This is a genomic window from Lysobacter sp. N42 (assembly GCF_004344885.1).
On sequence record NZ_SKFB01000030.1, the window covers coordinates 1 to 41076 of the forward strand.

Annotated in this window: 47 protein-coding genes and 1 pseudogene; 31 read left to right on the top strand and 17 right to left on the bottom strand. The window is 72.3% G+C overall.

The window, feature by feature from the left end; translation table 11 throughout:
• From EYQ95_RS26430 to EYQ95_RS20905, 3 genes and pseudogenes are all read left to right on the top strand, one after another.
• Positions 1-382: pseudogene (locus EYQ95_RS26430) on the top strand (hypothetical protein); the annotation flags it as partial.
• Positions 383-400: 18 nt separating this feature from the next.
• Positions 401-991, top strand: coding sequence for a YigZ family protein (locus EYQ95_RS20900; RefSeq protein WP_132330146.1), 591 nt, complete (start codon positions 401-403; stop codon positions 989-991).
• Positions 984-2756 (top strand): ABC transporter transmembrane domain-containing protein, encoded by a 1773-nt coding sequence (locus EYQ95_RS20905; protein WP_132330149.1) that lies wholly within the window; start codon positions 984-986, stop codon positions 2754-2756. Before EYQ95_RS20900 ends, EYQ95_RS20905 begins: the two co-directional genes overlap by 8 nt.
• Positions 2757-2819: 63 nt before the next feature.
• Here the strand turns inward: EYQ95_RS20905 and EYQ95_RS20910 are convergent, their stop codons facing one another.
• The 6 genes from EYQ95_RS20910 to EYQ95_RS20935 all read right to left on the bottom strand — a co-directional run bounded on the left by EYQ95_RS20910 (position 2820) and on the right by EYQ95_RS20935 (position 7260).
• Positions 2820-3023, bottom strand: coding sequence for a cold-shock protein (locus EYQ95_RS20910; protein WP_132330151.1), 204 nt, complete (start codon positions 3021-3023; stop codon positions 2820-2822).
• A 96-nt stretch (positions 3024-3119) separates the two neighbouring features.
• A complete protein-coding gene (locus EYQ95_RS20915) occupies positions 3120-3884 on the bottom strand; it encodes an S-methyl-5'-thioinosine phosphorylase (RefSeq protein WP_132330153.1) in 765 nt (254 codons plus the stop codon).
• 15 nt (positions 3885-3899) lie between these two features.
• Positions 3900-4475 (bottom strand): hypoxanthine-guanine phosphoribosyltransferase, encoded by a 576-nt coding sequence (locus tag EYQ95_RS20920; RefSeq protein ID WP_132330155.1) that lies wholly within the window; start codon positions 4473-4475, stop codon positions 3900-3902.
• Positions 4475-5470, bottom strand: coding sequence for a beta-N-acetylhexosaminidase (gene nagZ, locus EYQ95_RS20925; RefSeq protein ID WP_132330157.1), 996 nt, complete (start codon positions 5468-5470; stop codon positions 4475-4477). Before nagZ ends, EYQ95_RS20920 begins: the two co-directional genes overlap by 1 nt.
• A gap of 130 nt (positions 5471-5600) precedes the next feature.
• The gene (locus EYQ95_RS20930) at positions 5601-6086 is read right to left on the bottom strand and encodes a CYTH domain-containing protein (RefSeq protein ID WP_132330159.1); all 486 of its coding nucleotides are present in this window, start codon (positions 6084-6086) and stop codon (positions 5601-5603) included.
• A gap of 187 nt (positions 6087-6273) precedes the next feature.
• Positions 6274-7260, bottom strand: coding sequence for a LysR family transcriptional regulator (locus EYQ95_RS20935; protein ID WP_132330161.1), 987 nt, complete (start codon positions 7258-7260; stop codon positions 6274-6276).
• Between the two features lie 209 nt (positions 7261-7469).
• Between EYQ95_RS20935 and cysG the strand changes: the two genes are divergently transcribed.
• The 4 genes from cysG (at position 7470) to murU (ending at position 11945) form a co-directional block, all read left to right on the top strand.
• Positions 7470-8924, top strand: a complete 1455-nt coding sequence (cysG, locus tag EYQ95_RS20940; protein WP_132330163.1) for a siroheme synthase CysG — start codon at positions 7470-7472, stop codon at positions 8922-8924.
• Positions 8925-9098: 174 nt separating this feature from the next.
• Complete coding sequence (cysK, locus tag EYQ95_RS20945; RefSeq protein WP_132330165.1) at positions 9099-10073, top strand: cysteine synthase A; 975 nt, start codon at positions 9099-9101, stop codon at positions 10071-10073.
• 160 nt (positions 10074-10233) lie between these two features.
• On the top strand, positions 10234-11241 hold the full coding sequence (locus EYQ95_RS20950) for an aminoglycoside phosphotransferase family protein (RefSeq protein WP_132330167.1): 1008 nt from the start codon (positions 10234-10236) through the stop codon (positions 11239-11241).
• Positions 11238-11945: an N-acetylmuramate alpha-1-phosphate uridylyltransferase MurU gene (gene murU, locus EYQ95_RS20955; protein ID WP_132330169.1), complete on the top strand. Its 708-nt coding sequence runs from the start codon at positions 11238-11240 to the stop codon at positions 11943-11945. The genes EYQ95_RS20950 and murU overlap by 4 nt, the downstream gene beginning before the upstream one ends.
• A gap of 42 nt (positions 11946-11987) precedes the next feature.
• On the opposite strand, the gene hda is transcribed toward murU, so the two are convergent.
• From hda to EYQ95_RS20970, 3 genes are read right to left on the bottom strand one after another with little or no spacing between them, the layout of a single operon-like run.
• The gene (gene hda, locus EYQ95_RS20960; protein ID WP_132330171.1) at positions 11988-12704 is read right to left on the bottom strand and encodes a DnaA regulatory inactivator Hda; all 717 of its coding nucleotides are present in this window, start codon (positions 12702-12704) and stop codon (positions 11988-11990) included.
• Positions 12704-13846 (bottom strand): AI-2E family transporter, encoded by a 1143-nt coding sequence (locus EYQ95_RS20965; RefSeq protein ID WP_132330173.1) that lies wholly within the window; start codon positions 13844-13846, stop codon positions 12704-12706. The genes hda and EYQ95_RS20965 overlap by 1 nt, the downstream gene beginning before the upstream one ends.
• Complete coding sequence (locus tag EYQ95_RS20970) at positions 13846-14946, bottom strand: DUF2066 domain-containing protein (protein ID WP_243700021.1); 1101 nt, start codon at positions 14944-14946, stop codon at positions 13846-13848. The genes EYQ95_RS20965 and EYQ95_RS20970 overlap by 1 nt, the downstream gene beginning before the upstream one ends.
• A gap of 95 nt (positions 14947-15041) precedes the next feature.
• On the opposite strand from EYQ95_RS20970, the gene purM reads away from it, so the two are divergent.
• From purM to EYQ95_RS20995, 5 genes are read left to right on the top strand one after another with little or no spacing between them, the layout of a single operon-like run.
• Complete coding sequence (purM, locus tag EYQ95_RS20975; protein WP_132330175.1) at positions 15042-16091, top strand: phosphoribosylformylglycinamidine cyclo-ligase; 1050 nt, start codon at positions 15042-15044, stop codon at positions 16089-16091.
• 3 nt (positions 16092-16094) lie between these two features.
• Positions 16095-16502: a hypothetical protein gene (locus EYQ95_RS20980; protein ID WP_132330177.1), complete on the top strand. Its 408-nt coding sequence runs from the start codon at positions 16095-16097 to the stop codon at positions 16500-16502.
• A 3-nt stretch (positions 16503-16505) separates the two neighbouring features.
• On the top strand, positions 16506-17162 hold the full coding sequence (purN, locus tag EYQ95_RS20985; protein WP_132330179.1) for a phosphoribosylglycinamide formyltransferase: 657 nt from the start codon (positions 16506-16508) through the stop codon (positions 17160-17162).
• Positions 17159-17866, top strand: coding sequence for a DUF3108 domain-containing protein (locus EYQ95_RS20990; RefSeq protein ID WP_132330181.1), 708 nt, complete (start codon positions 17159-17161; stop codon positions 17864-17866). Before purN ends, EYQ95_RS20990 begins: the two co-directional genes overlap by 4 nt.
• 4 nt (positions 17867-17870) lie before the next feature.
• Positions 17871-18545, top strand: a complete 675-nt coding sequence (locus EYQ95_RS20995) for a DUF3108 domain-containing protein (protein ID WP_132330183.1) — start codon at positions 17871-17873, stop codon at positions 18543-18545.
• 69 nt (positions 18546-18614) lie between these two features.
• Here the strand turns inward: EYQ95_RS20995 and murA are convergent, their stop codons facing one another.
• Positions 18615-19874, bottom strand: a complete 1260-nt coding sequence (gene murA / locus EYQ95_RS21000) for a UDP-N-acetylglucosamine 1-carboxyvinyltransferase (protein WP_132330185.1) — start codon at positions 19872-19874, stop codon at positions 18615-18617.
• A 2-nt stretch (positions 19875-19876) separates the two neighbouring features.
• The gene (locus tag EYQ95_RS21005) at positions 19877-20110 is read right to left on the bottom strand and encodes a BolA family protein (RefSeq protein ID WP_132330187.1); all 234 of its coding nucleotides are present in this window, start codon (positions 20108-20110) and stop codon (positions 19877-19879) included.
• Positions 20111-20212: 102 nt separating this feature from the next.
• Here EYQ95_RS21005 and EYQ95_RS21010 point away from each other — a divergent pair, with 102 nt between their 5' ends.
• From EYQ95_RS21010 to EYQ95_RS21080, 15 genes are all read left to right on the top strand, one after another.
• Positions 20213-21211 carry a KpsF/GutQ family sugar-phosphate isomerase gene (locus tag EYQ95_RS21010; protein ID WP_132330189.1) on the top strand — a complete coding sequence of 333 codons (999 nt, stop codon included), beginning with the start codon at positions 20213-20215 and terminating at the stop codon, positions 21209-21211.
• Positions 21212-21222: 11 nt separating this feature from the next.
• A complete protein-coding gene (locus EYQ95_RS21015) occupies positions 21223-21792 on the top strand; it encodes an HAD family hydrolase (protein ID WP_132330191.1) in 570 nt (189 codons plus the stop codon).
• Complete coding sequence (gene lptC, locus EYQ95_RS21020; protein ID WP_165924812.1) at positions 21789-22349, top strand: LPS export ABC transporter periplasmic protein LptC; 561 nt, start codon at positions 21789-21791, stop codon at positions 22347-22349. The genes EYQ95_RS21015 and lptC overlap by 4 nt, the downstream gene beginning before the upstream one ends.
• Positions 22333-22851: a lipopolysaccharide transport periplasmic protein LptA gene (lptA, locus tag EYQ95_RS21025; protein WP_132330195.1), complete on the top strand. Its 519-nt coding sequence runs from the start codon at positions 22333-22335 to the stop codon at positions 22849-22851. Before lptC ends, lptA begins: the two co-directional genes overlap by 17 nt.
• Positions 22851-23570, top strand: a complete 720-nt coding sequence (gene lptB / locus EYQ95_RS21030; RefSeq protein ID WP_132330197.1) for an LPS export ABC transporter ATP-binding protein — start codon at positions 22851-22853, stop codon at positions 23568-23570. Before lptA ends, lptB begins: the two co-directional genes overlap by 1 nt.
• 88 nt (positions 23571-23658) lie before the next feature.
• Entirely contained in the window at positions 23659-25059 is a 1401-nt protein-coding gene (locus tag EYQ95_RS21035; protein ID WP_132330199.1) for an RNA polymerase factor sigma-54, read from the top strand.
• Positions 25060-25139: 80 nt separating this feature from the next.
• The gene (gene hpf, locus EYQ95_RS21040) at positions 25140-25466 is read left to right on the top strand and encodes a ribosome hibernation-promoting factor, HPF/YfiA family (protein ID WP_132330201.1); all 327 of its coding nucleotides are present in this window, start codon (positions 25140-25142) and stop codon (positions 25464-25466) included.
• A 7-nt stretch (positions 25467-25473) separates the two neighbouring features.
• On the top strand, positions 25474-25935 hold the full coding sequence (locus tag EYQ95_RS21045; protein WP_165924811.1) for a PTS sugar transporter subunit IIA: 462 nt from the start codon (positions 25474-25476) through the stop codon (positions 25933-25935).
• On the top strand, positions 25932-26882 hold the full coding sequence (gene hprK, locus EYQ95_RS21050; protein ID WP_132330205.1) for an HPr(Ser) kinase/phosphatase: 951 nt from the start codon (positions 25932-25934) through the stop codon (positions 26880-26882). The genes EYQ95_RS21045 and hprK overlap by 4 nt, the downstream gene beginning before the upstream one ends.
• Positions 26879-27760, top strand: a complete 882-nt coding sequence (gene rapZ, locus EYQ95_RS21055; protein ID WP_132330206.1) for an RNase adapter RapZ — start codon at positions 26879-26881, stop codon at positions 27758-27760. Before hprK ends, rapZ begins: the two co-directional genes overlap by 4 nt.
• A 45-nt stretch (positions 27761-27805) precedes the next feature.
• Positions 27806-28198, top strand: coding sequence for a PTS sugar transporter subunit IIA (locus tag EYQ95_RS21060; RefSeq protein ID WP_132330208.1), 393 nt, complete (start codon positions 27806-27808; stop codon positions 28196-28198).
• A 148-nt stretch (positions 28199-28346) separates the two neighbouring features.
• Positions 28347-28616, top strand: a complete 270-nt coding sequence (locus EYQ95_RS21065; protein ID WP_132330210.1) for an HPr family phosphocarrier protein — start codon at positions 28347-28349, stop codon at positions 28614-28616.
• Between the two features lie 4 nt (positions 28617-28620).
• Entirely contained in the window at positions 28621-30339 is a 1719-nt protein-coding gene (gene ptsP, locus EYQ95_RS21070) for a phosphoenolpyruvate--protein phosphotransferase (protein WP_132330212.1), read from the top strand.
• Positions 30340-30484: 145 nt separating this feature from the next.
• Positions 30485-31846 (top strand): magnesium transporter, encoded by a 1362-nt coding sequence (gene mgtE, locus EYQ95_RS21075; protein ID WP_132330214.1) that lies wholly within the window; start codon positions 30485-30487, stop codon positions 31844-31846.
• Positions 31847-31935: 89 nt separating this feature from the next.
• Positions 31936-32946: an HDOD domain-containing protein gene (locus EYQ95_RS21080; RefSeq protein WP_132330217.1), complete on the top strand. Its 1011-nt coding sequence runs from the start codon at positions 31936-31938 to the stop codon at positions 32944-32946.
• Between the two features lie 3 nt (positions 32947-32949).
• On the opposite strand, the gene EYQ95_RS21085 is transcribed toward EYQ95_RS21080, so the two are convergent.
• From EYQ95_RS21085 to EYQ95_RS21105, 5 genes are all read right to left on the bottom strand, one after another.
• Positions 32950-33852, bottom strand: coding sequence for an aspartate carbamoyltransferase catalytic subunit (locus tag EYQ95_RS21085; protein WP_132330219.1), 903 nt, complete (start codon positions 33850-33852; stop codon positions 32950-32952).
• An 8-nt stretch (positions 33853-33860) separates the two neighbouring features.
• Positions 33861-34334, bottom strand: coding sequence for a Holliday junction resolvase RuvX (ruvX, locus tag EYQ95_RS21090; RefSeq protein WP_132330221.1), 474 nt, complete (start codon positions 34332-34334; stop codon positions 33861-33863).
• Complete coding sequence (locus EYQ95_RS21095) at positions 34327-34902, bottom strand: YqgE/AlgH family protein (protein WP_132330223.1); 576 nt, start codon at positions 34900-34902, stop codon at positions 34327-34329. Before EYQ95_RS21095 ends, ruvX begins: the two co-directional genes overlap by 8 nt.
• 118 nt (positions 34903-35020) lie before the next feature.
• The gene (locus tag EYQ95_RS21100) at positions 35021-36187 is read right to left on the bottom strand and encodes a PilT/PilU family type 4a pilus ATPase (RefSeq protein ID WP_132330239.1); all 1167 of its coding nucleotides are present in this window, start codon (positions 36185-36187) and stop codon (positions 35021-35023) included.
• Positions 36188-36299: 112 nt separating this feature from the next.
• Entirely contained in the window at positions 36300-37337 is a 1038-nt protein-coding gene (locus EYQ95_RS21105; protein ID WP_132330225.1) for a type IV pilus twitching motility protein PilT, read from the bottom strand.
• Between the two features lie 144 nt (positions 37338-37481).
• Between EYQ95_RS21105 and EYQ95_RS21110 the strand changes: the two genes are divergently transcribed.
• Genes EYQ95_RS21110 through EYQ95_RS21125 form a run of 4 tightly spaced genes read left to right on the top strand, consistent with a single transcriptional unit; the run spans position 37482 to position 39837 of the window.
• The gene (locus EYQ95_RS21110) at positions 37482-38168 is read left to right on the top strand and encodes a YggS family pyridoxal phosphate-dependent enzyme (RefSeq protein WP_132330227.1); all 687 of its coding nucleotides are present in this window, start codon (positions 37482-37484) and stop codon (positions 38166-38168) included.
• On the top strand, positions 38168-38455 hold the full coding sequence (locus EYQ95_RS21115; protein ID WP_165924813.1) for a hypothetical protein: 288 nt from the start codon (positions 38168-38170) through the stop codon (positions 38453-38455). The genes EYQ95_RS21110 and EYQ95_RS21115 overlap by 1 nt, the downstream gene beginning before the upstream one ends.
• A 58-nt stretch (positions 38456-38513) precedes the next feature.
• Entirely contained in the window at positions 38514-39350 is an 837-nt protein-coding gene (proC, locus tag EYQ95_RS21120; protein ID WP_132330231.1) for a pyrroline-5-carboxylate reductase, read from the top strand.
• 7 nt (positions 39351-39357) lie between these two features.
• Complete coding sequence (locus EYQ95_RS21125) at positions 39358-39837, top strand: DUF4426 domain-containing protein (RefSeq protein ID WP_132330233.1); 480 nt, start codon at positions 39358-39360, stop codon at positions 39835-39837.
• Between the two features lie 124 nt (positions 39838-39961).
• On the opposite strand, the gene EYQ95_RS21130 is transcribed toward EYQ95_RS21125, so the two are convergent.
• A complete protein-coding gene (locus EYQ95_RS21130; RefSeq protein WP_132330235.1) occupies positions 39962-40807 on the bottom strand; it encodes an ABC transporter substrate-binding protein in 846 nt (281 codons plus the stop codon).
• Positions 40808-41076: the final 269 nt, after the last annotated feature.

Here is a 41076-nt window from a genome sequence, read left to right on the forward strand (position 1 = left end):
GCCGGCCGCGGCCGCGGTCGCCGCGCCGGCCCCGCCCGCCCCGCCGGGCCGGGACGCAGGCGCAGCCCTGCAGCTGGCGGAGGAGGCGGTCGCGCATGGCGAGGCGGCGCGCCTGGAGCGCGTCGAGGTCACCGGCAGCCGGGTCGGCGACGCCGCCGCGCCGGCCGGCACAGACACCATCACGGTCACGGGCGGCCGCGTCTTCCCGCCGGTCGCGGCGGACGCCTCGCTCGGGCCGGTCGACTGGCTCGAGCGCATCCGCCTGCGGCGCGACGCCGGCGATGTGGACGCGGCCCGCGCGAGCCTGCGCCTGTTCCGACGCGAGTACCCGCGCCACCGCCTGCCCGAGGACCTGCGTGCGCTGCTCGCGGAGCCGCGCTGAGATGCCGGGCCGATGGGCATGCTGACGCTGGCCGCGCCGGCGACCGCAACGCTCGAGGTCAAGCACAGCCGCTTCCAGGCCCAGGCTGCGCCCGTGGGCTCGCCCGACGAGGCGCTCGCCTTCCTGCGACGCGTCGCCGACCCGGCGGCCACCCACAACTGCTGGGCCTACCGCATCGGCCCGCAGTACCGCAGCAGCGACGACGGCGAGCCCTCCGGCAGCGCGGGCCGGCCCATCCTGGCCGCCATCGATGGTCAGGGCGTCGACGGGGTGATGGTGGTGGTCACGCGCTGGTACGGCGGCATCAAGCTCGGCGCCGGCGGCCTCGTGCGCGCCTACGGCGGCTGCGCGGCGCAGTGCCTGCGCGAGGCCGCGAAGGTCGAGCACGTGCCGCGGGTCGAGTTCGACGTGGCCTTCGCCTTCGCCGACACCGGCGCCGTGCATGCCGCACTCGCCCTGCACGACGCCGAGCGCTTGGACGAGCGCTTCCACGGCGACGGTGCCGTGCTGCGCCTGCGCCTGCCGCGGGATCGCGCCGACGCCTTGAAAGCGCAGCTGCGCGACGCCACCCGCAACCGGATACGCCTGCTGGAGCCCCCGAATGCCTGACGCCCCCGCGGCCACGCCCGCCTCGCGCCTTCGCCCCCTGCGCGGCCTGTGGCCCTTCGTGCGGCGGCATCGCGCGCTGCTGGTGGCCTGGCTGGTCGCGCTGGCCGGGTCGTCGGCGGCCACGCTGTCGTTGCCGGTCGCCATCCGCCAGATGATCGACCACGGTTTCGCCGGCGGCGGCGCGGGCATCGACCGCGTCTTCGTGCTGCTGTTCGGCGTGGCCGCGGCGCTGGCGCTGGCCACCGCGGCCCGCTTCTTCTTCGTGTCGCTGCTGGGCGAGCGCGTGGTCGCCGACCTGCGCGACCGCCTTTACGCGCACCTGCTCGCACTCGACGCCGCCTTCCACGACCGCACGCGCAGCGGCGAGCTGGTCTCCCGCCTGACCGCCGACACCGAGCTGCTGCGCAGCGTGGTGGGTTCCACGCTTTCGGTGGCACTGCGAAGCGTGGTCACCTTCCTCGGTGGCGTGTCCATGCTGTTCGCGACCAGCCCGCGGCTCGCCAGCTATGCACTGGTCGGGATCCCGCTGGCGGTGCTGCCGATCGTCGCGGCCGGGCGGCGCCTGCGCGGCATCGCGCGCGTGAGCCAGGACGCGGTGGCCGGCGCCAACGCGCTGGCCTCGGAGACGTTGGGCGCCATCCCGACCGTGCGCGCCCACGCGCGCGAGGGCTACGAGCGCCGGCGCTTCGGCGAGGCGCTGGGCGTGGCGCTGCGCGCCGCGCGGCGGCGCATCGGCGCGCAGGCCATCGTCACCGCCTTCGTCATCCTGCTGGTCTTCGGCGCCATCACGCTGGTGTTGTGGCTGGGCGCGCACGACGTGGTGGCCGGGCGCATGAGCGCCGGCACGCTCGGCCAGTTCGTGCTCTACGCGCTGATCGCGGGCGGCTCGGTGGGCGCGTTGGCCGAAGTCTGGAACGAGGTGCAGCGCGCGGCGGGCGGCATGGGCCGCATCGCCGAACTGCTCGACGAGACGCCTGCCATCGCCGCGCCCGCGCAGGCGCGTCCCCTGCCCGCCCCGGTGCGCGGCGAGGTGCGCTTCGAGGGCGTGCGCTTCGCCTACCCGTCGGAGCCATCGCGCCCGGTGCTGCAGGACTTCGACCTGCACGTGCGCCCCGGCGAGACGGTCGCGCTGGTCGGGCCCTCGGGAGCCGGCAAGAGCACCGTGTTCTCGCTGCTGCTGCGCTTCCACGACGTGCAGGCCGGCCGCATCAGCGTGGACGGCGTGCCGGTGGATGCCGTCGACCCCGACGCCCTGCGCGGCGCCATCGCGCTGGTCGCGCAGCACCCCACGCTGTTCGCCACCAGCGTGCGCGAGAACGTGCGCTACGGGCGCCTGGATGCCACCGAGGACGACATCCGCCGCGCCATCCGCGCCGCGCATGCGCAGGATTTCGTCGACGCGCTGCCGCAGGGGCTCGACACCGAGCTCGGCGAGCGCGGCGCGCGGCTGTCCGGCGGCCAGCAGCAGCGCATCGCCATCGCCCGCGCGGTCCTGCGCGACGCGCCCATCCTGCTGCTGGACGAGGCCACCAGCGCGCTCGACGCGCAGAGCGAGGCCGCGGTGCAGGCGGCGCTGGAGGAGCTGATGGAAGGACGCACCACGATCGTCGTCGCCCATCGCCTGGCCACCGTGCTCAAGGCCGACCGCATCGTGGTGATGGACGGCGGGCGGGTGGTCGCCGAGGGCCGCCATGCCGAGCTGCTGGCGCAGGGCGGGCTCTACGCCGAGCTGGCGCGCCTGCAGTTCATCGACGCTACGCGCTGACGGCGCCCACGAAAAAGGCCCCGCCGGAGCGGGGCCTTTGCGTTACCTCATGCCGATGCCGGATCAGGCCGGGACCACGCCGGAGGCCTGCATGCCCTTCGGCCCCTGCGTGACCTCGTAGGAGACGCGCTGGCCCTCCTGGAGACTGCGGAAGCCCTTGGCATTGATGGCGGAGAAGTGCACGAACACGTCCGCACTGCCGTCCTCTGGCGAGATGAAACCGAAGCCCTTGGCGTCGTTGAACCACTTCACGGTGCCGTACTGCATGTCCTGGATGACCTCATGCTGGATAGCGTGGCGCGCCCCGCACCCCCCGGCTGCGGTCGCGGGCCGAGTATGCAAACCGCACGGCCGGTTTGACAATCAGCCCGCGTTCATCCGGTCCAGCACGCCGCGCAGCAGCTCCGGCAGGTGGGCCGATGCCGCCTCCACGTTGTCCAGCACGTCCTGCAGCGTGATCACCTCGTCCACCTGCGGCCCCGCCCCGGCAGCCCAGTTGGCGACGATCGCCAGGCAGGCGTAGTCCAGCCCCAGCTCGCGCGCCAGGCCCGCTTCCGGCATGCCGGTCATGCCCACCAGGTCGCAGCCGTCGCGGCGCATGCGCGCGATCTCCGCGCGCGTCTCCAGCCGCGGACCCTGCGTGGCGCCGTAGCAGCCGCCGTCGACCAGCGGCACGCCGGCGGCCTTCGCCGCGTCCAGCACCATGCGCCGCAGCGATTCGGTATACGGCTCGCCGAAGTCCACGTGCAGCACCTCGCTGCCCTCCTCCTCGCAGATCGTGGAGATGCGGCCCCAGGTGTAGTCGATCAGCTGGTCCGGGCAGGCCAGCACGCGCGGGCCGAAGCGCTCGGTGATGCCGCCGACGGTATTCATGGCCAGCACGCGCGTGGCACCCAGCTGCTGCAGCGCGGCGAGGTTGGCGCGGTAGTTGACGCGATGCGGCGGCACGGAATGGCCCTCGCCGTGGCGCGCGAGGAAGGCCACGCTGCGATCGCCCAGGCGCCCGACGCGTACTGGCCCGGACGGCGCGCCGAAGCGCGTTTCCAGGTCGAACGAGCGAACGTCGTCGAGTTCCGCCAGCCGGTAGACACCGGTGCCGCCGATGATGGCGAGGTCGATGCGGTCCATGTCCTGCGCTCCGGATCAGTCGCCCAGCTGCGCGAGCGCGTCGTCGCGCAGCGCGTAGATGGCGGGCAGGTTGCGGCCCTGGTCCTGGAAGTCCATGCCGTAGCCGAAGACGTAGCGATCGGGCACGTCCACGCCGGAATAGTCGGCGCAGACGCCTTCCACGCAGCGGTCGTGGCGCTTGACCGCGAGCGCCGCGATGCGCACCTCGGCCGCGCCTTCCGCGCGGCACCACTCCACGATGCCGCGCAGCGTGTGGCCTTCGTCGAGGATGTCGTCGGCCAGCAGCACGCGGCGGCCGGCGAGCGGCGTGGCGGGGCGATGCTTCCAGGCCAGCTCGCCGCCGCTGGTCGCACCGCGGTAACGCGTGGCATGCAGGTAGTCGAATTCGAGGTCCAGCCCGAGCGCGCCGATCTCCATGGCCAGGCGCGCGGCGAACGGCAGGCCGCCGTGCATCACGGTGAGGTAGACGGGCACGCTGCCCTGGAGGTCCTCGCGGATTTTCGGCGCCATGCGCGCGATGGCCTGCTCCAGCGCATCGCGGTCGTGCACGAGATCGCTGTTGGCGAGCGCCCAGGCGATGTCGCGCGCCATTACGCCAGCCCCTCGATGCGGCTGCGCGTGGCGTCGTAACGCGGATCGGCCAGCAGGCCTTCCCATGCCAGCGGGCCGCGGCCGATCAGGCCGGCCATCGCCGCCGTGTTGACGCGGCGCCCTTCGACCGCCGCGAGCGATTCGGGCACCAGCTCCGGATGGCAGACCAGCACCACGTCGCAGCCCGCGTCCAGGTGCGCGTCGATGCGCGCCTTGATGCCGCCGGCGGAAAACGCCGCGGCCATGCCGATGTCGTCGGAGAAGACCACGCCGCGAAAGCCCATCTCCTTCCGCAGGATGTCCTCGATCCAGCGCCGCGAGTAGCCGGCCGGATCGGGATCGACCGCCGGATAGCGCACGTGCGCCATCATCACCGCGTCGGCGCCGGCGTCGATGCCGGCCGCGAAGGGCACGAGGTCCTGGGCACGGATCTCTTCGAGGCTCCGCGGGTCGACCGCGTCGTCGAAGTGCGTGTCCTCGAGCACCGAGCCGTGGCCCGGGAAGTGCTTGATCGTCGCCGCCATGTCCGCCGCGTGCATGCCCTCGATGTAGGCGCGGGTGAACTCGGCGACGACCCGGGGGTCGGCGGAGAACGCGCGGTCGCCGATGGCGCGGTTGCCGCGGCCCAGGTCGACCACCGGCGCGAAGCTCAGATCCACGCCGGTGGCGCGCACTTCGCTGGCCATCAGCCAGGCATGCTCGATCGCCAGCTTGACCGCGCCTTCCGGATCGCGCCGGTAGAGGTCGTCGAAAACCTCCAGGCGCGGCAGCGCGGCGAAACCGTCGCGGAAGCGCTGCACGCGCCCGCCTTCCTGGTCCACGCAGACCAGCTGCGGGCGCGGGGCGGCCTCGCGGATCGCCTGGCTCAGCTCGGCGACCTGCTGCTTCGACGCGAAGTTGCGTGAGAACAGGATCACGCCGCCGCAGGCATCGTGCTGCAGCCAGTCGCGCTCCTGCGCGGTGAGTTCGGTCCCGGCGACGCCGATCACGAGCATGGGGCACCACTCCACGAAACGGGGCGGGCATTGTGCCCCGGATGCCGTGGAGACCGTAGCCCGGCCGGGCCGCGCGCATCCGCGGCCGGGCGGCCGTTGCGCGCGATCCCCGCGGCTGCGGCCGCCGGCGCTACCAGGTCGAGTAGGGGTGGCTGGCGAGCGCGAGGTTGTAGTAGCGGGCGTCGTGCGTGACCTCCTCGCCCAGCCAGTCGGGCCGCTCGAAGGCGGCCTCGGCGTCCTCCAGCTCGAGCTCGGCGACCACCAGCCCCGCGTTGTCGCCCAGGAACTCGTCGACCTCGAAGGTGCGACCGGCCACCTCGACGTAATGCCGGCGCTTCTCGATGCGCCCGCCGACGGCGAGCGCGAGCAGCGCACGCGCATCCTCGACGGGGATCGGATAGTCGAACTCCTGGCGGGTCGTCCCCAGCTCGCGCGACTTCATGTTGAGGAAGGCCTCGCTCCCTTGGATGCGCACGCGCACCGACACGTTCATCGCGCCGGCGTCCAGCGTGGCCAGGTCGTTGAGATAGGCCTGAGCCATGTCGACGACGCGGCTCGCACGCGTGCGCCAGGCATCGCCGGTCACCAGGAACTTGCGTTCGATCTCGAGGGGCATGGGGTTTCCTGTCGTTCTTCGCTCCCATGGGAGCGGGAGCCATGAGGCGGGCCACGGCGGCGGCTGCCGGCCGTCGCATGCCTTTCGTACGGGCAAGGCGCGGCCGCGCGCGGGGGCGCCATGATGGGGTATCGCGCGCGGGGCCGCGCGCCGGCGGACGACGTCGGTCGGCCGCGAGGCGGCACCGTCAGGTGGCGATCGCGCGACGCAGGTCGCTCCAGCTCGGCGGGACCGGCCAGGCGGGATCATCGGTGCCGGCCACCGCGCGGCGCAGGTCCGTGCGATCGAGCTGCGGCGCCACCGCCGTCAACAGTGCCAGCGTGTAATCGCGAAGCACGCGCTCGCGCGGCAGCACGGCCCAGGCCGTGCATTCGGGCACCGACTCCGGCGCCGGCAACGCATGCAGCGTGTCCAGGTCCTCCGCGCCTACCGCCATCTCGGCCAGCAGGCCGACACCCAGCCCCGCGCGTACGTAGGTCTTGATGAGGTCCGCGTCGCGCGCCGTCATCGCGATGCGTGGCTCCAGGCCCTCCTGCGCGAACGCGCGGCGCAGCGAGGAATCGGCGCGTACCGACGACTCGTAGCTCACCAGCGCCTCGCCGGCGAGGCGCTCCAGCGTCGGCGGCCCGTCGCTACGCGCCAGCGCATGCTCCCGCGGCACCAGCACCTTCCGCCGCCAGCGGAACAACGGCACGGCGACGCCACCGGCGGGCGCATCGCCGGAGGTGCTGATCACCGCCACGTCCGCCTCGCCGCGCGCGAGCAGGCCCAGCACCTCGCCCTCGCCGCTGGGCGAGAGGTGCACCGACATCTGCGGATAGGCACGACGGACCTGCGCGATCGCGCCCGGCAGCACGTGGCGCGCCTGCGTATGCGTGGTGGCGATCACGAGGCGGCCCTGCGCATCGCCGCGCACGTTGGCGGCGTAGGCACGGATGTTGGCCGCCTCGGCCAGCAGCCGGCGCGCGTGCGCCAGCACCTGCTGCCCGGCAGGCGTGATCGAGTCCAGGCTGCGCCCCTTGCGCGAGAACAGCAGGAAGCCCAGCTCGTCCTCCAGCTGCTTGAGCTGCTTGGACAGGCCCGGCTGGGTGGCATGCACCCGCTCGGCGGCCAGGGTGATGTTGAGCCCGGAATCGGCGATGGCGACCAGATAGCGGAGCTGGCTGAGGGTCATGGCGGGCCTGGGGACGCGAACGGCAGGAGCGGAGAGCCGTCCGGCATGCTCCATCGCTCGATCCGAATGAAAGGATGTATAAGCTAACGGCCCGCGAGCCCAGTGTCCACACACTCATGCTTCAGCAGCATGAGCCTGTACCCACCGGTCATTTCGCCCGGGCGTTGCAGGGGAATAGCTTGCGGGCGTCCCGAGACCGGATCAGTTCCATGCCTGCAACATCGGGTTCCGCTCCACTGTTCCCGCTTTTCGTCGACCTGAACGGCCGCCGCGTTGTCGTGGTGGGCGGCGGCGCCGTGGCGCGGCGGAAAGTCGCCGCCCTGCGCGAAGCCGGCGCCCGCGTGCGCCTGGTCGCGCCGCGCCTGGTGCCCGACCTGCAGGCCGAGGTGGATGCCGGGCGGCTGGACCACGTGCCCGGGCCCTTCATGCCCGGGCACCTGGACGACGCCTGGCTGGTCGTCGCGGCCACCGACGACGACGAGGTCAACGCCACCGTCGCCGCAGCCGCCACGCAGCGGCGGATCTGGGCGAACGTGGTCGACGACGCGGCGCGCTCGAGCGTGCAGGTCCCCGCGCGCGTGGAACGCGGGCCGCTGCAGGTCGCCATTTCCAGCGGCGGCGGCGCGCCCATGCTCGCGCGCCACCTGCGCGAGAAGCTCGAGGCCGAGCTCGACGAGTCCTGGGCCGGGCTGGCCCGCCTGCTCGCGCGCCACCGCCGCCTGATCCGCGCGCGCTTTGCCGACACCGGCGCGCGTCGCGACTTCTTCGAGCGGGTGATCCACGGCGAGGTGCCGGCCCTGCTGCGCGCCGGCCGCGACGATGCCGCCCGCGACGCCCTGCGCGCCATGCTGCGCGAGCCGGGCGCACGACGCCGCGGGCGGGTGATCCTCGTCGGCGCGGGGCCGGGCGACGCGGGCCTGCTCACCCTGCGCGCGCTGCGCGTGCTCTCGCAGGCCGACGTGGTGCTGCACGACCGCCTGGTCTCCGCCGACGTGCTCGCGCGCGTGCGCCGCGACGCCGAGCTGGTCGACGTCGGCAAGCAGGCCGGCACGCCCGGCAGCGCCGACGCGCATGCAGCCACGCAGGCGCGCATCCACCGGCTCATGCTCGAGCATGCGCGCGCGGGCCGCACGGTGGTGCGCCTGAAGGGCGGCGACCCCTTCGTGTTCGGCCGCGGCGGCGAGGAACTCGAAGTGCTGGCCGCGCACGGCATTGCCTTCGAGGTCGTCCCTGGCATCACCGCGGCCCTGGCCTGCGCCGCCTACGCCGGCATCCCGCTCACGCACCGGGACCATGCGCAGTCGCTGCTGCTGGCCACCGCGCACGCCCGGGACGAGGCCGACACGCTCGACTGGGCATCGCTCGCGGCACCCGGCCGGACGACGGTCTTCTACATGGGCGTGGCCGCGGCCGCCCGCATCGCCACGCGGCTGGTGGCGCACGGCATGTCCCCGTCGACACCCGTCGCGGTCGTGGAGAACGGCGCACGCCCCGGCCAGCGCGTCGTGCTGGGCAGCCTCGCCAGCCTCGCCGACGACATCCGCCGGCATGCCGTGCGCTCGCCGGCCCTGCTGGTCGTGGGCGAGGTCGCCGCCCTCGCCGCCCGCCTGGGCTGGTTCGGCCAGGCGCCTTTGGGCGTGCCTGCGCTGGAGCAGGCCGCGTGAGCCTGACCACCCCGCCGACCGGGGGCAGACGGGCGCTCGCATCTGGACGCCGTGCCGCGCGTCGCCGCTGCCCGGGGTGTCGCATGCCCGCCTGACCACCGGTGCGGGTCACGCCTCGCCAACGCGCCGTCCGCATCCTGCTCCCACGCCCCCCGTCTTCCCCAGAGAACTCCCATGGCCCTGTACGACAGCATCCTCGACACCGTCGGCGGCACGCCCATCGTGCGCCTGCAGCGCATCGCGCCGGGCAACGTCAGCGTCTACGCCAAGGTGGAGTCCTTCAATCCCGGCGGTTCGGTGAAGGACCGCCTCGCCCTCGCCATCGTGCTCGACGCCGAGCAGCGCGGCCTGCTCAGGCCCGGCGACACCATCGTCGAGGCCACCTCGGGCAATACCGGCATCGCGCTCGCCATGGTGGCCGCCGCGCGCGGCTACAAGTTCGTGGCGGTGATGACGGAAACCTTCTCCGTCGAGCGGCGCAAGCTCATGCGTGCCTACGGCGCCAGGGTGATCCTCACGCCCGCCGCCGAGCGTGGCACCGGCATGGTGCGCAAGGCGAAGGAACTCGCGGAGAAACACGGCTGGTTCCTCGCACGCCAGTTCGAGAACGAGGCCAACCCGGCCTGGCACCGCAATACGACCGGCCCGGAGATCCTGCGCGATTTCGCCGGCCGCCGGCTCGACTACTTCGTCAGCGGCTGGGGCACCGGCGGCACCATCACTGGCGCCGGCCAGGTCCTCAAGGCCGCCCGCCCGGGCATCAGGGTGATCGCCGCCGAACCCGCCGGCGCGGCCCTGCTTTCGGGCGAGCCCTGGCAGCCGCACAGGATCCAGGGCTGGACGCCGGACTTCGTGCCCGCCGTGCTCGACCGCTCGGTGGCCGACGACATCCTCAGGATCGACGACCTGCTCGCCCGCGACACTGCGCGCCGGCTGGCCGCCGAGGAAGGCATCTTCGTGGGCATCTCGGCCGGCGCAACGGCGGCGGCGGCGTTGCGCGTGGCCGAGTCGGCGCCCGACGGCTCGGTCATCCTCGCGATGCTGCCCGACACCGGCGAACGATATCTCTCCACCGTGCTCTTCGAGGGGATCGACGAGGGCTCCGACGATGCCTGGCTGGAGTCCATCGGCGACACCAGCCTGCCCTGACCCCGGGCCGCCCGGCACGCCGCCCCGCCGGGCCCGACGCAACCTCGCGCGCCCGCCCCGGCCTCCGTGGCGCGGCGGTCCCGTTTTGCCGCCCATGGTTCAACCGGCTTGCCGCCCCCGCTACCCTGTCCCGTCGCGGCCATCGCCGCACGGAGACCGCATGACGCCGAGCCCCCCCTTCGATGCCCGCGAGGCGCAGCGCCTGCACTGGGCGCGCGCCGCGACCGGCAACCCGGACATCGGCCTCGTCGCCGCCTCGGCCGACGCCGGCTTCCGCAGCTACTGGCGCACGGTGGGCGAATCGCCCACGCACATCGTCATGGACTCCCCGCCCGACAAGGAGGACGTGCGCCCCTGGCTCGCCATGCGCGACGTGCTCGAAGCCGGCGGCGTGCGCGTGCCGCGCGTGCTCGCGCGCGATGTCGACCACGGCTTCCTGCTGCTCGAGGACCTCGGCGCGCAGACCTACCTGCACGTCATCATCGACACCAACGCCGACGAGCTCTTCGACGCCGCCGTCGGCCAGCTGCTGAAGCTGCAGGCCATCGCGCCGCCGCCCGGCCTGCCGGCCTATGACAAGGCGCTCCTGGCCCGCGAGCTGCGCCTGTTCGACGAGTGGTTCCTGGCCCGGCACCTGGGCGTCGAACCCGACTGCGACGACCTCGAGAACCTCGACGCCGCCTACCGCGTCCTCATCGATGCCGCCCTCGCCCAGCCCCGCGTGCTGGTGCATCGCGACTTCATGCCGCGCAACCTGATGCCCACCGACGACGGCGCCGGCCCCGCGGTGCTCGACTTCCAGGACGCCGTCGTCGGCCCCATCGCCTACGACGCGCTGAGCCTGTTCAAGGACGCGTTCCTGAGCTGGCCGGAGGCGCGCGTGCACGCCTGGCTCGCCGACTACCACCGGCGCGCGTGCGAAGCCGGCCTGCCGGTGCCGCCGCTGGAGCGCTTCCGCCGCGATGCCGACCTCATCGGCGTCCAGCGCCACCTCAAGGTGCTCGGCATCTTCGCGCGCCTGAACCACCGCGACCACAAGCCGAAGTACATCGCCGACGCATCGCGCTTCGTCGCCTATCTCGACGCCGTCGTGCCGAGGTACCCGGAGCTCGCGCCGCTTGGGCGCGTCATCGAACGCCGCCTGCGCCCGGCGTTCGCCGCCGCATGAAGGCCCTGGTCTTCGCCGCCGGCCTCGGCGAGCGCATGCGGCCGCTCACGCTGGGCACGCCCAAGCCGCTGCTCGTGGCCGGCGACAAGCCACTGATCGCCTGGCACCTGGAGAAGCTCGCGGCCATCGGCGTCGACGAAGTCGTCGTCAACACCAGCTGGCTTGCCGAATGCTTTCCCGAAGTCCTGGGCGACGGCTCGCGCTGGGGCCTGCGCGTGGGCGGGCTGTACGAGGGCCCGGTGCCCCTCGAGACCGGCGGCGGCATGTGGAACGCGCTGTCGCGGCTCTCGCCGGACGGCGCGCCCTTCATCGCCGTCAACGGCGACATCTGGAGCGACTACGACTTCGCACGCCTGCCGCGCGAGCCGCGGGGCCTGGCCCACCTCGTGCTGGTCGACAACCCCGCGCACAACCCCGGGGGCGATTTCGCACTCGACGGCGACCGGGTGCTGAGCGAAGGCCCGCGCCGGCTGACGTTCTCGGGCATTGGCGTCTACCGCCCCGCGCTCTTCGACGGCTGGCGCGAGGTGATCGGCGACGCGCCCGGCGCCGCCGACACGCCGCCGCGCTTCAAGCTCGCGCCACTGCTGCGCGCGGCCATGCACCGCGGCGACGTGACCGGCGAGTACCACGCCGGTGCCTGGACGGACGTCGGCACGCCGGAGCGCCTGGCCATGCTGGACGCGGAACTGCGCACCGCCTGAGCAGGCCGGCATGCGCGTGCGCGCCGGCGCACCAGGACCTGCTCAGGCCTCGGGAACCTGGCCCAGCACCTGCCGCAGGAAGGGCACCGTGAGCCGGCGCTGGGCCGCGAGCGCGGCGCGGTCGAGCTGGTCGAAGAGCTGCGTCAGGCTGCCGAGGTCGCGGCCCACGCGCCGCAGCAGCCAGTCCAGCGCGGCCTCGTCCACGCTGAGGCCGCGACGCTGTGCGCGCTGGCGCAGCACCTCGCGGCGGCCCGCGTCGTCCAGCGCGGAGAGCACCACGCCGCTGCACTGCCCCAGCCGCGAACGCAGGTCGGGCAGCACGAGCTCGAGCGCGTCGGGGCGCGCGATCGCGGCATAGACCACCGCGATGCCCGCGGCACGCGCGCGGTTATGGAAGTCGAACAGCGCGACTTCGTCCTCGCGCACGCCCGCGACCGCTTCCAGCCCGTCCAGCGCGACGAGGTCCATGCCCTCCAGCGCCTGCAGCGCGTCGGCGAGGCGACCTGCCGCACGGGCCAGCGCGAGGTAGGCCGGGCGGCGTCCGGCCTCCTGCGCCTGCGCGCAGGCCGCGAGCAGCAGGTGCGACTTCCCGATGCCTGCCGGGCCGCTGACGTAGAGCCAGTCGACCGCCTCGCCGCGCGCGAGCGCTTCCAGATGGGCCAGCGTGCCCGCGGGCGCCCCCACGAAGGTCGCCAGACGCTGGTCGGGCGGATAGCGCAGGGCCAACGGCAGCTGCGCCGGGGCGGAGCCCTGCGGCATCAGGCGGACTCGTGCCCCTGCGGGCCGCCGGCATCGAGCAGGATCGACGGCGTGTCGCCCGCATAGAGCCGGCTGTGCGTGTAGCGCTCCTGCGCATAGCGCAGCAGCACGTTGGCGACGGCCGCCACCGGCAGTGCCAGCAGCATGCCCAGGAAACCGAACAGCTGGCCGCCGGCCAGCACGGCGAAGATCACCGCCACCGGATGCAGGCCGATGCGGTCCCCGACGAGCTTGGGCGTGAGCCAGTAGCTCTCCACCACCTGCCCGATTCCGAACACGGCGACCACGCCCGCCAGGTGCTGCCAGTCGCCGTACTGCACCAGCGCGGCGATGCCGCCCAGCAGCAGCAGGCTGGCTGGGCCGACGTAGGGCACGAACGTGAGCAGGCCGGCGATCATGCCGATCAGGATGCCGAGGTCGAGCCCGACGATCTGCAGGCCGATCGCATAGCCGATGCCCAGCGTCAGCATCACCATGAACTGCCCGCGCAGGAAGCCGCCGAGCACTTCGTCCGATTCCTTCGCCAGGCGCGTGGCGGTGGCCAGGTGGCGCGGGGGAATCAGCGCGGCGATCCGCTCGACCATCGCATCCCAGTCGCGCAGGAAGAAGAAGGCCAGCACCGGGACGAGCACGGCGTTCACCGCAAGCCCCAGCAGCATCGAGCCCGACCGGGTGACGTAGCCCAGCACCGTCTTGGCGAAGCCGCCCGCGCTGTCCCAGTGCTCGCGCAGCATCGCGACGGCGTAGTCCACGTCGAGCCAGCGGTCGATGTCCAGCTGCGTGCGGGCTTCCAGCCAGGGGAGCGCCGTGCCCACCAGCCACTGCTGGTAACGCGGGACCGACTCGACCAGCGTGACGATCTGGCGCTGGACCATGGGCACCAGCAGCAGGACCAGCGCCACGAAGATCACCGTCATCACGCTGAAGACCAGCGCCACCGCGGTGCCGCGCGAGCGGCCCGCCGCCACCAGGCGGTCGACCACCGGGTCGCCCAGCCAGCCCAGCATCGCCGCGATCACGAAGGGCGTGAGCACGGGCGCGAGCAGCCACAGCAGCCACAGCGCGAACAGGGCCACCGCCGCCCACTGCAGGCGGCGCAGGAAGCGCGCGATGTCCTCCAGCGGCGTGGTCACGGCGTCCATCAGCGCAACCGGAAGGTGGTGGTGCCTTCCTCGCCCGCCGGCTCCAGCACGCCGTCCTTGACGACGCTGCGGGTGAAGCCGGGCAGGCCGCTAGAGAGCTCGAGCTCGTACACCAGCGCGTCGGGGCTCGCGCTCACGGGCGTGGCCCGCTTCACCACCGCGAGGCGCTCGAGGTAGGCGGCCAGGCGGATGAAGTCGTCGGTGCTGTCCACGCCGGTGAACGCGATGGTGAACTCGCCCGGAGGCGCGAGCGGCTTGGCGGGCTTGGCGTACCGGCGGATCAGCGCGTCCGCCGCGACGTCGGCGCCGGCGGCCATCGCCCGGCGGGCATCCGCATCGCTGCTGGACGAGCGCGCCAGCACCTTGCCGGCATCCTGGAAGATCCAGTCGGCCGTCCAGCCACCCTTCGGGTTGCGGTAGAGCTTGCCGATCAGCTGCATCGGCGGGCTGTACTTGGCCGAGGCGCGCGCGATCGCCGCGGTGTCGCCACGCCAGATCGCGCCCACCAGCGCCTGCTCGGCGGCATTGCCGGCGGGCAGGCCCAGCGCGTAGCCGCGCGCCTTGGCGCGGTCGAGCACGGCGCGCGCGGCATCGTTCTGCGCCAGCCCGACCAGCCGCGGGCCGCGGCCGTCGTTGATGGCCAGCCACAGCACCGGCTTGGGACGCGGCGTCGGCCACTGCTGCAGGCCGAGGGTGGAGATGATCTCGCCGACCTTGTCGGCGTCGTACTGGATGACCAGCGTGGTCTTGAAGCTCGGCGCGCCGCTGGCGCTGACGCCCTCGTCCTGGCGGTAGTCGTACTTGTCGACGTACTCCCTCGCGCGGCGCAGCTCGTCGCCCACGCCGGGCTTGCCGTTGACGGCGCGGTCGCCGGTGATCCGCTGCAGCACCTGCAGCAGGCCGCGGGCGAACGCGCCGTTGCGCTCGCCGGGTCCCTGCCCGTTGACCGTGACTTCCGCCGAATAGAGGCCCACGGCGCGGGCGCGCTCGCCCTCCACGCGCTGCGCCGGCACGGCGAAGCTCGCGACCAGCAGGACGGTAAGGAGGACGAGTCGGATCGCGTATGCCATCGCGCGGGCCCGGTTGGACTGGCCGGACATGGTGCCGCAGGGCCGCCGGGCCGTCCACGCCGGCCGGAGCGGGCGGCGGCCGCTGGTAGAATCACGCGCCTCCCCGACAGCCGCCCGAGACCGCCGTGTCCCAGTCGAACGCCCCCGACCGCGCCCCGCTCACCTACCGCGAGGCGGGCGTCGACATCGACGCGGGCAACGAGGTGGTCGAGCGCATCAAGCCCCTGGTGAAGCGCTCCTTCCGTCCCGAGGTGATGGGCGGCCTGGGCGGCTTCGGCGCGCTGTTCGACCTCTCGGGCAAGTACCGCGAGCCGGTACTGGTCTCCGGCACCGACGGCGTGGGCACCAAGCTCAAGCTCGCCCAGCAGCTGGGCCGCCACGACACCATCGGCATCGACCTGGTCGCCATGTGCGTCAACGACGTGCTGGTGCAGGGCGCCGAGCCGCTGTTCTTCCTGGACTACTTCGCCACCGGCAAGCTCGACGTCGACACCACCGTCGCGGTGGTCGGCGGCATCGCCAAGGGCTGCGAGCTCTCGGGCTGCGCGCTGATCGGCGGCGAGACGGCCGAGATGCCCGACATGTACCCGCCGGGCGAATACGACCTCGCCGGCTTCTGCGTGGCGGCGGTGGAGAAGTCGAAGCTGCTCGACGGCGCCAAGGTGCGCGAAGGCGACGTGCTCATCGGCATCGCCTCGAGCGGCCCGCATTCCAACGGCTATTCGCTGATCCGCCGCATCTTCGACCGCGCCGGCCGTCCGGCCGACCTCGACCTCGGCGGGGTCAAGCTCGTCGACGCGCTGATGGCGCCCACCGCGCTGTACGTGAAGCCGGTGCTGGAGCTGCTGTCCAGGTACGACCTGCACGCGATGGCCCACATCACCGGCGGCGGCCTCACCGAGAACATCATCCGCGTGATCCCGGAAGGCCTGGGCCTGGAGATCGAGGCCAGCGCCATCGTGCTGCCGCCGGTGTTCGACTGGCTCCAGCGCGAAGGCGCGGTGGCCGACGAGGAGATGTGGCGCACGTTCAACTGCGGCGTGGGCTTCGTGCTGGTGGTCGACCCCGCCCACGCCCCGGCGGTGGCGGCCGATCTCGACCGCCTCGGGCTCGCGCACCGGCCGATCGGCCGGGTCTGCCGCGCCGGCGACGGCGAGCGCGTGCGGATCGGCTGAGCCATGTCCACGCCGGCGAGGTCCGTCGACGCCGAACACCTCGACCTGCTCGGCGTCTTCCACTATGTCGTCGCGGCGCTGACGGGCCTGTTCGCGCTGGTGCCCGTCATCCATCTGGTCATCGGGCTCGGCCTGGTGACCGGGCGCCTGGGCCAGCAGGCGGAGGCGCCCGACGAGGCGCGCCTGGTGGGCTGGCTGTTCGTCGGCATCGCCCTGTTCCTGATCCTGCTGGGCCTGGCCTGCGCGGTGCTGTTCGCCTACGCCGGGCGGTGCCTGCGCGGGCGACGCCGCTACATGCTGTGCATGGTCGCCGCCGCCATCGCCTCGATGTTCGTGCCTTTCGGGACCGTGCTGGGCGTGTTCACGCTGATCGTGCTCTCGCGCCCCGGCGTACGGGCGATGTTCCACTGAGCCATGCGCCTTGCCGTCCTCGCCTCCGGCCGCGGCAGCAACCTGCAGGCCATCCTCGACGCGATCGCCCAGGGCAGGCTCGAGGCCCGGGTCGCCGCCGTGTTCTCCGACCGTGCGAAGGCCGGCGCGCTCGAGCGCGCACGCGCGGCGCGCATCCCGGCCGAATCGCTCAAGCCCGGCGACTTCCCCACGCGCGAGGCCTTCGATGAATCGCTGTTCAGCCGCATCGCCGCCGTTCACCCTGATCTAATCGTCTGCGCCGGATACATGCGCCTGCTGGGAGCGCCCCAGGTCGAGGCATGGGCCGGACGCATGATCAACATCCATCCTTCGCTGCTGCCCGCGTTCAAGGGCCTACGCACGCACGAACAGGCCCTGGCGGCCGGTGTCGCCGTGCATGGCGCGAGCGTGCACTTCGTGACCTGCGAGCTCGACGGCGGCCCGGTAATCGCCCAGGCGAGCGTGCCGGTGCTGCCGGGGGACGATGCCACCGCGCTGGCTGCGCGCGTACTCGAGCGCGAGCACCCGCTGCTGGTCGCCACCCTGCGCCTCTTCGCGCAGGGGCGCGTGGCGCTGGGGGCCGATGGCGTACACGTCGACGGCCGCCGGCTGCAGGCCCCGCTGCAGCTGGGCGGCGATCTGCGCGAGGCGGCCGCATGAGGCGCGTCGCCGGCGCGCTGCTCGCCACCTGCCTGATGCTGGCCAGCGGCCTGGCCGCGGCCGTGGAGCCCTTCCGCGCGTCGTACGAGGTCTACCGCGGCGGTCGCGCGCTCGGCGTGGCCACCCTGCAGGTGGTGCGCAACGCGCAGGGCCACTGGCGCGTGGACCTCGACATGGACGGCAAGGGCCTCGTGGGCCTGGCGGGCATCAGCGCGCAGCAGAGCACGGTCTTCGACGAGGCGGGCGGGGTCTACCGGCCGCTCAGCCAGAGTACGGTCCGACGCGTGCTGTTCACGCGGAAGCAGAGCACCGGTGTCTACGATTGGCAGGCTCGCAGGGCACGCTGGACCGGGGACGTGAAGAAGACCCGGCGCGCGCCCGTCGATCTGCAGCCGGGCGACATGAGCGGCCTGCTCATCAACCTGGCGGTGATCCGCGACGCCCGCCCCGGGGCCACGCTCGAATACCGCTACGTCGACACCGGCCGCGTGCGGCCGCATCGGTATGTCGTCGGTACCGAGCCGGAGGAGATGGTGGTGGGCGAGCTGCGCTACAGCGCGCTGCGCGTGGATCGCGTGCAGTCGGGCGGCGAGCAGACGTCGATCTGGGTGGCGGAAGGCGTGCCCACGCCGATCCGCCTCCTGCAACGCGAAAACGGCGAGGACACCTACGACCTCCGCCTCATCGAATACCGAGGAGCCTGAAGCAATGAGCAAGTCGTCCATCCTGCGCGGTGCCCTGCTGGCCGCCACGCTCGCACTGGCGAGTGCCCCTGCCCTGGCCGTGAAGCCCTTCAGCGCCGCCTACCAGGCCAACTACATGGGCATGGCGGCCAACGGCCGCATGAGCGTCGAGCCTGCCGGCGCCAACCGCTGGAAGTACACCCTGCAGATCACCAACCGCATGGGCAACCTCGTGCAGTCCACCGTCTTCGAGGACGTGGATGGCCAGCTGCGCCCGATCTCCGCCACCGACAGCAGCAGCGTGCTGATCAAGCGCAAGAAGACCCAGGCCAACTACGACTGGGGCAAGGGCGTGGCCACCTGGAGCGGCGACGTCAAGGCCGACCGGGCCGGCCCGGTGAAGCTGCAGCCGGGCGACATGGACGCGCTGCTGGTGAACCTCGCGATCGCGCGCGACGTCGCCGCCGGCAAGCCGCTGCGCTATCGCATGGTCGACAACGGCCGCGCGCGCCAGCTCACCTACACCGTGGCCGGCAAGGAGGCGATCACGGTCGACGGCCGCAGCCAGCAGGCCACCAAGGTCGTGGGCACGTCCGGCGACAAGCAGACCACCCTGTGGGTGGTGCCCGGCATGCCGGTTCCGGCGCGCATCGTGCAGAAGGACGGCAATGACGTGATCGAGCTGCGCATCGCGGGCTGAACCTCGCCGCCGCCGGACACGAAAAGGCCCCGCTCCGGCGGGGCCTTTGTCGTTGGAACCCGCAATCCTTCAGCGGATGCGGCGGATCCTCGCACCGAGCGCCGACAGCTTGCCCTCGATGTTCTCGTAGCCGCGGTCGAGGTGGTAGATGCGGTCGATCGTGGTCTCGCCGCTCGCCACCAGGCCCGCGAGGATCAGCGAGGCCGAGGCGCGCAGGTCGGTCGCCATCACCGGCGCGCCCGACAGCTTCGGCACGCCGCGCACGACGGCCGTGTGCCCGTCCACGCGGATGTCCGCGCCCAGGCGCAGCAGCTCGTTGACGTGCATGAAGCGGTTCTCGAAGATCGTCTCGTTGATGACGCCCACGCCCTCGGCGATGCAGTTGAGCGCCATGAACTGCGCCTGCATGTCGGTGGGAAAGCCCGGATGCGGCGCCGTGGTGATGTCCACCGCGCGCGGGCGGCGGCCTCGCATGTCCAGGGTGATGCGGTCGCCATCGCAGTCGAGCTCGGCGCCGGCCTCCTTGAGCTTGTCGATCACCGCGTCCATGGTGTCCGGGCGCGCATGCGTGGCGGTCACGCGGCCACCGGTCATGGCCGCGGCCACGAGGAAGGTGCCGGTTTCGATGCGATCGGCCACCACGGTGTGCTCGGCGGCGCGCAGGGCCGGCACGCCCTCGACGACGATGCGCCCCGTGCCGTGGCCTTCGATGCGCGCGCCCATCGCGATCAGGCATTCGGCCAGGTCGACGATCTCCGGCTCCATCGCCGCGTTCTCCAGCAGCGTGCGCCCTTCCGCGAGCACCGAGGCCATCAGCACGTTCTCGGTCGCGCCGACGCTGGCGAAGTCGAAGACGTGGCGCGCGCCGCGCAACCTGGGCGCGCGCGCCTTGATGTAGCCGTTCTCGACGCTGATCTCCGCGCCCAGCGACTGCAGCCCCCTGATGTGCAGGTCGACGGGGCGCGAGCCGATGGCGCAGCCGCCCGGCAGCGAGACCTCGGCATGGCCGTACTTCGCCAGCAGCGGGCCCAGCACCAGCACCGAGGCGCGCATGGTCTTGACCAGCTCGTAGGGCGCGACCTGGCTGTGCACGGAGGTCGGGTCGACCGTCACCACGCCCGGCCCGCCGTCGCCCACGCGCGCGCCGAGCTCGGCCAGCAGGCGGGCCGTGGTGTGCACGTCGTGCAGGTGCGGCACGTTGCGCAGCGTCATCGGCCCGTCGGCCAGCAGCGTCGCGCAGAGGATGGGAAGCACGGCGTTCTTGGCGCCGGAGATGGCGACCTCGCCTTCGAGCGGCGCGCCGCCCTCGACCACGATCTTGGCGGTCATCGTCAGTTCGCCGCCTCGTCGGGGGTGAGCGTCCTGAGCGCGAGCGCGTGGATCTCGCCGCCCATGCGCTCGCCCAGCGTGGCGTAGACCATGCGGTGCCGCGCGAGCGGAAGCTTGCCGCGGAAGGCTTCGCAGACCACGGTGGCCTCGAAGTGCACGCCGTCGTCGCCGCGCACGTCGGCGCGGGCGCCGGGCAGGCCCTGTTCGATGAGCTGTCGGATGATGTCGGGATTCACGTCGGGACCTGGAATGCGCAGGTACAGGCCGCTGCCCGGCGGGCATGGCCTGAACCGCTTAAGATGGGCGGCTTAGCCTAAAGGATAAGGACCCTGCCCGAAATGGCGGACTCCCCTGCCGGCCCCGTCGCGGGCCCCGACCTGCTCGAAAGCGGCCGCCGCGTCTTCGCCATCGAGCGCCAGGCCCTCGACGCCGTGGCCGCGCGCCTGGACGGGCCCTTCGTCGAAGCCTGCCGCCTGATGCTCGCCGCGCGCGGTCGCGTGGTCTGCATCGGCATGGGCAAGTCCGGGCACGTCGCGCGCAAGATCGCGGCCACGCTGGCCTCCACCGGCACGCCAGCCTTCTTCGTGCATCCCGGCGAGGCCGCCCATGGCGACCTGGGGATGATCACCGATGCCGACGTCGTGCTCGCGCTGTCGTATTCGGGTGAGAGCGACGAGATCCTCACCCTGATGCCGGTGCTCAGGCGCCAGGGCAATGCCGTGATCGCGATGACCGGCCGCGCCGCCTCGACAATGGCGCGCGAAGCCGACGTGCATCTGGACGTCTCCGTGCCCGCCGAGGCCTGCCCGCTGCACCTTGCGCCCACCTCGAGCACCACCGCCTCGCTGGCGATGGGCGACGCGCTGGCCGTGGCGCTGCTCGAGGCGCGCGGCTTCACCGCCGACGACTTCGCGCGCTCCCACCCGGCGGGTGCGCTGGGCCGCCGCCTGCTCCTGCACATCGCCGACGTCATGCATGCCGGCGACGACCTGCCCTGCGTCCGTCCCGACGCCTCGGTGAGCGAGGCGCTGGTCGAGATGAGCCGAAAGCGCCTGGGGCTCACCGCGGTGGCCGATGCCGAAGGCCGCCTGCTCGGCGTCTTCACCGATGGCGACCTGCGCCGCACGCTCGACGACGCGCAGCTCGACCTGCGCTCCACGCCCATCGCGCAGGTGATGACCCGCGCTCCACGCACGATTTCCAGCGACGTGCTCGCCGTCGAGGCCGCGCACGTGATGGAGCAGCACAAGATCAGCGGCCTGCTGGTGGTGGATGGCGAGGGCCGGGTGGTCGGCGCGCTCAACATTCACGACCTGTTGCGCGCACGGGTGGTTTAACCGGCCCTCGCATGACCGACACCCCCGCCTCCTCCGATCTCACCGAGCGCGCCAGCCGCGTGCGGCTCGCCTGCTTCGACGTCGACGGCACGCTGACCGACGGCCGCCTCACCTACGACAGCGGAGGCGGCGAGTCGAAGTCCTTCCACGTGCACGACGGGCAGGGCCTGGTGCTGCTGCGCCGCGCCGGCATCGAGGTGGCGCTGGTCACCGCGCGCCACAGCACGGTCGTCGAGCGCCGCGCAGCGGAACTGGGCGTGCAGGCCTGCACCGGCATCGGCGACAAGCTGCGCTGCGTGGAGGGCATCGCGCGCGCGGCCGGGGTCGCGCTGGAGCAGGTGGCGTTCATGGGCGACGACCTGCCCGACCTGCGCGTGATGATGCGCGTCGGCCTGTCGGCCTGCCCCGCCGACGCGCATCCGTGGATCCACGAGCGTGCGACCTGGCGCTCGCGGCGCCCCGGCGGCGCCGGTGCGGTGCGCGAGTTCGCCGACGCCGTGCTGCTCGCGCAGGGCCATGTGGAGTCGATCATCGATGCGCTGCTGGCTCCCGAGCCGATGGCCTTGGGGACGCAGTCGTGAACTGGCGCCTCTGGCTCACGGTCGCGCTCGCCGTCGCCGCGGCCGCCATCGGCTGGTCGATGTGGAAGGGCCCGGGCGACGACGCGTTGCCGGTGGTCGGCGGCCGCGCCGACTACGTGCTCGAGGACTTCGAGCTGGTCTCGCTGGACCGCGAAGGTCGCGAGGCCTTCACCCTGCGCGCGCCGCGGCTGCAGCGCGACCCGGCCGTGCGCACGCTCGACATCGCCACCCCGCTGTTCCTGATCCCCCCGCGCGAGGACGGCAGCGGCAGCCCCTGGGAAGTGCGCGCGCGGACCGGCTGGGTGAGCGCCGAGGGCGACGAGATCCGCCTGCGCGGCGACGTCCAGGCCACCAGCACCGACGCCTCGGGGCGCCCGCTGCGCATGGACACCCAGCGCCTGAACGTCTTTCCGGAGACCAAGCGCGCCACGTCCGACGTACAGGTCAGCCTCAAACAGCCCGGTTTTATACTGAACGGGCACAGCTTGGAGGCGAAACTGGACACCAAGCGCGTGTTCCTCAAGGACATCAAGGCCCGTTATGAACGCACTCCATAAGCTGGCGACGCTCGCCGCGACCGCCCTGCTGCTGGCGCCCGTCGTGGCCGATGCGCGCTCCTCCGACCGTCGCCAGCCGATGGACATCGACGGTGGCGCCGCCGACTACTCGGTCGACGACAGCCGCCCCACGGTCATCAGCGGCGGCGTGAAGATCACCCAGGGCACGCTGAGGATCGACGCCGCCCGCGCCGAGATCTCCATGCGCAACGGCGAGCCCTCGCGCGCGGTCCTCACCGGGTCGCCGGTGCGCCTGAGCCAGCAGCTCGACAACGGCACGCCCATGAGCGCGGTGGCCTCGCGGGTGGACTACGACCTGTCCACCGAGACGGTGGTGTTCACCGGCAACGTCAGCATCACCCAGCCGCGCGGCTCGCTGGCCGGCGGGCGCGTGGTCTACAACATGCGCACCGGCCAGGTGAACAGCGGTGGCGGCAACGAGGGCGGCGGGCGCGTCAAGATGCGCATCCTCCCGCGCGGCACCGCCGGCGGGGCGCCCTGATGCTGACCGCGCAGGGGCTGCGCAAGCGCTACCGCAACCGCGAGGTCGTGCGCGACTTCGGCCTGACGCTGGAAGCCGGCGAGGTCGTCGGCCTGCTCGGCCCGAACGGCGCGGGCAAGACGACCTGCTTCTACATGATCGTCGGCCTGGTGCCGGCCGATGCCGGCCGCATCGTCCTCGACGGCAAGGACATCACCGCCGAGCCGATGTACGCGCGCGCCAAGTCCGGCGTGGGCTACCTGCCGCAGGAACCCTCGGTCTTCCGCAAGCTCAGCGTCGCCGACAACGTCCGCCTGGTGCTCGAGCTTCGCGAGGACCTCGATCGCCGGGGCCGCGAGCGCGAGCTTTCGAGCCTGCTCGACGAGCTGCAGGTCGCGCACGTGGCCGACCAGATCGGCGCCAGCCTCTCGGGCGGCGAACGCCGCCGCGTGGAGATCGCGCGCGCGCTGGCGGCCCGGCCGCGCCTGATGCTGCTGGACGAGCCCTTCGCCGGCGTCGATCCGATCTCGGTTGGCGAGATCCAGAAGATCGTGCGCCACCTCACCGAACGCGGCATCGGGGTGCTGATCACCGACCACAATGTCCGCGAGACGCTCGGCATCTGCGACCGGGCCTACATCCTCGCCGAGGGTGCCGTGCTCGCGCAGGGAACGCCGGAGGCGATCCTCGCCGACGCCGACGTCCGCCGCGTCTACCTGGGCGAGACGTTCCGGCTGTGACGCCTCCCGACGGGACCGCCGCGGCGACCGACCGGCGGCCCCGCGGCCGCTCGCCTGTCCACGCCCGCGGCGTGTATCTTCGATTCCGATGAAGCCGCGCCTCCAGACCTCCCTGGGCCAGCAGCTGGTGATGACGCCGCAACTGCGGCAGGCGATCCGCCTGCTGCAGCTGTCGGCGGTGGAGCTGCAGGCGGAGATGACCGAGGCGCTGGAGACCAATCCGCTGCTGGAATGGGCCGACGAGGAGGCCGGCACGCTCACGGCCACGCCGGAGGCGGCGGCCGGCGACGACGCGGCCCCCGCCGAGGAGCGCTGGGACGAGGCCGAGCTCGACGGCTGGAGCGAGCGCACCGGGCCCGCGGCGTCGGAGGACGATGGCCTCGCGGCCGAGCAGGTCGCCGAGCAGGACACGCTGCACGACCACCTGCTCTGGCAGTTGCATCTGAGTCCCCTCTCGCCGCGTGATCGCACGATCGGCGCCGCGCTGATCGAGGCCGTCTCCGAGGACGGCTACCTGCGCGAGCCGCTGGAGGCCATCATCGCCTCGCTGGGTGCGCTGGCGCCGGACGAGGACGAGGTTCTGACCGTCCTGCACCAGATCCAGCATTTCGACCCCGTGGGCGTTGCCGCGCGATCGGTGGCCGAATGCATGGGGGTCCAGCTCGGCGCCCTGGAGGCCGACACGCCCGGCCGCGCCACCGCGCTGCGCATCGTCGACGGCTGGCTCGAGCGCCTGCCGCGGCTGGGCGCGGACGGGCTCGCCGCCGAGCTCGGCGAGCCGCTCACCGAGGTGGAGGCGGCCATCGCGCTGCTGCTCTCGCTCGACCCCCGGCCCGGCGCGCAGCTGGGCGCGGTATCGGCCGATACCTACGTCACGCCCGACGTGGTCATCTGGCGGCAGCGCGGGGAATGGAAGGTCGCGCTCTCCGACCAGGGCCGCCCGCGCCTGCGCATCAACCGCAGCTACGAGTCGCTGGTCTCGCGTGCATCCCCCGCCGATGCCGCCTACCTGCGCGGGCACCTGCAGGAAGCGCGCTGGCTGCTGAAGAACCTCGAGGCCCGCGGGGAAACGCTGCTGCGCGTCACCCGCTGCCTGGTGCGCCGCCAGTGCGGCTTCCTGGAGTTCGGCGACGGTGCGCTGCGCCCGCTGACGCTGCGCGAAGTGGCTGCCGAGCTCGGCCTGCACGAGTCGACCGTCTCGCGCGCCATCGCCCGCAAGTACGCGCGCACGCCACGAGGGACGCTGCCGCTGCGCGCGTTCTTCGCCTCCGGAGTCGCCGACGGCAATGGCGAGGAAACCTCCAGCGCGGCGGTGCAGGCGATGATCCGGCAGCTGGTGGCGGCCGAGAATCCGCGCCGGCCGCTGTCGGACGCGAAACTGGCCGAGACACTGCGTGCCGCCGGCGTGCCGGTCGCCCGCCGGACGGTCGCCAAGTACCGGGAATCCATCGGCATTCCCTCGTCGCAGGACCGCGTGCGCATGGCCTGAGCGGTCGCATCGACGCGCCCGCCATGCCATGCTGGACATGCCGCAAAGCGGCATCCCCGCATCCAAGAGGAAGAGTGTCCATGCGCATCGAGATCCACGGGCAGCACATCGACGTCACGCCTGCGCTGAATGGCTACGTCGGCACGCGTTTCGAGCGGCTGGCGCGCCATTTCGACCAGCCCTTCGACGTGCGGGTCGTGCTTTCCGTCGAGAAGTCGCGCCACTGCGCCGAGGCCACGCTCACGCCGGCCGGCCGCACGTTCCATGCCGACGCCGAGGGCAGCGACATGTACGCCGCCATCGACATGCTGGCCGACAAGCTCGACCGCCTGCTGCTCAAGCACAAGGAAAAGCTGGTCGACCACCACCGCGGCGAGGGTCTCGCGCGTACCGGCGACCTGGCCTGAGCCTACCGTGCCGATCGCCCGCCTGCTCAGCCGCGAGCGTGTGGAGTGCGTTGACGCGCCGGTCGACCATGCGGGCGTGATCGCGCGCGCCGCGGCGCTGCTCGCCGGCCCGGCGGAGGATCCCGGCCCGCCCGCGGCCGAGCTCGCGGCACGGCTGGCCGCCCGTGAGCGGCTGGCCAGCACGGGACTGGGGCACGGCGTGGCGATCCCGCACTGCCGCCTGGCCCATCTCGACGAGCCGCGCGGCGCGTTCCTGCGGCTGTCCAGCCCGGTCGACTTCGCCGCGCCCGATGGCCGGCTGGTCGACCTCGTCTTCGCGATGGCCGTGCCGGAGCAGGCGGTGGCCGGCCACCTGGCACACCTGGCGGAGATCGCCGGCTGCTTCTCCGACGAGGCCTTCCGCACCGCATTGCGCCATGCCGAAGGCAGGGACCGGCTCGCCGCGCTGCTTCTGGGGGAAACGGCATGAACGCACGCATCAGCGCGCAGGAACTGTTCGACCAGTTGCTCGAGCGGCTCGGGCTGCGCTGGATCGCCGGCCGGCGGGGAGCGGCCCGCCTGCTCGAATCGGTGGACACCGTGGCGCGGCGCCCCTCCCTCGCCGGCTACCTCAACATCATCTACCCCAACAAGGTGCAGATCCTCGGCACCGAGGAGCTGGCCTGGCTCGACGCGCTGGACTCGCGCCTGCGCTGGGAAACGATCGAGAAGATCATCCAGTTCCGCCCGCTGGCGCTGGTCGTCAGCAAGGGCCAGGCCTGCCCGGCGGACCTGAGGCTGGCCGCCGAGGAGAGCGACACGCCGCTGTGGGTGTCGCCGCGCCGCGGCCACGAGCTGCTCAACCACCTGCAGTACCACCTCGCACGCAAGCTCGCCCCACGGGTGACGCTGCACGGGGTGTTCATGGAGATCTACTCCATCGGCGTGCTCATCACCGGCGAGTCCGGCGCGGGCAAGAGCGAGCTGGCGCTGGAGCTGGTGACGCGCGGGCACCGGCTGGTGGCCGACGATGCGCCCGAGTTCACCCAGATCGCGCCGGACGTGCTCGACGGCACCTGCCCGGAGCTGCTGCAGGACCTGCTGGAAGTGCGCGGGCTGGGCGTGCTCAACGTGCGGCAGATGTTCGGCGACACGGCGGTGAAGCGGAACAAGTACCTGAGACTGATCGTGCACCTCACCCAGCCCTCGCTCTACCCCGAACCCGGCGGCCTGGAGCGCATCACCGGCGATCTCGGCGCCCGCCGCGTGCTCGACCTCGACGTTCCGATGATCACCCTCCCCGTCATGCCCGGCCGCAACCTGGCGGTGCTGACCGAAGCCGCCACCCGCGCGCACATCCTGCGCGCCAAGGGTGTGGACCCGGCGGCCGCGTTCATGGCGCGCCACAGCCATTTCCTGGAGCGCGGCGAGGCATGAACACGCCTGCGGCCTCCACGCTGGTACTGGTCAGCGGCATGTCCGGCTCGGGCAAGTCCGTCGCCTTGAACACGCTCGAGGACCTGGGCTTCTACTGCGTCGACAACCTGCCCGCCGTGCTGCTGCCGGCCCTGGTGCGCGACGTCACGGGTGCCGACGGCGGCGGGCCGGCGAAGATCGCCGTGGGCATCGACGTGCGCAACCGGCACGACGACCTCGATCGCGTTCCCGATGCGCTGGCGGCGGTCGGCGAGATGGGCTTCGACCCGCACCTGGCGTTCTTCGACGCGGCCGATGCGGTCCTGCTCAAGCGCTATGCCGATACCCGTCGCCGCCATCCCCTCAGCCGGCTGGGGCTTTCGCTGCCGGATGCGCTCGCACTGGAGCGGCAGGTGCTGCGCCCGCTGCACAAGCTCGCCGACTCGGTCGTCGACACCAGCGAAATGAACGTGCACCAGCTGCGTCGCCACGTGACCACGCAGCTGGGCCTGGGCAGCGAGGCGGGCATGTCCCTGCTGTTCGAGTCCTTCGCCTACCGCCATGGCGTGCCGGCGGATGCCGACTTCGTCTTCGACGCGCGCGCGCTTCCGAATCCCCACTGGATTCCCGCCCTGCGGCCGCTCTCGGGGCGCGATGCCGCCGTGCGCGACTACCTGCTCGCGCAGCCCGACGTGGCCCAGTACTACGAGCAGCTGCGCGACTTCCTCGATACCTGGCTGCCCCGCCTGCACCGCGACAGCACGCGAAGCTACGCCACCATCGCGATCGGCTGCTCCGGCGGGCGCCACCGCTCCGTCTACCTGGCCGAGTGCCTGGCGCAACACATGCGCGAGCAGGCGTGGCCGGAGGTCGCGGTGCACCACCGCGAACTCGACTAGCGCCCTTGCTTCCGCCGCGTCATGCCGCTCTGCTAACGTCGGGCCATGGCCGTCGGCATCCTGCTCGTCACCCACCAAGGCATCGGCAGTGCCCTGCTGGAGGTCGCGCGCCATCTGATCGACCCACTGCCGCTGAGGGTGGAAGTGCTCGAACTTCCGTTCGAGGCGGACGTGGAAACCGTACTGCCGCTGGCCACGGCCGCACTGCGGCGCGCCGACACGGGCGACGGCGTGCTGCTGATGACCGACCTGTACGGCGCCAGCCCCAGCAACCTGGCCGCGCGCGTCTCGCGGCTGGGCACGCCGGTGCGACGCGTCTCCGCCGTGAACCTCCCGATGCTGCTCCGCGTGCTCAACTACGCCGAGCTCGGCCTCGACGAGCTTCCGGCGATCGCGGCGGCGGGCGGCCGCAACGGGGTGCTGCTCGACGACGCGTGACGCCGCGTCCGCGGACGGGCGCCGCGCCTCCGGCTGCAGCTGCCGCGCCCCGACGCACCACGGCGCCGGGATGGCGACATCCCGTCAACCGCCGACGCCCGCGATCCACCACCCCAGCGCCCATTACCTGCCACGAACCACCGGACCCATGATCGAACGCGAACTCGTCGTCTCCAACCGCCTCGGCCTCCATGCGCGGGCCACCGCGAAGCTGGTGCAGCTGCTCTCGCAGTTCCGCAGCGCCTGCACCCTGACCGCGAAGGGGCGGGAGGTGAACGCCAAGAGCATCATGGGCGTGATGCTGCTGGCGGCCGGCCAGGGCACCGTGGTGAAGCTGCGGGTGGAAGGCGAGGACGAGCAGGCCGCCGCGGACGCCGTCAGCGCGCTGTTCGAACGCCGCTTCGACGAGGACAGCTGATCGCATGCGGCAGACACTGCACGGGCAGGGCGCCTCGCGCGGCATCGCGCTCGGGCGCGCGCGCGTGCGCCTGCCGCATGCGCTGCAGATCGCCGAGCAGCGCATCCCGCCCGAGGCGGTGGACGCGGAGCTGGCCCAGCTTCACGGCGCGATCGCATCGGTGCGCGCCGAGATGCACGCCCTGCGTGCGCGCCTGCACGGCGCCCTGGCGGCCGAGGTCGGCGAGTTCCTGGACATGCACGCGCTCCTGCTCGACGACCCGGAGCTGCTGCAGGGCCTGGACGCGCTGGTGCGCGAGCGGCACTTCTCGGCCGACTACGCGTTGCGCCTGCAGCGCGACCGCCTCGCGGGCGTCTTCGAGGCGATGGACGACCCGTACTTCCGCAGCCGCGTCGAGGACATCGACCAGGTCATCGGCCGCATCCACGCCGCGCTGCATCGCCGCGACTGCGAGCTGCGCGGCTTCGCCGGCGAAGTGCTGGTCGCCGAAAGCGTCGCACCGGCCGAGATGGCGCAGTTGCGCGACCAGGGGGTGGTCGCCATCGTCACCACCGGCGGAAGCCCGCTGTCGCACAGCGCCATCCTGGCGCGCAGCCTCCACCTGCCGCTGGTCGTGGACGCGACGCAGGCGCTGGAGCTCATCAACGACGGCGATGCGCTCATCGTCGATGGCGGCAGCGGGCGCGTCGTCGTCGAGCCCGACGCCGACGACCTGCGACGCCACCGTGCCCGCGAACGCGAGCATGCGCGCGAGCGCCGCGAGCTGGCACGCCTGCGCCGCGAGCCCACGCGCACCCGCGACGGCGTGGACGTTCGCCTGTTCGCCAATGCCGAATCGCGCGAGGACGTGGCCGAGGCCTATGCTCTGGGCGCGGCGGGCATCGGCCTGTACCGCACCGAGTTCCTCTTCCTGCAGCGCAATACCCTGCCCGACGAGGACGAGCAGTTCCGTGCCTATCGCGACGTGGTGATGGGCATGAACGACCGCCCGGTCACCATCCGCACGCTGGACGTGGGCGCCGACAAGGTCGACCGCACCGGCCTTGCGCTGCGCGACGAGCCCAACCCGGCACTCGGCCTGCGCGGCGTGCGGCTCTCGCTGGCGCGGCGCGGCCTGCTCCACACGCAGCTGCGCGCCCTGCTGCGCGCATCGGCCTATGGCCGCATCCGGCTGCTGGTGCCGATGGTGACCTGCCGCGAGGAGATCCTCGAGGTGCGCGCCGAGATCGCGAACGCCACGCAGGCGCTCCGCCTGGATGGCCACGAGATCGCCGACGACGTGCCGCTGGGGGTGATGATCGAGGTGCCCGCGGCGGCGCTCGCCCTGCCCGCCTTCGTGCGCGACGTCGACTTCATCGCGCTCGGCACCAACGACCTGGTGCAGTACCTGCTGGCCACCGACCGCAACCACGAGGGCCTGGGCCGCCTGTACACGCCGCTCCACCCGGCGGTGATCCGCGTGCTGCGCGACGTGATCCGCATCGCCCGCCGGGCCTCCCGCCCGGTGTCGGTCTGCGGCGAGATGGCCGCGGCGCCCGACTACGCCCCGCTCCTGCTGGCCCTGGGGCTCACCGACTTCTCGCTGCATCCGGGCACGATGCTCGAGGTACGCCAGCGCATCCGCAACTGCGACTTCGCCGCCCTCCAGGCCCGCGCGTCCGCGCTGGTGCGGGCGCGCGACCGCAGGGCGCTGGAGCAGTGGCTGGCCACCGCGCACGGCTGAAGCCCGCGCGTTCGGTTGTCGCACGTCCACGCCCGCAGCGATAATGCACGCATGAACCTCTGACGACGGTCGTGTCTCGCGGCGTGCAGGCCGGCGGATGCGTCCCATCCACGCAGGCCCCGCCTGCCCACGCCGGAACCCGCGCATGGCCGAATCCGTCCGCCACGAGAAGACCGCGCGGCAGCTCAGGCTGCTGTCCGACGCGCTCGACAGCGGGCGCCTGGGGCCGGTGCGGCGCCTGGTCAACACGCTCTCGCCCGCCGAGATCGGCAACCTGCTCGAATCGCTCCCGCCGGCCAAGCGCACGGTGGTCTGGGGCCTGGTGGACGCCGAGGACGACGGCGAGGTGCTGGTGCACGTCGGCGACGAGGTGCGCGAGAGCCTGCTGGCGGAGATGGACCCGGACGAGATCGTCGCGGCGGTCGAGGACCTCGACATCGACGACCTCGCCGACCTGGTCGAGGACCTGCCCGACGCGGTCATCGAGCAGGTGCTGCTGTCCATGGACCGCGAGAACCGCGAGCGCCTGGAACAGGTGCTGTCCTATCCCGAGGACACCGCCGGCCGCCTGATGAACCCCGACGTGGTGACGGTGCGCGCCGACACCACCATCGAGGTCGTGCTGCGCTACCTGCGCCTGCGCGGCGAGCTGCCCGAGCACACCGACCACCTCTATGTGGTCAGCCGCCGCCACCAGTACCTCGGCCGCATCGCGCTGTCGGACCTGCTCACCCGCGAGCCGTCCACGCCGGTGAACCGCCTGGTCGACGACGAGCAGCCGGCCATCTACGTGGGCGAGACCGCCGCCGAGGTCGCGCGCCGCTTCTCGGACTACGACTGGCTCAGCGCGCCCGTGGTCGACGAGAACAACATCCTGCTCGGGCGCATCACGATCGACGACGTGGTCGACATCATCCGCGAGCAGGCCGAGCACCAGGCGCTCTCGGCGGCGGGCCTGGACGAGGACGAGGACCTCTTCAGCCCGGTCTGGCGCGCGATGCGGCGCCGGCTGATCTGGCTTTCGGTCAACCTCGCCACGGCGTTCCTGGCAGCGAGCGTGGTGGGGCAGTTCGACGCCACCATCGACCAGCTGGTGCAGCTGGCCGTGCTCATGCCCATCGTGGCCGGCATGGGCGGCAATGCCGGGACGCAGGTGCTCGCGCTCATGGTGCGCGGCCTGGCGCTCGGGCAGGTCAGCGCATCCAACGTGCGCGTGCTGCTGTGGAAGGAGATGCGCGTGGCGCTGCTCAACGGGCTGGCGCTGGGCGCGGTCCTGGGCGTGGTGGTGCTGCTGTGGTTCAAGATGACGGGGCTGGCGATCGTCATCGCGATCGCGCTCACCCTCAACCTTCTGTTCGCCGCCAGCGCCGGCGTTCTCGTTCCGATCACGCTGCGTCGTCTCGGCTTCGACCCCGCGCTCGCCAGCGGCATCTTCCTGACGACGGTGACCGACGTCATGGGCTTTTTCACGTTCCTCGGGCTCGCGACCGTGGTGCTGGTTCGCTGAGCACGCGGGAGAAACAGTGATCGAACGCACGCAGCGCGGCTTGCCGGGGGCGCCGGGTGCGGGCGATAGTCGCGACAGGGGAATCGCCGATGATCAGTCACCTGCTCCGCCGCCTGAGGGGACGGTCGGAACGGCTCGCGCCGCTGCCGGTGCCCCCGGCCGCCAGCGAGGCGGCGGACGGGCCTGCCGCAACCGGCGCGCCGATCGTCGACGCGGCCGCGCTCGAACGCGGCTTCGTCGCCTGGGCCTTCGGCATGGAGGCGGCCGATCCGGGGCATGACGCCGCGGCCGAGGCGATCGCACACGCGCAGGCCGTGGCGAAACGTTTCGATGCGCGGCGCATGCCGCGCCTGCCGGCACTCGTGCCGCAGCTGCTGGCCGCCATGCGCCGCGACGAAACCGACGCGGACGACCTGGCGACCCTCATCGCCCGCGATCCGCCGTTGGCCGGCGACGTCATCCGCGTCGCCGGAAGCGCGTACTACAGCCGTGGCGTGCCGCCGGCCGGCCTGCCGCAGGCCGTGCGCGTGCTGGGTGACGCGGGCCTGCGTCACGTGGTGCTCGGCAGTGTGATGCGCCCCATCCTGCGGGGCGACGCCGGGCCTGCGCGGCTGTCGACGGCGGCGCGGCTGTGGTCGCAGTCGGAGGCGCGCACCTGGCTCTGCGGGCGGCTCGCGGGCGCGGACTGCGATGCCGGCGAGGCACAGCTGGCGGGCATCGTCGCGGGCACGGGCCTTGCCGCGCTTTCGCGCATGCTGCCGCCGGGCCTGCTCGCCGGCGCCGCCGCCGAGCCGGATTTCGCCGCGCGCCTGCTCGACATCGCGCGGCCGCTCACGATCCGCGCCTGCAGCCACTGGCAGCTGCCCACGCCGGTTCTCGAGGCACTGGAGCCCGGCGCGCAGACGCCGCTGGCGCGGGTGCTGACCGCCGCCGACCGCCTGGCCATGGGCTACCGGCTCGTCGAAGCCGGGTGGCTGCCGGCGAACGCCTGGTGGCCCACGGGGCTGGCAATGCCGGACTCAGCCGCCGGGCGCGCGGCGCTGTTCGAAGCACTGGCGCGCGAAGTCGAGCCGCTGGACGCCGAAGCCGTCCCCGCCTGAGCCTCAGGCCAGGAGCCGCTCCAGCACCGCCATCCGCACCGCCACGCCGTTGGCGACCTGCCGCAGGATCAGCGACTGCGGCCCATCGGCCACGTCGTCGGTGATCTCGACGCCGCGGTTGATCGGGCCCGGATGCATCACCACGGCGTCGGAGGCCGCACGCTGCAGGCGCATGCGGCTCAGGCCGTAGTCGCGGTGGTAGCCCTCGAGCGAGCCGATCAGGCCCTCCTCCATCCGCTCGCGCTGCAGCCGCAGCATCATCACCGCGTCCACGCCCTCCAGGGCCTCGTCCAGGTCGTGGGTCACCCGGCAGCCGGCCAGCGTGGCGTCGTCGGGGAGCAGCGACGCGGGCCCGCAGACGCGGATCTCGCCGGCGCCGAGGATGCGCAGCGCGTGCAGGTCCGAGCGCGCCACGCGCGAGTGCTTCACGTCGCCCACGATCGCGACCTTCAGCCGCGAGAAGTCGGCGCCCTTGGCCTGGCGCAGCGTGAGCATGTCGAGCAGGCCCTGGGTGGGATGCGCGCTGCGGCCGTCGCCGGCATTGAGCAGCGCGGTCCCGGCGCGGGCCTCGCGCGCGAGCGCGGCCACCGCGCCGTCGTCGTGGTGGCGCACCACGAAGCCGCGCACGCCCATGGCCTCGAGGTTGCGCAGGGTGTCCAGCGCCGTCTCGCCCTTGCGCGCGCTCGAGGTCGACACGTCGAAGTTCAGCACGTGCGCGCCGAGCCGCTGCGCCGCGAGCTGGAAGCTCATGCGCGTGCGCGTGGAGGGTTCGAAGAACAGCGTGCAGACCGCGATGCCGGCAAGGGTGCCGGGATCGCGCGCCGAGTCGGCATGCGCCTGCGCGCGATCGAGCAGGTCCGTGAGTTGCCCGGGGGTCATGCCCTCGAGCGTGAGCAGGTGCTGCATGGGTGGTCTTATCCGGAGAGGGAGGCTTCGAGCTCGACGGCCTCGCCCGGCGCGGCGAGCCAGCGCTCGACGATGACCGCGGCCGCGAGTGCGTCGAGGATCTGCGCATCGCGCCGCCGGCGCGAGCCCTGCGAGCGCTCCACCGCGAAGCGCTGCGCGGCCTCGACCGAGCTCGATCGCTCGTCGACCAGCTTCACGGGAAGCGCGAACCGCCGCTGCAGCTCCAGCGCGAAGGCCCGCGCGCGACGCCGCGCGGGCTGGTCGCCGCCTTCCAGCGTCATCGGGTCGCCGACCACGAACGCATCCGGCCGCCATTCGCGGCGCAGCCGTTCGATGGCCGGCCAGTCCGGCCCGCTGGCGTGCACGTCGACGACGGCCACGGGGCGTGCCCCGGTGCCGAAGCAGCTGCCAACGGCGACGCCGATCCTGCGCGCACCGACATCGAAACCGAGGACGGTGGTCGCGCCGGGCATGTCAGGCATGCCCCGCGTAGTCGGCCAGGCGCGCGAAGTCGACGCCGATGCGACCCGCGGCCGCCTCCCAGCGCTGCTCCAGCGGCGTGTCGAACAGCAGGTCGGGATCGGCCGGCGCGGTCAGCCAGCTGTTGTCGACGGTCAGTTCCTGCTCGAGCTGGCCCGCGCCCCAGCCGGCACAGCCGAGCGCGATCACGGCATGCTCCGGGCCCTCGCCCCGGGCCATGGCCTCGAGGATCTCGCGGGAGGTGGTGAGCCAGAGGTCGTCGCCGATGGCCAGCGTGGAATCCCAGCGCGTACCGCCGTCGTGGATCACGAAGCCCCGCTCGCGATGCACCGGCCCGCCGTTGAGCACGATCTGCGAGCGCAGCGCATCGCTGCCGCCGGACAGGCCCATCTGCTCGAGCACCTCGCCCACGGTGTATTCCGAAGGGCGGTTCATGACGATGCCGAGGGCGCCGTCCTCGTCGTGCTGGCAGATCAGCGCGACGCTTTTCGAGAAGCTGGGCTCGGCGAGCGACGGCAGCGCGATGAGCAGCTGGTTCGCAAGTGGCGTCGGGCTGTCGGGCAGGGACATGGAGGCATTCTAGCCCGGCCGATGGGCCGATCCGGAAGCCCCCCGCGGCGGTGGTCGCCAGCGGCGGACGCACGAAGGGCGCCAGAAGGCGCCCTGCCATGGACCACCTGGCGACGGCTCAGCGAATGTCGGCCACGCCCACGCCATCCAGGCCCGCCGCCAGGGTGCGTGCATCGCCACCCTGCGCCAGCTTGATGCGCAGGCGCACCTCGTTCTGGCTGTCGGCGTAGCGCAGGGCGTCCTCGTAGGAGATCTCGCCGGCCTGGTAGAGCTCGAACAGCGACTGGTCGAAGGTGCGCATGCCCAGGTTAGTCGAGTCCTTCATGACCTCCTTGAGCTTGTGGATCTCGCCATCGCGGATGTAGTCCTGCACCAGCGGCGTGCCGAGCAGGATCTCCATCGCCACGCGGCGTCCCTTGCCGTCCGGCGTCGGGATGAGCTGCTGCGCGACCACGCCCTTTAGGTTGAGCGAGAGGTCCATCAGCAGCTGGCCGCGGCGGTCCTCGGGGAAGAAGTTGATGATGCGGTCCATCGCCTGGTTGGCGTTGTTCGCATGCAGCGTGCAGAGCACCAGGTGGCCGGTCTCGGCGAAGGCGATGGCGTGGTCCATGCCCTCGCGGGTGCGCACCTCGCCGATCATGATCACGTCCGGCGCCTGGCGCAGGGTGTTCTTGAGCGCGGCTTCCCAGCTGTCGGTGTCGATGCCCACCTCGCGCTGGGTGATGATGCAGCCCTCATGCTTGTGCACGAACTCGATCGGGTCCTCGATCGTGATGATGTGGCCGCTGGAATTCTTGTTGCGGTAGCCGATCATCGCCGCCAGCGAGGTCGACTTGCCGGTGCCGGTGGCGCCCACGAACATGATGATGCCGCGCTTGGTCATCGCCAGCGTCTTGATGATCGGCGGCAGCTGCAGCTCCTCCACCGTCGGGATCTTGCTCTCGATCCGGCGCAGCACCATGCCGACCTGGTTGCGCTGGTAGAAGCAGCTCACGCGGAAGCGGCCGACATTGGCCACGCCGATGGCGAAGTTGCACTCGTGGGTCTTCTCGAACTCCTCGCGCTGCTGGGGGTTCATCACCGAGAGCACGAGGTCGCGGCTCTGCTGGGGCGTGAGCGGCTGCTGGGTGATCGGCGTGATCTTGCCGTGCACCTTGATCGCCGGGGGCATGCCCGCCGTGATGAACAGGTCGGATGCCTTCTGCTGGGCCATCAGCTTGAGGAACGACGTGAAATCGACCGCGCCGACGCCCGGCTGCGCAGCGGCGGTGGGATTGGTGGGCATGTTCATCGGGCCTGCTCCTTCGGAGCCGTGATTCGTGGCTGTGACTTGCGACTCGGACGACGGGTCTTCGCGGCCGGTGCTGCTGCTTGCGCATCACCGGCCACGAATCGCGTCACTCGAACAACCTCTTGTCCTTCGCGTACTCGCGGGCCTGCTGGCGCAGGATCAGGCCGCGCTTGACCAGGTCCTGCAGGTGCTGGTCGAGGGTCATCATGCCCTGCTGCTGGCCGGTCTGGATCGCCGAGTACATCTGCGCGACCTTGTCCTCGCGGATCAGGTTACGGATGGCCGGCGTGCCGATCATGATTTCCCAGGCGGCGGTGCGGCCGCCGCCCACCTTCTTCAGCAGCGCCTGCGAGATCACCGCACGCAGGCTCTCGGACAGCATCGAGCGCACCATCGGCTTCTCGCCGGCGGGGAACACGTCGATGATGCGGTCGATGGTCTTGGCCGCGCTCGAGGTGTGCAGCGTGCCGAACACGAGGTGGCCGGTCTCGGCGGCGGTCAGCGCCAGGCGGATGGTCTCGAGGTCGCGAAGCTCGCCGACCAGGATGTAGTCCGGGTCCTCGCGCAGCGCCGAGCGCAGGGCCTCGTTGAAGCCGTGGGTATCGCGGTGCACCTCGCGCTGGTTGATGAGGCACTTCTGCGAGGTGTGCACGAACTCGATCGGGTCTTCCACCGACAGGATGTGCGCGTACTCGTTCTTGTTGATGTGGTCGAGCATCGCCGCCAGCGTGGTCGACTTGCCCGAACCCGTCGGGCCGGTCACCAGGATCAGGCCCTGCGGCTGCTGGATCACCTCGCGGAAGATCGGCGGGCAGGCCAGGTCCTCGAGCGTCAGCACCTCCGACGGAATGGTGCGGAACACCGCCGCCGCGCCGCGGTTCTGGTTGAAGGCGTTGACGCGGAAGCGCGCCAGGCCCGGGATCTCGAACGAGAAGTCGACCTCGAGGAACTCCTCGTAGTCGCGCCGCTGCTTGTCCGACATGATGTCGTAGACCAGCGCATGCACCTGCTTGTGCTCGAGCGCCGGGATGTTGATGCGGCGCACGTCGCCATCCACGCGGATCATGGGCGGGAGCCCGGCCGAGAGGTGCAGGTCAGACGCCTTGTTCTTGACCGAGAACGCCAACAGCTCGGCGATATCCATATGTTTCCCCAGCGCCGCCACGGCGGCGCAAAAGCCCCGTTTCGATCCGCGCCGGCTGGCCGGGCGGACCCCCTCGGGCGAGTATAGCCATCGCCCCGGCCGCGCCCAGCCCGGCCGGAAAACCGCCCAAGACCGAGGTCCGACGTGCTCGCCGACAACCTTCGCGAGGTTTCCCAGCGCCTTTATAGCGCGGCTGCCGCGGCCGGGCGGCAGCCGCCGCTGCTGGTCGCCGTTTCGAAACTGCAACCTGCGGCTGCGATCACGGAACTCGCCGCCGCCGGACAGCGGCACTTCGGCGAGAACTACGTGCAGGAGGCGCTGCGCAAGCGGCGGGAGATCCCGCCGGGCGACGGCGAAGCAGCCGTCTGGCACCTGATCGGCCACCTGCAGTCCAACAAGGCGCGCGAAGCGGCCGAGACCTTCGACTGGGTGCAGACCGTCGACCGCCCCTCCATCGCCACCGCCCTCGCCCGCCATCGCCCGCCGGCGCGCGGGCCGCTGGACGTTCTGATCCAGGTGAACGTCGACGACGAGCCCGGCAAGCACGGCTGCCGCCCGGACGAGGTTCCCGCCCTGGCCGATGCGATCGCGGCGCAGCCCGCCCTGCGCCTGCGCGGCCTGATGCTCATCCCGACCCCGCATCCCGACCCGGAGGACCGCCGACCGGCCTTCCGCGCCGGGCGTGCGCTCTACGAGGCCCTGCATGCGGCGCACCCGGGCGTGGACACGCTCTCGATGGGTATGAGCGACGACTGGCAGGTGGCACTCGCCGAGGGCGCGACCATGGTGCGCATCGGCACCGCCCTGTTCGGCGCCCGACCTGCGCGCTGATGGGGCCGTTGCATCCGCTCGGTCCGACGCTGCGCTGGTTCCGCGCGGCCGTGGTGTCGGGGCTGCTCGGACTGGCGATGCTGCTGGGCGCGGTGGCGGTGGCTTCGGCCAGGTTCGCCACCTGCGGCCCCAGCCGCATCGCCGCCGCCCGCGCGCACTGCCGGCTGGGGATGCAGCTGCTGGCGGGCGCCCATGGCCTGCTCGCGCTGGCGCTGGTGCTCGGCGCGATCAGCCTGAGCCTGCTCTGGCGCGCCCGCCGCCTCCGTGGCACCGCTGCGCGACGATGAGGCCTCCGCGCCCGTGCTCGGCTCGCTATGCTCGCGCGATCGATCCGCGGACACGACGATGACGCAGCACGACGGCAAGCCTTCTTCCATCGCCTTCATCGGCGGCGGCAACATGGCCCGCAGCCTGATCGGCGGGCTGGTGGCGCGTGGCCACGACCCGCGCCTGATCCGCGTCGCCGAACCCGTACAGGCGCTGCGCGAGGCGCTGGCGGCCGATTTCGGCGTCGCGGTCTGCGAGCGCGCCGTCGAGGCCGCGCAGGACGCATCGGTCTGGCTGATGGCGGTGAAGCCGCAGGTCATGCGCGATGTCTGCGACGGTTTGCGTGACCTCGCACGGACGCAGGCACCGCTGGTGGTCTCGATCGCCGCCGGCATCACCAGTGCGCAACTCGACCGCTGGCTCGGCGGCGCGGCCGCGGTGGTACGGGCCATGCCCAACACGCCGTCGCTGCTCGGCCAGGGCGTGACCGGGCTGTTCGCGCGCGAGGACGTCACCCCCCTGCAGCGCGCCGAGGCGTCGGCACTGCTGGAAGCCGGCGGCCCCACCGTGTGGATCGGGGATGAGGCGCTGATGGACGCGGTCACCGCGGTCTCCGGCAGCGGTCCGGCCTACGTCTTCCTGCTGGCCGAGGCGATGCAGGCCGCGGCCGAGCGCCAGGGCCTGCCGGCCGAGGCCGCGTCGCTGCTGGTGCGCCAGACCATCGCCGGCGCCGCGGCCATGCTGATGCAGGCCGGCGAAGCGCCACAGGTGTTGCGCGCGCGCGTCACCTCGCCCGGCGGGACCACCCAGGCGGCGATCGAAACCTTCCAGGCCGGCGGCTTCGAAGCGCTGGTCGACCATGCCATCGACGCGGCCACCGCGCGCGGGCGCCAGCTTTCCGCCGCCAACGACTGAGGCCGCCATGCGCATCGCCATCCAATCCGCGGGCCTGATCGTCGCCCTGGCACTCGCCGGCTGCGGCGGCGCCCCGCAGCCGGCCCCCGCGGTACCCGCGTCGTCGATGCAGGAGGCCGTGGCCCGCGCGGGCGACGTGACCATCCGCGCCAGCGTGCTGCCCACCGTGATGCTCGACGAGCGCGTGGCGCGTGGCTATGGCATCGAGCGCTCCGACCGCAGCGCGATGCTGCTGGTGAGCCTGCGGCGCGGGCCGGAAGGCCAGGAAACCGCCCTGCCCGCGCAGGTACTCGCCAAGGCCAGCGACCTGCGCGGGCGCGCGCAGCTGGTGGACATGCGCGAGCTGCGCAGCGAAGGCGGGCTGCTCGACTACGTGGGCACGGTGGAGATCGACGCACCCGATACGCTGCGCTTCGACGTGCAGGTCACGCGCGCGGACGGCGCCACGTCGTCGATGCAGTTCACGCGCGAGTTCCACCCGCGCTGAAGGCGCGATGCGCGTCGCCGGTCGCGCCGGTCCTGCGCGAGCGGCCGCGCATGCGGCATCCCGACCCCGGCGCTTCCGCAGCGCCCGGCAGCACGCTGGCCGGATGCCCCCGGCCGCGCCCGGATCAGGCCGGCGTGCGCTTTGCCGCCCAGGCGTGGACGATGCGGGCGATCGCGGCGACGCCGTCGGTCAGTGCCGCCGGACCGGGCTGCAGGATCAGGGGCGACTTGATCTCGTGCAGCTCACCAAAGCGCACGGCCGGCACGTCCTGCCAGCCCGGCCGCGCGGCCACGCGCTCGGGCCGGAACTTCTTCCCGCACCAGGACCCGATGATGATGTCGGGCGCGGCATCGATGATCTCGCGGTGGTCGGCGATGATGCGGTCCTTCGCCAGCGGCTGGGCGGCGCGTGGGGGCAGCAGGTCGATGCCGCCCGCGACCTCGATCAGTTCGGCGACCCAGCGGATGCCGGTGATGACCGGCTCGTCCCATTCCTCGAAATAGACCTTCGGCCGCACGGGCAGCGCCGCCGCGCGAGCACGGTGCGCGTCGAGCCCCCGCGCGAGCTCGTCGGCGTACGCATCGGCGCGCTCCGGCACGCCGACCAGTGCGCCGAGGCGCCGCACGTAGTCGAGGATGCCGTCGACGCTGCGATGGTTGCTGATCCACACCTCCACCCCGCGGCGGATCAGCTCGGCGGCGATGTCGGCCTGGATGTCGGAGAAACCGACGACGAAGTCGGGCTCCAGCGCGAGGATCTCGTCGATCTTCGCGCTGGTGAACGCACTGACCTTCGGCTTCTCCCTGCGCGCCCGCGCCGGCCGCACGGTGAACCCGCTGATGCCGACGATGCGATGGTCCTCGCCCAGCGCGTAGAGCGTCTCGGTGGGTTCCTCGGTCAGGCAGACGATGCGACGCGGGCCGTAGGGCCGTGATCCGGGACGGGTGATTCGTGATTCGGGCAAGCTCATGGTCGGAGGGGGGGATTCGGGATTTGGGATTTGGGATTTGGGATTCGGGATTCGGGATTCGGATCTGCAAGAGCGGACCTGCCGTGGGTCGCCCTGCACGGAAAAAATCGCTGCCAGGTACCGCTGCTGCTACCAATCACCAATCACCAATCGCTAATCGCCAATCCCTAATCCCTAATCCCTAATCCCTAAGGAAGGTCTGAACAACCCGCTCTGCCGCCCGGATTGCGGCATCGTGGCGCCGGCCTGGCGTCGCTTTCGAGCCGGAT

Excerpts from the sequence above, each read along its gene's own strand:
- EYQ95_RS20900 (WP_132330146.1), top strand. The coding sequence starts at position 401 with ATGCTGACGCTGGCCGCGCCGGCGACCGCAACGCTCGAGGTCAAGCAC.
- EYQ95_RS20905 (WP_132330149.1), top strand. The coding sequence starts at position 984 with ATGCCTGACGCCCCCGCGGCCACGCCCGCCTCGCGCCTTCGCCCCCTG.
- EYQ95_RS20910 (WP_132330151.1), bottom strand. The coding sequence starts at position 3,023 with ATGCAGTACGGCACCGTGAAGTGGTTCAACGACGCCAAGGGCTTCGGT.
- EYQ95_RS20915 (WP_132330153.1), bottom strand. The coding sequence starts at position 3,884 with ATGGACCGCATCGACCTCGCCATCATCGGCGGCACCGGTGTCTACCGG.
- EYQ95_RS20920 (WP_132330155.1), bottom strand. The coding sequence starts at position 4,475 with ATGGCGCGCGACATCGCCTGGGCGCTCGCCAACAGCGATCTCGTGCAC.
- nagZ (WP_132330157.1), bottom strand. The coding sequence starts at position 5,470 with ATGCTCGTGATCGGCGTCGCCGGGACCGAACTCACCGCGCAGGAGCGC.
- EYQ95_RS20930 (WP_132330159.1), bottom strand. The coding sequence starts at position 6,086 with ATGCCCCTCGAGATCGAACGCAAGTTCCTGGTGACCGGCGATGCCTGG.
- EYQ95_RS20935 (WP_132330161.1), bottom strand. The coding sequence starts at position 7,260 with ATGACCCTCAGCCAGCTCCGCTATCTGGTCGCCATCGCCGATTCCGGG.
- cysG (WP_132330163.1), top strand. The coding sequence starts at position 7,470 with ATGCCTGCAACATCGGGTTCCGCTCCACTGTTCCCGCTTTTCGTCGAC.
- cysK (WP_132330165.1), top strand. The coding sequence starts at position 9,099 with ATGGCCCTGTACGACAGCATCCTCGACACCGTCGGCGGCACGCCCATC.
- EYQ95_RS20950 (WP_132330167.1), top strand. The coding sequence starts at position 10,234 with ATGACGCCGAGCCCCCCCTTCGATGCCCGCGAGGCGCAGCGCCTGCAC.
- murU (WP_132330169.1), top strand. The coding sequence starts at position 11,238 with ATGAAGGCCCTGGTCTTCGCCGCCGGCCTCGGCGAGCGCATGCGGCCG.
- hda (WP_132330171.1), bottom strand. The coding sequence starts at position 12,704 with ATGCCGCAGGGCTCCGCCCCGGCGCAGCTGCCGTTGGCCCTGCGCTAT.
- EYQ95_RS20965 (WP_132330173.1), bottom strand. The coding sequence starts at position 13,846 with ATGGACGCCGTGACCACGCCGCTGGAGGACATCGCGCGCTTCCTGCGC.
- EYQ95_RS20970 (WP_243700021.1), bottom strand. The coding sequence starts at position 14,946 with ATGTCCGGCCAGTCCAACCGGGCCCGCGCGATGGCATACGCGATCCGA.
- EYQ95_RS20980 (WP_132330177.1), top strand. The coding sequence starts at position 16,095 with ATGTCCACGCCGGCGAGGTCCGTCGACGCCGAACACCTCGACCTGCTC.
- purN (WP_132330179.1), top strand. The coding sequence starts at position 16,506 with ATGCGCCTTGCCGTCCTCGCCTCCGGCCGCGGCAGCAACCTGCAGGCC.
- EYQ95_RS20990 (WP_132330181.1), top strand. The coding sequence starts at position 17,159 with ATGAGGCGCGTCGCCGGCGCGCTGCTCGCCACCTGCCTGATGCTGGCC.
- EYQ95_RS20995 (WP_132330183.1), top strand. The coding sequence starts at position 17,871 with ATGAGCAAGTCGTCCATCCTGCGCGGTGCCCTGCTGGCCGCCACGCTC.
- murA (WP_132330185.1), bottom strand. The coding sequence starts at position 19,874 with ATGACCGCCAAGATCGTGGTCGAGGGCGGCGCGCCGCTCGAAGGCGAG.
- EYQ95_RS21010 (WP_132330189.1), top strand. The coding sequence starts at position 20,213 with ATGGCGGACTCCCCTGCCGGCCCCGTCGCGGGCCCCGACCTGCTCGAA.
- EYQ95_RS21015 (WP_132330191.1), top strand. The coding sequence starts at position 21,223 with ATGACCGACACCCCCGCCTCCTCCGATCTCACCGAGCGCGCCAGCCGC.
- lptA (WP_132330195.1), top strand. The coding sequence starts at position 22,333 with ATGAACGCACTCCATAAGCTGGCGACGCTCGCCGCGACCGCCCTGCTG.
- lptB (WP_132330197.1), top strand. The coding sequence starts at position 22,851 with ATGCTGACCGCGCAGGGGCTGCGCAAGCGCTACCGCAACCGCGAGGTC.
- EYQ95_RS21035 (WP_132330199.1), top strand. The coding sequence starts at position 23,659 with ATGAAGCCGCGCCTCCAGACCTCCCTGGGCCAGCAGCTGGTGATGACG.
- hpf (WP_132330201.1), top strand. The coding sequence starts at position 25,140 with ATGCGCATCGAGATCCACGGGCAGCACATCGACGTCACGCCTGCGCTG.
- hprK (WP_132330205.1), top strand. The coding sequence starts at position 25,932 with ATGAACGCACGCATCAGCGCGCAGGAACTGTTCGACCAGTTGCTCGAG.
- rapZ (WP_132330206.1), top strand. The coding sequence starts at position 26,879 with ATGAACACGCCTGCGGCCTCCACGCTGGTACTGGTCAGCGGCATGTCC.
- EYQ95_RS21060 (WP_132330208.1), top strand. The coding sequence starts at position 27,806 with ATGGCCGTCGGCATCCTGCTCGTCACCCACCAAGGCATCGGCAGTGCC.
- EYQ95_RS21065 (WP_132330210.1), top strand. The coding sequence starts at position 28,347 with ATGATCGAACGCGAACTCGTCGTCTCCAACCGCCTCGGCCTCCATGCG.
- ptsP (WP_132330212.1), top strand. The coding sequence starts at position 28,621 with ATGCGGCAGACACTGCACGGGCAGGGCGCCTCGCGCGGCATCGCGCTC.
- mgtE (WP_132330214.1), top strand. The coding sequence starts at position 30,485 with ATGGCCGAATCCGTCCGCCACGAGAAGACCGCGCGGCAGCTCAGGCTG.
- EYQ95_RS21080 (WP_132330217.1), top strand. The coding sequence starts at position 31,936 with ATGATCAGTCACCTGCTCCGCCGCCTGAGGGGACGGTCGGAACGGCTC.
- EYQ95_RS21085 (WP_132330219.1), bottom strand. The coding sequence starts at position 33,852 with ATGCAGCACCTGCTCACGCTCGAGGGCATGACCCCCGGGCAACTCACG.
- ruvX (WP_132330221.1), bottom strand. The coding sequence starts at position 34,334 with ATGCCTGACATGCCCGGCGCGACCACCGTCCTCGGTTTCGATGTCGGT.
- EYQ95_RS21095 (WP_132330223.1), bottom strand. The coding sequence starts at position 34,902 with ATGTCCCTGCCCGACAGCCCGACGCCACTTGCGAACCAGCTGCTCATC.
- EYQ95_RS21100 (WP_132330239.1), bottom strand. The coding sequence starts at position 36,187 with ATGCCCACCAATCCCACCGCCGCTGCGCAGCCGGGCGTCGGCGCGGTC.
- EYQ95_RS21105 (WP_132330225.1), bottom strand. The coding sequence starts at position 37,337 with ATGGATATCGCCGAGCTGTTGGCGTTCTCGGTCAAGAACAAGGCGTCT.
- EYQ95_RS21115 (WP_165924813.1), top strand. The coding sequence starts at position 38,168 with ATGGGGCCGTTGCATCCGCTCGGTCCGACGCTGCGCTGGTTCCGCGCG.
- proC (WP_132330231.1), top strand. The coding sequence starts at position 38,514 with ATGACGCAGCACGACGGCAAGCCTTCTTCCATCGCCTTCATCGGCGGC.
- EYQ95_RS21125 (WP_132330233.1), top strand. The coding sequence starts at position 39,358 with ATGCGCATCGCCATCCAATCCGCGGGCCTGATCGTCGCCCTGGCACTC.
- EYQ95_RS21130 (WP_132330235.1), bottom strand. The coding sequence starts at position 40,807 with ATGAGCTTGCCCGAATCACGAATCACCCGTCCCGGATCACGGCCCTAC.